The sequence below is a fragment of the Marinobacter sediminum genome (assembly GCF_016820575.1).
Lineage (GTDB): Bacteria > Pseudomonadota > Gammaproteobacteria > Pseudomonadales > Oleiphilaceae > Marinobacter > Marinobacter sediminum.
In genome coordinates, this window is record NZ_JAEMQH010000001.1 from 974,299 (window position 1) to 1,030,661 (window position 56,363).

Genomic DNA, 56,363 nt, shown 5'->3' on the forward strand with positions numbered 1-56,363 from the left:
TCACAAATGTTACCGGTAACATTTGCCGAAACAAAAACAACCAGGAGTCCCACGTATGTTTACCAAAAGACTTGCCGCTGGCCTGATTTCGGCCACTTTCGCGCTTCACGCCGCTGCCGCCGATTTTAATGTCAAGTTCCAGTCGTCAGACCCGTCCGGCGTCAAGAACTTTGAAATCCAGCAGGAGTGGGCCGACCGGGTGGAAAAAATGTCAGGTGGACGGGTCAGCATTGATCTGCTGCCGGTTGGCAGTGTGGTCAGTCACACCGAAACCCTCGGTGCCATGAAAATGGGCGTGCTCGATGGCCACATCTCAGTCACCGGTTACTTCTCCGGCCAGGACCCGGCCTTTGGCCTGATCGGTAATACCGTGGGTGCCTGGTCCAGCCCCGACCAGCTGATCGATTACATCAACCATGGCGGCGGCTACGAGCTGATGAACGAACTCTACCGTCCGTACGGTGTGAAGTTTGTTGGCGGTGGTGGTACCGGCCTGGAGTCGTTCGTCTCCAAGAAGCCGCTGAACAGCGTTGAAGACCTCAAGGGTCTGAAAATGCGCGCCCCTGAAGGTCTGGTGCAGTCGGTGTTTGCCGCTGCCGGTGCCGCACCGGTCAATCTGCCGGGCTCTGAGGTTTACACCGCACTGGGCAAGGGTGTGATCGACGCCGCCGACTACACGGTGTTCTCCACCAACCACAACGCCGGCCTGCACGAAATTGCCGCGCACCCGGTGTATCCGGGCTTCCACTCCCTGCCGCTGATCGAAATCGCTATGGGCCTCAAGGCCTGGGAAAAGCTGCCGGAAGACATCCAGACCATCATGACGGTGTCGGCAAGGGATTTCGCCCAGGACATCAGTACCCAGCTAGCGATGGCGGACAAGACGGCGGTCATGGAAGCACGCGCCAACCCGGAGATTACCGTCCACGACTGGTCAGCCGAGGAACGCCGGAAGTTCCGCACCATCGCCCGCGATCAGTGGAAGGCGTACGCCGAGCAGTCCCCCAACGCCGAGAAGGTCTACAAGTCAGTGACAGCCTACCTCGAGTCGCAAGGCCTGCTCTGATCTGATTCCGTCCCCTACCGATACCCTCCGGCCCCGTATTAAGGGGCCGGAGTCGGGAGTTTCTAATGTCTGCTGAACATGAACCAACAGGGCAGGCGCCAGGTGATCTGGTGCCGGAGCCCCCAGAGGATGTTGGCTTTACGCCGCTGGATCGCGCCATCGTGTGGTTGGGCAAAAAGTTGAGTCTGGTCTTTGCCCTTATCGCTGTGGTGTCCCTGTACGAAATCGTCCGCCGCTACCTGTTCAACTCGCCCACCCTGTGGGTGCACGAGACCGTCACCTTTGCCGGTGCCACGTTGTTCGTGCTGGGCGGGTTGTACGCGCTGGCGACGGACAAGCACGTGCGCATTGTGCTGGTGTACGATTCGGTGTCGCCGGCCGTCCAGCGTTGGCTCCGGGTTGTGCACCATCTTCTGGGGTTGTTGTTCAGCAGTCTGCTGCTCTACGCCAGCTGGTTCATGGCCCAGTCGGCAGTCGTCGCGCCCTGGGGCGGCTGGCGGCTGGAGACCTCCGGCTCAGCCTGGAATCCGCCATTCCCTGCGTTGCTGAAGGTCATCATTTTCGTTGCCGTGGTCATTCTCACGCTGCAATTCCTGCTGCACCTGATTCGCGACCTGCGTAACAAGGCTGCGCCCAACCAGACCTCGGACGACAAGGGAGAGCGCAATGTTTGAACTTGCTTCCGTGGGCATTGGCTACGGCAGCCTGCTGATGCTGGGGTTGCTGATCCTGTTGTTGTTGACGGGAATGCAGCTGGCGTTTGCCACCGGTCTGGTGGCTCTGCTGTTCGCGCTGGGCTGGTTTGGCCCGGACGCATTGCCGATTGTCAGTAGCCGGCTGTACAGCTTTATTGGCAATTATGTGTTCCTGGCGGTGCCGATGTTCGTGTTGATGGCGTCGCTGCTGGATCATTCCGGTATCGCCCGGGACCTGTTTGACGCCATGGCCCGCTTGGGTCGTCGTCTGCGCGGTGGTGTTGCCATACAGACTCTGGTGGTGGCGGTTATCCTGGCTTCCATGTCCGGGGTGATTGGCGGCGAAACCGTGCTGCTGGGCATCCTGGCGCTGCCCCAGATGCTGCGCCTGGGCTACGACCGCAAGTTGGCCATTGGTACCACCTGTGCCGGCGGTGCCTTGGGCACCATGCTGCCCCCGAGTATCGTGCTGATCATCTATGGCCTGACCGCCAACGTTTCCATCGGTGACCTGTTCAAAGGTGCCTTTTTACCAGCGCTGTTACTGGCCCTGCTGTACATGGGCTATGTGCTGATCCGAGTCTGGCTCAAGCCCGAGATGGCGCCGCTGCCGTCCGATCAGGATCAGCCGGACACGCCGGCGCCCAATTTCTTCAAGGCCCTGCTGTTTCCCATCCTGTCGGTCGTGGTGGTGCTCGGAAGCATTTATGGTGGCGTCGCCTCGGTGACCGAGGCTTCGGCCCTGGGTGTGATCGGTATTGCGCTCAGCACCTGGGTGCGCGGCGAGCTGTCGCTGGACATGATCCGCAAAGCCACCATCAGCACCCTGCGGGTGTGTGGCATGATCATCTGGATCGGTATCGGTGCCACCGCACTGGTGGGTGTCTACAACCTGATGGGCGGCATCGACTTTGTCCGGGACATGGTGTTTGCGGTCAGTGGCGGCGATGCACTGCTAACCATCCTGTTCATGATGCTGATCTTGCTGGTGCTGGGCATGTTCCTGGACTGGGTGGGTGTGGCCTTGCTGACCATGCCGATTTTCGTGCCGATTGTGGTCGAGCTGGGGTACAGCCCGATCTGGTTCGGGGTGGTGTTCTGCATGAACATGCAGGTGTCCTTCCTGTCGCCGCCATTCGGACCGGCCGCGTTCTATCTGAAAACGGTGGCGCCGAAAGACATCTCCCTGGGTGAGATCTTCCAGTCACTGCTGCCGTTCATCGTGCTTCAGATTGTCGCGCTGGGGCTGTTGATTGCCTTCCCGCAACTGGCACTGTGGTGGCAATGATGGCGAGCGTACCGAAACTGGTCATCATGGGAGTGTCGGGCTGCGGCAAGAGTCTGGTCGGGAGTCTGCTGGCGCAGGAGCTGGCGGTTCCCTTCTTCGACGCCGACAGCTACCACAGCCGCGCCAATGTTGAGAAGATGGCCAGTGGCATCCCGCTGACCGATGACGATCGGGCCGGCTGGCTGACCGACCTTGCGGAGCTGATCCGGCAACAGGAGTCCGGTCTGGTGCTGGCCTGCTCGGCACTGAAACGGGCCTATCGCGAGCGCTTGCGGTCCGAAAACCCGGAGCTGCGCATCGTCTATCTTCAGGGCGACTTCCAGACCATCTGGACGAGGCTGTCGCGGCGCCAGGACCATTACTTCAATGGTCAGGCCATGCTCGAGAGCCAGTTCCAGCTATTGCAGGAGCCCGAGCTGGACGAGGGCGCCGTAACCCTCGATGTCACCGGTCGTCCGGAGAGCCTGGTGCGCCAGTGCCTTGCGGCACTGGCCGCAACCGGGGAAGATGCCAGGGGCTGAAGCCGGTGCCCGCACGGGCGTCTGCTCGCCTCAGCTTTAGCCGCCTCTCTGTCGTTGCAGGAATCATGCATGGGTAAGAACAAACGTCCGACGTTGCAGGACATTGCCGACCGGGTTGGCACCACCAAGATGACGGTCAGTCGCTGCCTGCGCGGTGGCGACAACGTGTCCGAGAAGATGCGAGAGCGCATCTTTGCCGAAGCCGAGGCGCTCGGTTACATCCCGAACCGGGCACCGGACCTGTTGTCCAAATCCAAGAGTCACGCCGTCGGGGTGCTGCTGCCTTCGCTGACTAACCAGGTATTCGCTGACGTCATCAAGGGGGTTGAGTCGGTCACCGAACAGGCCGGCTACCATCTGATGCTGGCCCACTACGGCTATAGTCCGGAGATTGAGGAGCGCAGCCTGGCGTCGCTGCTGTCCTACAACGTTGACGGTGTGATCCTGTCCGAGAGCCAGCACACCGATCGAACCTTCCGGATGCTTGAAACCGCCGGCGTACCCACGGTCGAGATCATGGACACCCACACCCGGCCATTTGAGCAGGCTGTCGGCTTTGATAACGTCCAGGCTGCTTACGACATGGTGCGGGAAATGATTCGCCGGGGCCGAACTGCCATTGTCTACCTGGCGGTGCGTCTGGATGCCCGAACCCTGCAACGGCAGGAGGGTTATGTCATGGCCATGACTGAAGCCGGTTTGACGCCGGTGACCCTGCGTAGCGAACAGCGGTCGTCGTTCAGCGTCGGGGCCACGCTGTTAAAGCGCATTCTGGCTGACAATCCCAACACCGATGCCATCTTCTGCACCAACGACGACGTCGCCATCGGTGCCTATTTCGAATGTCAGCGTCAGGGTATTGCGGTGCCACAGGGCATCGCCATTGCCGGATTCCACGGTCACGATGTCGGGCAGGTGATGGTGCCGCGCCTTGCCAGTGTCATAACCCCGCGGGAAGCGGTGGGACAGCGGGCGGCCCAGGAATTGCTGGCGCGACTGTCCGGTCAGCCCCAGGGCGAAACCTGTATTGATCTGGGCTACCGGATCGAGTGCGGCGGCACGCTGTAAAGCGGCTGATGCCTGCTTAACGGGCTGGCGACTCAATCGTCGGCCGGTGCCTCCAGCCAGTTCGTCAGTGCCTCCCGACACTCATCCACACCCCTTTTCGATGTCGCTGAAAACATGATCAGGTGATGCACGCAGCTGAACGGCTTCAGGTCTTTGGCGATGCCCATCATGGCGGTTTTTGCTTGGCCGAATTTCAGTTTGTCGGCCTTGGTGGCCAGAATCATCAGCGGAAGGTTGTTATGTTCGCACCATTCCACCATCATTTGGTCGAATTCGGTCAGCGGGTGGCGGATGTCCATCACCAGCACCAGGCCGCGTAGGCAGCGGCGGTCGTTCAGGTAGTGGCCCAGGTGTTTTTGCCAGTCGTCCTTCAGATCCCGGGACACCTTGGCATAGCCATAGCCGGGCAGGTCCACCAGGCGGCAGCCCTCGCGGTTCAAGGTGAAGAAGTTGATCAACCGGGTGCGGCCCGGTGTTTTACTGGTTCGGGCCAGCTTGCCATGGGCGGTGATCGCATTGAGTGCGCTGGACTTGCCGGCGTTCGAGCGGCCGGCGAAGGCCACTTCGGCACCAAAATCCGGTGGGCATTCGTCCAGCCGGGAGGCGCTGATCAAGAAGCGGGCACTGTTGAAAGAGACGGAGTTCGGGGTCAGATCAGGGTCCACAGCGGTTGGCTTTCCTTTGGATTTCAGTTATCAGGGATTAATGTATAATGCTACACCAAATCCGGGCGGCGCGCTGAGCGCGACCGCTGTCAGTCCCGGTTTTGCGCCTGATTGGTCAGTGCCTGCCGGCTGCACAACGAAGAATACCTTTAAGATGAGAGAAGCGGAGCGAGCATGAAAAAACTGATCGCAGGAGTTGTTCTCGGTGTAAGCCTCACAGCGATGGCGCACGGGGCAGGAGATCCTCAAGCGGGCGAAGAGAACGCAGCGGTATGCGCCGGATGTCATGGCCAGGCCGGCCAGAAGCCGATCATGGGAAGCTATCCCAAGCTGTCCGGTCTGGGTGAAAAGTACCTGTACAATCAGCTGGTAGCGATTCAGTCCGGCGATCGTGCGATTGCTGAAATGACTGGTATCCTGGACGGCAAGTCCGAGCAGGAGTTGCAGGATCTGGCCGCTTACTTCGACGACCAGGAAATGCCCCTGAGCCAGGCCAACCCGGATCTGATTGAGCAGGGCGCGGCTTTGTACCGTGGTGGCAACATGGCCTCCGGTGTGCCAGCCTGTGCCGGCTGTCATAGCCCGCAGGGCAAGGGCAACGAGCCCGGTGGCTACCCCCGCCTGAGTGGCCAGAACGCCGAGTACATCAGCAAGCAGCTGAAGGCTTACCGCAGCGGCGAGCGGGCGACTGGCTCCAACGCGGCCATCATGATGGACGTGGCGGCCAAGCTGACTGACGCCGAAATCGAGGCGGTTGCCAACTACGTCTCTGGCCTGCACTGATTGACCTGTACTGATTAATCAGGGTCTAGCCGAGACTCCAAAGACCCCGCCCCAGGCGGGGTTTTTTATTGCTTACGGCTCTGTAACCCGGTGATTTACTCTGTCTGTGGAACTTTTTCCGCTGGCTGGGTCATAATCCCTCACACTTACGACTTCACGATATCGGAGATGTCTAATGATCAGAACACTTGGAGCGGCAACTTTCCTGGCTGCGATGTTTGCCTTTGGTGCCCCGGCCAGTGCCGAAACCTGGGAAGAGGGAACTCACTATCAGAAACTGGATACGCCGGTTCGCACGGACGACAACGGCAAGATCGAAGTGGCTGAGGTGTTTTGGTATGGCTGCCCGCACTGCTACAACTTCAAGCCGGTGGTTGAGGCCTGGGAAGAAGGCATGGCCGACGATGTCGAGTTCGTGATGTTGCCGGCCGCCCTTGGTCGTTCCTGGGAGCCCCACGCCCGCGCTTACTACGCGCTTGATGCCATGGGTGAGCTGCACAAGGTGCATGACGCCCTGTTTGAGGCCTTGGCGGGTGAGCGCCGTCAGCTGAACACTCCGGAGGCACTGGCGGACTTCGTGGCCGGCCATGGTGTCGATGGTGAGGCGTTCCTGAAGAACTACCAGAGCTTTGGTGTGAACGCCCGGATGCAGCAAGCCCAGGCGAAAATTCGGGGAGCGCGCATCACCGGTGTTCCAACTATGCTGGTAAATGGCAAATACAAAGTGAGCGCTTCCATGGCCGGCAGTCACGAGGCAGCCCTGGACGTTGTCGACTACCTGGTCGCCAAGGAGCGTGAAGCCGAGTAAGGGGCCGTCCGCGGCTTGGGGTCGCGGAATCTTCGAGAGTGCGAAACCTTCGATAGTGCGAAACTTTCGAGAGAAGAGTGGGGCTGGCAGCATGTACAAGCGAATCCGTAAGCAGTTCAGCGGGACGGCGAAAACGGCTGAAACGCCTCGCAGTACGTGCTCGGGCTTTGAGCATGTGCCGGAGTTTGAGCCCCACCGGCACATCCGGTTGCTGACCTTCAATATCCAGGTTGGCATCAATACCTCATCCTATCGGCACTATCTGACCCGCAGCTGGCAGCACTTTCTGCCTCACCGTAATCGGATTCAGACCCTGGACCGCATTGCCCATCTGATCGCTAACTACGACGTGGTCGCGTTGCAGGAGTGCGACGGCGGCAGCCTGCGCAGTGGTTACATCAATCAGGTTCAGTATCTGGCCGAAGCGGCGGGTATTCCCTACTGGTACCAGCAGCTGAACCGGAATCTCGGGCAAATCGCCCAGCACAGCAATGGCTTGCTCAGTCGTTTTCGGCCGCTGGATGTCACCGAGCACAAACTACCCGGTCTGATTCCGGGGCGTGGCGCCATCATTGCCCGCTACGGCTCTGAGGACGATCCGCTGGTGTTGGTGCTGATGCACCTGTCGCTCAGTAAGGCGGCGCAGCAGCGCCAGCTTGGCTACATTCGCGAACTGATTGCCGACTACCAGCATGTCGTGCTGATGGGGGATATGAATAACCATGCCGAAGAGTTGCTGACCCAGACCCCGTTAAAGGAAACTGATCTGATCCCGCTCCCGGAGTCGGCGCACAGTTTCCCGAGCTGGCGGCCGGAAAAGGCGCTGGATCATATTCTGGTGAGCCCGTCGTTGGAAATCCGCAGGTCAGAAGTGGTGAGTTACCCGGTTTCGGACCATCTGCCTATCGCTATGGATGTGGCGCTGCCGAAAGGGTATCTGGAGACTTTCTAGTTTTGGTTCAGATCTAAGAGTTCAGGCACAAAAAAACCCGGCGCGTGGCCGGGTTTTTTTGTGGATGCCGGATCAGTTATTACTTGATCTTGGCTTCCTTGTACGCAACGTGCTTGCGGACAACCGGATCGTACTTTTTGATCTCGATTTTTTCCGGAGTGTTACGCTTGTTCTTTTTGGTCGTGTAGAAGTGACCAGTGCCTGCTGATGATACCAGCTTGATTTTCTCGCGCATGATGCGGCTCCTTAAAATTTCTCGCCGCGGGCACGAAGATCTGCCAGCACAGCGTCAATGCCTTTTTTGTCGATGATGCGCATGCCCTTGGTGGATACGCGCAGCTTCACGAAACGCTTCTCGGACTCAACCCAGAAACGGTGGTTCTGCAGATTCGGCAGAAAACGACGACGAGTGTGGTTCATCGCGTGGGAAACGTTATTACCGGATACCGGACGCTTACCGGTAACCTGACAAACTCTGGACATACTTGCCTCCGACCTGAGCAATGGTCTCTATAGTACAAATTCGTTTTTAGTGCGTCTCTGGTTGCTAAGGAACGCTAACGCCCCTGTTTCGCGCCTCTAAACTGAACGCTGCTCGCCAGACGCCGCCAGAAAGGGACGCTTTTATACCAGAACTCGCCCCCCAACGCAAAAAATTGTTGGGAATTTGGCCAGTTTTCCGGCGCAATGGTTCGGGCAATCACATCAGTCCCCGTTCAGCGAGCGATACTACCTCACCGTGGCCGACAACCATATGGTCAAGAACCCTGATATCGACCAGAGTCAGTGCTTCTTTCAAGCGCCGGGTCAGGGCCACGTCCGCCTCGCTCGGTTCGGCCACCCCGGACGGGTGGTTGTGGGCAAAGATAACGGCGGCGGCATTGTCCTCCAGAGCCTGGCGCACTACCTCGCGAGGGTACACTGCGGCACCGTCGATGGTGCCACGGAACAGCTCCCGGTACTGAATGACCCGGTGCCGGTTGTCGAGAAACAGTCCGGCGAACACTTCGTGGGGGTAGGTGCCGAGCCGGCTGGTCAGGAATCGCCGGGTGTCTTCTGGCGAGCGCAGTGGGTCACCCTGGCGCAGCGGTTCATCCATCACCCGCCGGGCCATTTCCATGGCAGCCTGGACCTGGGCGTATTTGGCGGTACCCAGTCCCTTGGTGTCGCAGAATTGGCTGCGGGAGGCGGTCATCAGGCCGCGCAGACTGCCAAACCGGTTGATCAGAGTGCGCGCCATGGTCATCACCGGCATGCCGGTGGTGCCGGTGCGCAGGAAAATGGCCAGAAGTTCGGCATCTGACAGGCTGTTGGCGCCGTGGGCGAGCAACCGTTCCCGGGGGCGCTCGTCCGGGCGCCAGGAGGGGGTATTCATAGGCTTTCCTTGCAGGTTTTTGGAGGCTCCAGACGCATCCTGCGTCAGCCTTGATTCGAGATTACAAAGGTTACTTTAAAAAGTAACAATCGGTAAACGTCCGGCCACTCTTGCAGGCTGTCTGTGGCGCCTGAGCATGCTATCTTATAAGCCTTTATTTTTACGAGGATACGGAGCCCCTATGGCCGCCAAACGAATTCTGCTGGGCATTACCGGCGGCATTGCTGCCTATAAGAGCGCGGAGCTGGTTCGTCTGCTGAAAAAGGCCGGCCACAGCGTAAGGGTAGTCATGACCCGCGGTGCCGAGGCCTTTATCACTCCGCTGACCTTCCAGGCCCTCAGTGGCGAGCCGGTACGGACCTCGTTGCTGGATCCGGAGGCCGAAGCTGGCATGGGGCACATTGAGTTGGCGAAATGGGCGGATCAGGTGGTTATCGCACCGGCCTCGGCGGATTTTATCGCTCGCTTGGCCAATGGCATGGCCGATGATCTGCTGACCACGCTGTGCTGCGCCACCGAAGCGCCGATCGCCGTTGCTCCGGCCATGAATCAGGCCATGTGGGGTAATCACCGCACCCAGCGCAACCTGCGGTTATTGCAGGACGACCCGCAGATCACGCTGTGGGGGCCGGACCAGGGTGAGCAGGCCTGTGGCGATACCGGTCCGGGTCGAATGCTGGAGCCGCTGGTGCTGGCCGGATTGGTCGCCGGTCAGCCGTCCACCGGTACGCTGACGGGCAAGCGGGTGGTGATTACCGCCGGGCCGACTCGAGAGCCGATTGATCCGGTGCGCTACATCAGCAACCACAGTTCCGGAAAGATGGGCTACGCCCTGGCCGCGGCCGCCCGGGATGCCGGTGCGGAGGTGGTGCTTATCAGCGGTCCGGTTGCTATCCCTGCGCCTTCCGGTGTCGAGGTGCGCAATGTGACGACCGCAGCGGACATGCTGCAGGCGTCATCAGCAGCGGTAGACGCCGGCTGTGACCTGTTTATCGCCAGTGCGGCGGTGGCCGATTACCGGCCACAGAGCTGCGAGTCCGACAAGATCAAGAAATCCAGCGAGCAGATGGCGCTGTCGCTGGTGCGTAACCCGGACACCTTGGCCACCATTGCCGCCCGGGCCGATGCGCCCTTTACCGTGGGCTTCGCCGCCGAAACCACCGACGTGGCCCGGTACGCCATCGACAAGATGCAGCGCAAGAAACTCCGGATGATTGTCGCCAACGACGTGTCGGTGCCGGGGCTCGGTTTCAACAGTGACAACAATGCGGTGACGGTGTTCTGGCCAGACGGGCAGGCCTCCATCGGGCCGGATAGCAAACAACGGATTGCCGATCGCCTGATGGCACTGGTCGGCGAACATCTTGATCAGGCGGCGGGCTGAACCCGAACCGCTTCTTCTATCAGTAATAGGACGATTATGACCACGAAAAAACTTCAGGTGCGGATACTGGATGAGCGTATTGGCAACCAGATCGCATTTCCGGAATACGCGACCGACGGCTCCGCCGGTCTGGACCTCCGGGCCTGCCTTGACCAACCCCTGACCCTCGAGCCGGGCCAGACCCACCTGATCAAAACCGGGCTGTCGATTCATATCGGGGACCCGGCCCTTGCAGCGATGATTCTTCCGCGCAGCGGACTCGGTCATAAGCACGGCATCGTGCTGGGCAATTTGGTCGGCCTGATTGACTCCGATTACCAGGGTGAGCTCATGGTGTCCTGCTGGAACCGCGGCCAGACCACCTTCACCGTTGAGGTGGGAGAGCGGATTGCCCAGCTGGTTCTGGTCCCGGTGGTGCAGGCGGATTTTGAAGTGGTGTCAGAATTCGATGCCAGCGACCGCGGTGAGGGTGGCTTTGGTTCGACTGGCACGCGCTGAGTCGCGGCCCAGCCACGCACAACCCCAGGCCGGCGTCTATACTGAGCGCAACGTGCGAGTTCAGGATAAAAAATACAACAGCAGGACGGATTATGAAGCTGGGTAAGAAAAAAACTGACGACGCTTCCGTTGATGAAAAGCCCGCCAAGAAGGCAGCCAAGACCGACAAGAAAGCAGCCGCGGGATCGCAGCTCAAAAAGCTGAATTCGGTGGCCGCCAGTCAGGCAATCGTGGTGGTGCTGGCCGGGTTACTGGCTGCGGTGCTGGTTCATTTCCTGGTTGTCCAGCCAGCCGCAATCGAGCGCTTCGATGTGGAAAAGGCGGTTGAGGCCGAGTCGGCAGCGCTGCGGATGAACCAGTATCTGGCATTGATGCAGGCCAGCGTGAACGGTCTGGCCGCCCGCCCGGACGTTATTGCTGCGGTGTCTGAACCCAGCACTATCGTGGCCACCGAGCAGAGCCTGACCAATGCACTGCCCGGCATTCAGGGTGTGCATCTGTTTCCGTACAAGCAGATTCCCCGCACCGCCAACGAACGGGGCGCGCTCGGGTTCGCCGGTCTTGAACTGTTGCGGCGGGCGGAAAACGGCCAGCCACTGCACCCGGATGCGTTTCCCCGCGACAACCGCTGGCTGGTCCAGATGGCAACGCCGGTGCGCAACCCGGTCAGCAATGCGGTGATTGGCAGCCTGCTGGTGATCTTTGATGCTGCTCGCTTGCAGCCGCTGCTGCAGGTGGTTAACGACGATCTGGGTGGCAAGCTGGAGCTGACCCAAACCGTGGCCGGCACCACGCGCGCGATTGTCAGCCAGGGCAGTGGCTCTGGAGCGGCAGAAACCCGGTCACTGGCGAACCCCGACTGGTCCGTCGCCTATACCCCCGCCAAGGCGCCAACTGCGCCGGTGGACATCGTCATGATCGCCATCCTGGTCGGGGCGCCGATCTTGTTGGCGGCGATTCTGGTGTGGGTTCTGCTCAGCCGTGCGCAGCAGAGTATCCGCCGGGACGTGACCGCACTTATTCAGTGGGCGCATAAAGTGTTTGGGGGCGACCGGGCCAAGCTGCCGCCGCTCCAGTGGGACATGGTGGCGTCCACCGGCGAGGTTCTGGCCCGGCTATCCCAGGTGGTGGACAAACGGGTGGTCAAGGCCCTTGAATTGGCGCGGCCGAAAAAGTCGCCCGGTAGCAAGCAGCCCGCAGCGGCCGGCGACGACGAGCCTCTGTTCGAGGACAAGGACATGCCCGATATCGACATGCTTGATGGCGATGAGGACGTCCTCGGCTTTGGCGGTGGCGAGGACATGCTGCAGGGCGATGATGGACTGGTTTTGGAAGAAGCTCCGGAGCCGGCGGTGGCATTGTCCCCCGACATTTTCCGGGCCTACGACATTCGCGGCATCGTTGGCGAGACCCTGTCCGCTGATGCGGTCCAGCTGATCGGCCAGGCGATCGGTTCCGAGGCCGTGGAGCGGGGCATCGGCGCCCTGTGCATTGGCTATGACGGCCGTCATTCCAGCCCTGAACTGGCCAATGCCCTGGCCCGTGGTGTCATGGCCACCGGTTGTGATGTGATTCATGTCGGCGCTGTGCCCACACCGGTGCTTTATTTTGCCACCCAGGAGCTACAGACCGGCTCCGGGGTGATGGTGACCGGCAGCCACAACCCGGCCAATTACAATGGCCTGAAGATCATGCTGGGCGGCGAAACCCTGTCCGGGGATGCCATCCAGAAACTGTACCAGCGAACCCAGACTGCTGATTTTGCCAGTGGTCAGGGTGGCCAGTCGTCGGAAGATGTCCGTCGGGCCTACCTGGATCGCATCGTTGGCGATATCGCCGTGGCCGCGCCGCTGAAGGTGGTGGTGGATGCCGGCAATGGCATTGCCGGAGAGCTGGCACCGATGCTGGTTGAAGAACTGGGCTGTGAAGTGGTGCCGCTGTACTGCGAAGTGGATGGCGATTTCCCCAACCACCACCCGGATCCAGGAAAACCGGAAAACCTGGTCGATTTGATTGCCCGGGTGAAGGAAGAGAAGGCTGATATTGGCCTCGCATTTGATGGCGATGGTGACCGCCTGGGCGTGGTCACCAACACCGGCAAGATCATCTGGCCGGACCGCTTGCTCATGTTGTTTGCCCGCGACGTGGTCTCACGCAACCCAGGCGCCGACGTGCTCTACGACGTCAAATGCAGCCGGCGCGTGGCCGGAGTCATTTCAGAAGCCGGCGGGCGGCCGATCATGTGGAAAACCGGCCATTCGCTGATGAAGGCCAAGATGAAAGAGACCGGCGCCCAGTTGGCTGGTGAAATGAGTGGGCATATTTTCTTTGGCGAACGCTGGTACGGCTTTGACGATGGCCTGTATGCCGCCGCCCGCCTGCTGGAAATCCTCGGCATCGAAGACCGCCACAGCGACGAGGTGTTCGCGGACTTCCCCGAAGACGTCAGCACGCCGGAGCTTAATGTTGAAGTGACCGAGAGCAGTAAATTCGGGATCATGGAGCGGCTGGCCCAGGACGGACAGTTTGGTGACGGCAATATCAGCACCATCGACGGCATCCGCGTGGATTACGCCGACGGCTGGGGGCTGTGCCGGGCGTCCAACACCACGCCGGTTCTGGTGCTGCGCTTCGAGGCCGAAACTGATGAGGGCCTGGAGCGGATCAAGGGTATCTTCCGGGAGCAGTTGCAGAAAGCAGCTCCGGATATCGCAGCGGACTTCTGACCGCTGTTTATCGAACGTTTTTAACCACGTAATTAGAAGGCAACAAGATGGCGTTGGATCGTGAAACAGCAATGCAGGTGGCTTCGGTTCTGAGCCGGGGCCTGCCGTATATTCAGCGGTTTACCGGTAAGACCGTGGTGATCAAATACGGCGGCAACGCCATGGAAAACGAAGACCTGAAAAGCAGCTTCGCCCGGGACGTGGTGCTGATGAAGCTGGTTGGGATCAACCCCATCGTGGTGCACGGCGGCGGCCCCCAGATCGGTGAGCTGCTGGAACGCCTGAACATCAAGTCGCGGTTCGTAAATGGCATGCGGGTGACCGATTCCGAAACCATGGACGTGGTCGAGATGGTGCTCGGTGGCCAGGTGAACAAGGAAATTGTCTCGCTGATCAACGCCCAGGGTGGCACCGCAGTTGGCCTTACCGGTAAGGATGCCAACCTGATCCGAGCGCGCAAACTGGAAGTGGTGGACCGCTCACCGGAGCTGGTGCGTCCTGAAATCATCGACATCGGTCACGTTGGCGAGGTGGCCAGCGTCAATGTTGATGTCATCGACATGCTGACCCGCAGCAACGTGATCCCGGTGATTGCGCCCATCGGCGTCGGACCGGATGGTGCCTCCTACAACATCAACGCCGATCTGGTGGCCGGTAAGGTTGCTGAAGCCATGAAGGCTGAGAAACTGATTCTGCTCACCAACGTGTCCGGACTCAAGAGCAAGGAAGACAAGGTGCTGACTGGCCTGACCGCCCAGCAGGTCAATGACCTGATTGAAGACGGCACCATTCATGGCGGCATGCTACCCAAGATTCGCTGCGCCCTGAACGCGGTCGAGAACGGGGTTCGGACTTCGCACATCATTGACGGCCGGGTGGCTCACGCCTGTCTGCTGGAGATCTTTACCGACGAGGGTGTCGGCACCCTGATTTCCCGCAATTAAACGCCTGGTACGAGGAGTCTGTGGATGAAGCGCCTGCTGAAACTGCTGGTTGTGCTCGGCCTGGGCGGCTTTGTGGTGTTCAAGGCCGGGGTCTGGTGGTTAACCGACCAGCGTCTGGCCGAGGCCCGGTCTGCTCTGGAGTCTTACGGCGTGATCGAGCGTGGAACCATCAGTTCCGGCGTTGACGGCCGTGTGGTTTTGTCTGGCAGCAGCTGGCAGGACTTCCGATTGACCCGCCCCCTGGAGTTTGGCCGTCTTGAGTTCGATGCCGGATCGCCTTTGGACCTGGTATCGGCCCTGATGGACCCGGGCACGCTGCCAGCCAGTTGGACGCTGCAGGCCGACGGGCTGGGGCTGGTGCTTGAGGCCACCATGTTCCGCAACTGGGTCACCGCCGAGGGTCAGAACGGCAGTGGCGAGCCCACGTTGATGACCCTGTCCTGCGCGCCGGATCCCCGTCAGCAGCTGGGCAGCGGTGACCTGATGCGAATGGGTATCACCGCACTGGGCGGCGAAATCCTGATTCGGCAACACGCCGGCGGTGTCTTTGCCGAGCTCAATACCGCGGGCACCGGAAGCCTGGAGCTGAAGTGGCCCGATGCTCGAATTGACGTCGTCGATCCCGAGCGTGTGTTCGACAGCACCACCGAGGCCATGACCGTGACCCTGCGCGACGGTGGCTTGATGCGCCGGATAGCTGCCTACTGCGCCCGTGAGGCGGGGCTGGAGCCATCGGCGTGGGCCGACCAGACTCTGGCCGCCTTTAAGCAGGGCCTCGAAGCGCGGGGCTTGAACGCCAGCCGGCAACTGCTGGCGCTGTATCGGCAATGGCTGCTGGAAGGCGGTGAAATCACGGTGGCCGTGCAGCCGAAAGCGCCCGCCCTTGGCATCCCGATTGTGCCCGTGGGCGAAGAGCCTGAGGGTGCCGGCTGGACCGTGGCGTACAATGGCGCCACAGTGCCCGATGTGTTCCTGCGTGAAGCCGAATCGGTGCTCGCGGAGCCGGATCCGGGTGCTGCTGAACCCGCTGAACAGCAGGAGAACCCGGAGGTGCAGGGGTGGTATGCTGCTTCGGTTGAGAATGCCAGTCAGTGGATAGGGCGCCAGGTTCGCGTCACTCTGTCCAATGACAACGTGGTTGAAGGTCGGCTGGTCAGCGTCAGCGAGCGCGAGCTTGAAGTTGCTCGGGTCGTGGCCGGCGGTGAAGTAGCCTATCCAATGCTGGCGCGTGCCATTACCGGTTTTGAGGTGTGGCGTCGCGGTCGCAAACAGTGACCCGGATCGGGTTCGAGGGGAGTGTATGTCGCAGTCTGGAGTGAATGTTGCGTCGGTGCCGGGCGTCAAGGACATGTTGACGCGTTTGATCTCCCTGCCTTCGATAAGCAGTGCTTCGGCCAAGTGGGATCACAGCAACGAAGCGGTGGTTCGGATCCTGGCCGAGTGGCTGGAGCCGCTGGGCTTTGCTGTCGAAATTCTGGAAGTGCCGGGCATGCCCGGCAAGTTCAACCTGATTGCCACCTTGGGCAGTGGCTCAGGAGGGTTGGTGCTGTCCGGTCATACCGACACAGTGCCCTACGACGACCAGCGTTGGACCAGCGATCCGTTTACCCTGACCGAGCGGGATAACCGCTGGTACGGTCTAGGCACCTGTGACATGAAAGGCTTTTTTGCCCTGGCTATCGAAGCCGCTCGGGAGTTTGCTGGTTCGCCACTGAAGGAGCCCCTTATTCTGTTGGCGACCGCCGATGAGGAAAGCTCCATGAACGGGGCCCGGGCGCTCGCCGAGGCCGGCAAGCCCAAGGCCCGTTACGCGGTCATTGGCGAGCCCACCAGCCTGAAGCCGGTGCGGATGCACAAGGGCATTATGATGGAGCGCCTGAAGTTCGAGGGCCAGTCTGGCCATTCCTCGAATCCGGCGCTCGGTCGCAATGCCCTGGAAGGGATGCACGAAGCCCTGTCGGAGCTGTTAACCCTGCGCGGTCAGTGGCAGGAACAGTACCGCAACCCGAACTTTGAGGTTCAGGTGCCAACCCTGAATCTCGGCTGCATTCACGGTGGCGATAATCCTAACCGCATCTGTGCCCAGTGCGAGCTGCATTTCGATCTGCGGCCACTGCCGGGCATGGACATGGAGAGCCTGCGTCAGGACATTCTCAGCAAGGTTCGGCCGGTGGCTGAGCGCCGGGAGCTGAGCATGGAATTCGAACCGCTGTTCGACGGCGTACCGCCCTTTGAAACGCCCGCCGACGCCGCCCTGGTAAAGGCCTGTGAAAAGCTGACCGGGCACACCGCCCACGCGGTGGCCTTTGCCACTGAGGCACCCTGGCTACAAAAACTGGGTCTGGAAACCCTGGTCATGGGGCCTGGCTCCATTGATCAGGCCCATCAGCCCGATGAGTACATTGAGCTGGCCCAGCTGGAACCGACGATTCGGATCCTGAAAGGGCTGATCAGACAATTCTGCTTGTAAGAAGCCTGTAACGACTGACTTGGAGACCGGGTTGAAATCGAACGACTGGCTGCACGGATTCCGCCACTCATCCCCCTATATTAACGCTCATCGCGGCCGTACGGTGGTGTTGACCATCCCCGGAGATGCCATTGAACATGGCAACTTCATCAACATCATCCACGACATTGCCCTGTTGAGCAGTCTTGGGGTGCGGTTGGTGGTGGCGTTTGGTGCCCGCCCGCAAATCCAGACCCGTCTGGACGGTGCCGGTGCCGAGTCCTCGTTCGCCCAGGGCCTGCGAATCACCCCGGAACAGCAGCTGCCGATGGTGATGGAAGCCATTGGTGGTCTGCGCGCATTTCTGGAAAGCCAGCTGTCCATGGGGTTGGTGAATTCCCCAATGCACAACGCCCGAATTCGGGTCAGCAGCGGCAACTACGTCGCGGCCCGCCCGGTGGGCGTGCTCGACGGTATCGATTTCGGTTACACCGGACGGGTCCGTCGGGTGGACGTGGCCGGAATCGAAAAACTGCTGGAGTTGGGGCACATCGTGCTGCTGCCGCCCATGGGGTATTCGCCCACCGGCGATGCCTTCAACCTGTCCTACGAAGATGTTGGCAGCCAGGTGGCGGCGGCCTTGCAGGCTGAAAAGCTGCTGGTGTTCATCGACGACGAGGGCTTGCTGGAAGAAGACGGTAGCCTGATTCGTGAACTCTCCGCCCGGCAGGCCTCGGAGCGCCTGTCCGTTGGTGCCGTGACCGGTCACGACGCGGCGCTATTGCGGGCCGCCTGCGACGCCTGTGTTAAAGGCGTTCGGCGGGCCCATATCATCAGCTACGTGAACGACGGGGCCCTGTTGGAAGAAATGTTCACCCGGGACGGTTCGGGCACGCTGGTCAGCGGCGATAATTACGAACAGATCCGGCAGGCCCGGGTTGAAGACATCGGCGGCATCCTGGAGCTGATCCAGCCCCTGGAAGAGCAGGGGGTACTGGTACGCCGGTCCCGGGAAATGCTGGAAACCGAGATCGATCGGTTTGTCGTTGCGGAGCGGGACGGCACCATCGTTGGCTGTGCGGCCCTGTACTATTATCCGGAAGAGCAAGCCGGGGAACTGTCCTGCTTCGCGGTGAATCCGTCCTACCGCCGGGCCGGCCGTGGCGACGATATCCTGGCCATGGTTGAAAAGCTGGCAAAGGCGCAGGGTATCCAGAACCTGTTTGTGCTGACCACGCAGACCGAACACTGGTTCCGGGAGCGGGGCTTTCAGATCTCGTCGGTACAGGCGCTGCCAGGCCCCAAGCTGGCGTCCTACAACGCCCAGCGCAAGTCAAAGGTCTTCGTTAAACCGCTCTGACAGCGCCTCAAGGGTCTGATGGCGCTCGCTGCGAGGGCGCTCGGACAAGTCCTCGACGGCCCGGTAAAAGGCCGGGAAATTATGATCTAGCTCTAGCAGCAGTTGACGGAATCCCGGCACGTACTGGTTGTACTGCCGGAACAGTGCCAGGTTGGCATTGTTTAGGCTCGTTGGGTTGGCACCGAATGGGCCGGTTTGCTGCCACTGTTCCGATAAGCGCAGGTAGGCCTGTGCCAGTTCGGATAACAGCTCATCTTTGCGTTGGCGCAGGGCCGCCACCGGCATCTGCCCTTGCTGCTGGTACAAGGCTTCGAGCTGCTGGCTGGTTGCCCGGACCAGACTCAGGGTCTGTTCCCGTTGCTGCAGGCGTTCCCGGGCGCGTTCGAACACCTCGGGATTGTCGTTTTGCCTGGACCAGAGTTTCAGGCCTTCCAGCTCCACCGCATTGGCAAAGCTTTCATTGAAGGTGGTGTCGCCACTGACGTACAGCACCTGGTGCGCCAGTTCATGGAAGATCAGCGCCACCATCCGGCCGTCGCTCAGATTGGTGAAGCCGGAATGCAGGGGATCGTCGAACCAGCCCAGGGTTGAATAGGCGGTCACCCCGCCAATGAAGGTGTCGAACTGGTCGTCGTTAAATTTGGCTTGCTCCCTCTTGGCGTCGTCCAGGCTGAAATAGCCCCGATAGGCCTGGCATCCGAGGACCAGATAGCACCAGCGGTGTGGTTCGAGTGAGAATTCCGGTACAGCGACCAGATTGACCACGACCCAGGGGCGATCAAGCGCGACGTACTCGGAATAGGCGTCACCGGTGGGCAGACTCAGGGTGTTGCGGGCAAATTGCCGGGCCTGTTGGCTGGTCTCCAGCTTCGCTTTCAGCTCCGCGGACGTGGTATCACGGGCGATCAGCTGGTCGACCGGTTCGCCCGCCATCATCAGTGAAACGTGGCCCGACACCGCCTGACTGTAATAGCCAATACTGGAACAACCGGAAACTCCGGCTATAAGTAGCAATAGGAAGTAGATCTGACTAAGCTGTTTCATGGATCAGGATGTTATATTGGTAACGGTAGCCGGTTGGAACCAGGCCGGTATATTACAGACATGGTTTCGATATTAGCAGGTAGCAGCAGGTGGCAATTGCCATCGTTTCCAGGGACGAAGGCCAGATGGGGCGGAAGCAATTGCTCTCTCGTTCTGGTTTTACGAATGATCAGGTAGTTAATGGATCCGAGAGAACGTCGCAGTAGCCCTCGTAAGCCCATCAAGCTGGCTGCCCAGATAGACCTGGGTAAGGGCGAAGCCTGGCCATGCCAGATCGCGGACTTCTGTGCCGAAGGTCTGTTTGTCCGCTATTCCGCCGAAACGTCCCGCAAACTCGACCGTGCCCTGGCCCAAGGTGATCCCGCCGAGTTGGTGGTCCGTTTCCGGAGCCTGGACGGTCGGAGCCGCCACGAGTTGCATGTCAGTATTGTCCGGCGCATTGATGGCGCCATGGGCGTTCACTTCACCCGCTCTGCGCCCGAGGCTGTTAACGCCATGTTGCAGCAGTGGGGTGGCTCCCGGGATCAGGATCGCGCCACGCTGAAGGCGCCTAATGACCGGGTCCAGTATGTCCTGCACCAGTCCGCCAAGGCCGTTATCCAGTTTATCGAACCCTTGATGGACGACTGTTTTGGCAAGATGGTCGAGGGCCTGAAACAAGCCGCTCAGCGCGCGCCCAACGACCAGCAGGCCAACGAATTCATGGATGCCTCGGGCCAGCTCCAGGGGCGTCAGCGGGTGATCTGGCACCAGATGGCGCGTACTCTGGAATCGCCGCTGAAACCGGCGCCTAAAGGTTTTCCGGGCTCCGAACTGTCGGTGGTGGACAAAGGCGAGTTCGAAGACTGGCTGACCATCCGGGTGATGGTGACCAAGGCCGACACCCAGTTTCGTAGCGACCTGCTGCAGCTGAAACTGCGACTCGACAAGCTCGGCATAGCCAATAGTACCGGCCACCACAATCCACTGGGGCCGTCCCTGGTCTGCGAGGCTTTTCACGGCGGGTTGAGCCAGCTGAAGGCGTCCCGTGAGGTCGAGAAAGTCTGCCTGAAGGTTTTTGAACAGACCGTACTTACGCAATTGGGGCCGCTGTACCAGGAACTCAACAACATCCTGATTCGTCACGGTGTGTTGCCGGACCTGGATCTGAGCAAATATCTGAGCGATCAGTCCGCCACCCAGACTGAGTCCGGCCCGACGCCGGCCGCTAAGGTTAAGCCGCAGCCCGCCGTTCAGGAACAGGAAAAGGCCCGGCCAGCTGGGAAAGACACCCGGCAGGCAAGTCCAAAAAGCGCCCGCAACCGGGCAAATGGCTCCGATGGTGAATTCCGAGGCTACGCCCAAGCGGCACAAACCGCCTTTGCTACGGTCCGCAATTTGCTGACCACGCTTACCGCCAGCCGGATCGCCCGCGGGGATCCGGAGCCCGTCCCCTTCCCGGTGAACGCCCGGCCGTTGTCCAGTGGCGAGTTGCAGCAGGAGCTGCAGCAGCTTCAGGTGGCGGCGATAGATGCCTCCGCTGCTGAAATTACTCTCAAGGAACGGGTGGTGGAGAAGGTTCGTGCCAGTGGCGATGGCAAGCTGGACGAGCAGCAGCAGGGCACCCTGGATGTGGTCGACCGGTTTTTCCGGTCGGTGGTGGAAAGCCCGAAGCTGAGCCAATATGCCCAGGAGCGTATCCGGCAGTTGGAAGTGCCGGTGCTCAAGGTGGTGATGCGCGATCCGGCCTTTTTTGATGATCTCGACAGCCCAGTGCGGGGCGTGATGAACCGGCTGGCACAGCTCGGAACCAAGGGCGGGCGCATCAATCCTGTGGTACAACGTAAGGTCGATGAGTTGATCCAGCGCATTGCCACCGAGTTCGAACAGGACACCGGGGTGTTCGAGCAGACTGTTCAGGAGCTCGATTCCCTCATTGATCGCCAGAACCTGGTGTACCGACGCAATGTTGAGCGGGTAGCTGCCGCCGCCGAAGGCGCGCAGAAAGTGGCGGAATCCAAGCAGGCGGTTGCCCAGGTGCTGGATGCAAAGCTTGGCGGACGCAAGGTGCCGAAGGCCGTGCTGAGCCTGCTGGATGGCGGCTGGCGCGACCTGCTGTCGCTGACCTGGATCCGCCAGGGTCCGGACAGTCCGCTTTGGCACGATTACCTGGCTGTGATCGATTCGCTGTTGTCGTTTTCTGCCGATCCGGACAGCACCTTGAACCTGCCAGAGTTACTGCGGGTGATTCAGGACGGTCTGTCGTCAATTTCCAGCAATCACATGCCGTCGTCGCAGATCCGTGATGAGCTGAAGCAATTTTTGGTGCGCAGCCCGGAAAAGGCGCCAGATCTGGTTGAGGTGCCGCCGGCGCAGCCCGAGCAGAAAACCGACAAGGTACTGTCGGAGCGTGAACAACGCAGCCTGCAGCGCTGGATCAACCGGGCTCAGAAATTGCGGACAGGGGATTGGTTGCGGGATCAGGATAACCCCGATGAGCCTCAGTACATTCGCCTGGTGTGGATTGCCCGCGGGTTTAGCCGGTTCGTGTTTGTGAATCATCAGGGTATGCGGGTGGTGGAGCTGGAGCTTGAGGCTTTGGCCCGCCACATGCGCAAGGGCATTATCGTGCCGGACAACCAGTACGAACGGCCGCTGGTGGATGAAAGCATCGATCGTATGGTTCGCAAGGTCTACGATCAGTTGTCCTGGGCCTCTACCCACGATGAGCTGACTGGGCTGTTGGGACGTCGCGAGTTCGAGCGCATGCTGGAGCAGCAGCTGGCCCGCCGCGAAGACGAGCGCACGCTGGTGCGCCTGGACTTGCGCCGGTTCCGCTTGCTCAACGATACCGCCGGCTATCAGGCCGGCGACGCAACCCTGAAGCAGGTTGCCGAACTGCTCAGCCGCGCGGTGGAAGACGGTATGCCGCTGGCGCGTCTGGGCGGGACTGAATTTGCCCTGCTGGTGCCGGCGGAGCATGCCCAGCAGACTGGCCGCGATCTTATAAAATCGGTGGAAGCGGCAAAGTTTGAGTTTGATGGCCGGACCTACCGGCTGTCGGCCAGTGCCGGGGTCGTTGCGGAGTTGCCGGGTCTGGTCAGCGCCGAGCGCTGGTTGCGGGCCTCCGAGCAGGCCTTGGCGGCAGCCAAACAAGACGGCCATGGAAAGGTCAGCGAATACACTCTGGACCCGGACGACCAGTCGCGCCAGGAACAGATCGCCGCCAAGGTGGCGGGGCTCAGCGATCTCAACGAAGAGCGTATGCTGTTGCGCTGCCAGAAAATCATTCCGTTGCACGCCCAGGCTGCCATGGCGCCCCAGTATGAAGTGTTGATCAGTATGTACGACGACACCGGGAACCTGATCACCGGCCGGGATTTCGTGCGGATGGCGGAACGCTATGATCGTATGCAGGCAGTGGATCGCTGGGTGGTCGGCCACATGCTGGACTGGTTACGCGAGCGGGCTCCGGATCCGCGTCATATGGGCGGCATCTGTATCAACCTGTCTGGGCATTCCCTGAACGACCAGTCCTTGCTGGAGTTCATCTACGAAAAACTGAGTGAGAAAGACGCGCCGATTGAGCGGCTATGGTTCGAGCTGACCGAAGCTTCTGCCATCAACGACGTTGAGGCCTTTGCTGATTTCATGCTGGAAATGAAGGAACTGGGGTGTCGCTTTTGCCTGGGTAATTTTGGTAGCGGTCCCAGCTCGTTCCAGTTTATGCGGTCATTGCCGGTGGATCTGATCAAGATCGACGGTTCGTTCACCAGTCAGCTCAGCACCAGTGAAACCGACCGCGCCATGGTTAAGTCCATGGTAGAAATGGCTCACTACATGAAGCGGGAAGTGATTGCCTCTCAGGTTGAATCCCGCGACATCCTCGATATGCTGACTGAGCTGGGCGTCGATTACGCTCAGGGCTTCGTGGTGGAAAAACCCCGATTGCTCACCAGTCTCACCTGATCTCCGGACCCTTTCTGTATGTCCAAGCGTCACCCGATTATTGCGGTTACCGGCTCCTCCGGCGCCGGCACGACCACCACCGGCCAGATTTTCAGCCGGATGTTCGCCAGTGAGGAACTGAATGCCGCGATGGTTAGCGGCGACAGTTTTCACCGCTACAACCGGGAGCAAATGGCCAGGCTGGCGGCCAAGGGCCAGTTTGGTGAGCGCAACCACTTCGCGCTGGCGGCCAACCACATCGATAAGCTGGAAGCGCTGTTCTACGACTACGGCCACACCGGCAATGGCCGCTACCGGCAGTACGTGCACGACGAGGATCGAGAACTGATGGCGGCGGGCCACAAGCCCGGTACCTTCACACCTTGGGGACCTTTGCCGGCGGAGAGCGATCTGTTGTTCTACGAGGGCCTGCACGGGGGTGTGGTCAGTGAAACCTACAACATCGCCCAGTACGTCGACCTGCTGATTGGGGTGGTACCCATTGTGAACCTGGAATGGATCCAGAAGATCCACCGGGACACCAACAAACGGGGTTACAGCCAGGAAGCGGTGGTAGAGACCATTATCAACCGGATGGACGATTACGTGCACGACATCGTGCCCCAGTTCTCCCACACCCATATCAACTTCCAGCGCATTCCCCTGGTCGACACCTCCAATCCGTTTGTGGTCAGGGATGTACCGACCGAAGACGAAAGCATGCTGGTGATCCGGTTCCGGGACCCCTCGGAGGTGGATTTCCCCTATCTGCTGCAGGTCATTGCCAACAGCAGCCTGTCCCGTCACGACACCCTGGTGATTCCGGGCACAAAAATGGCGCTGGCCATGGATCTGGTGGTGCGACCCATGGTCCAGCGCCTGATGGCGCGCAAGCCCTTTGCCTGAGGCCATTCAGGCGGTTAGTTTGCCATCCCGGTAATCGCGCAGGGCCTGTTCGATTTCCTCACTGGTGTTCATCACGAAGGGGCCGTATTGCACCACCGGCTCGCCAATGGGTTTGCCCGCAATCAACAGCAGTCGGGCCCCCGACGTTCCCGCAGTTAGCCGAATCTGGTTGCCGTTACCCAGGATATTGGCCGCGCTCAGGCGGAGCGGGGCATCGCCAAGGCTGGCCTCGCCCTCGTACAGGTATAGCAAGCCGTTGTGGGTTTCCGGCACCGGCAGAGTGACTTGTCCGCCCGGCTCCAGGTGCAGGTCAGCATAGATCGGCTGGGTGCTGCGGCCACTCTCGGCGCCTCGATGCACGGTGTCACCCAGCACCAGGGTGCCGGCAATCAGCTTGATCTGGCTGCCACCGACATTGATGCTTGGGATCTGCTCGGGCTGGATGTCGCGATAACCGGCATCGGTCATCTTTTCGGCCGCCGGCAGGTTAAGCCAGAGCTGAAACCCCCGCATGGTGCCTTCTTCCTGCTGAGGCATTTCCGAATGGATGATGCCGCGCCCGGCCGTCATCCACTGTACGCCGCCGTTGCGCAACTCGCCCCGGTTACCCAGGTGGTCCTGATGCAGCATATGGCCCTCAATCATATAGGTCACGGTCTCGAAGCCACGATGCGGGTGCGACGGAAAGCCAGCGATGTAGTCGGCTGCATCGGCCGAGCCAAACTCATCCAGCATCAAAAACGGATCCAGTCGAATAGTCGGCGTCTGTCCCAGGGAGCGCTTGATGCGAACGCCCGCGCCGTCGGATGTTTCGGCGCCCGCGATCACTTGCTTGAGAAGTCGATCTGTCATTCTTGCCTCCTTCTAAAAGGGCACTGGAACGCCGTCATCAGGCGGTGAGCGTTTCGATATTGCGCCGGGCCTGCTGCAGTGCGTTGGTTTTGCGGTCGTCGCCCATGTTCAGGCCTTCGGCGTACACGAAATGCAGGTCTTTCAGGCCAAGGAAGCCCAGGAAAGAACGCAGGAACGGGGTCTGCGAGTCGTTCGGGGTGCCGGCGTAAATGCCACCACGTGCCGCCAAAATGTAAACCGGACGGTCTTCCAGAAGGCCCACCGGGCCATTTTCAGTGTAGCGGAAACTGATGCCGGCCCGGGCGATGTGGTCGAAGTAGGCCTTGAGCACGGACGGAATGCCGAAGTTGTACATCGGCACGCCGATGACGATGATGTCGGCTTGTTTTACCTCTTCGATCAGTGAATCTGAATAATCCACCACGCGCTGCTGCTGGCCATCACGGTCGTCTGTGCTGGTCAGAAAGGCGCCAAAGCGGTCGGCGTCCAGGTGCGGCACCGGCTCTGCAGCCAGGTCACGCTGCTGAATCTTGAGGTCGCCGTGGCTTGCCTGCAATTGATCGATAGTGCGTTTCACCAGCTGGGATGATTGGCCATCTTGGCCAAAAATGCTTGCGGTGATGACGAGTACGTTTTTCATGTTCAATGCCTCCGAAGTTGTTCGCTAAGATGGAGGTATTGAACTGCACTGGCGGCAACGATGAAATCGGAGAATCTTGGAAGGTTTGTTCAAAATTTTTGACTAAACGCTAGAGCCCGGATTTGGGCGGGCTCTAGCGGGCACTGACAGGCGTTACTCGACGTTGCGGGAGTAAAAGATTTCCAGCATCTCCCGACGCAGGCGGTCTTCGATGGACTTGGCTTCACCGGGGCCAAGGTCGCTGGCGTTAACGCCAAACACGTAGTTATCCAGATCGAAGTTCTTGAGCATCATCTTGGTGTGGAACAGGTTCTCCTGGTACACGTTGACGTCGATCATCTGGTAGGCGGCCTGGGTGTCCTCGGTCAGGTAGTTCTGGATCGAGTTGATGTCGTGATCGATGTAATGCTTGGTGCCATCCACGTCACGGGTAAAGCCGCGCACCCGGTAATCCACGGTCACCACATCCGAATCAAAGCTGTGGATCAGGTAGTTCAATACCTTCAGCGGTGAAATCAGGCCGCAGGTGGACACGTCGATGTCGGCCCGGAAGGTGCTGACGCCGTCGTGGGGGTGACTCTCCGGATAGGTGTGCACCGTCACGTGGCTCTTGTCCAGGTGCGCCACGATGGTGTCGGGCAGTGGTCCCGGCGACTCCTCGTTATCCGGCTCCTCGCCGTCGGTCAGTTCATGCTCGGCAATCAGCATAGTGACCGAGGCGCCGTGGGGCTCGTAATCCTGACGGGCGATGTTGAGCACGTTGGCGCCGATGATCTTAACGACATCGGTCAGGATCTGGGTCAGTCGCTCGGCGTTGTACATCTCGTCGATGTAATCGATGTACGCCTCGCGCTGCTCTTCGGTCTGCGCATAACAGATGTCGTAAATGTTAAAGCTCAGGGATTTGGTCAGGTTGTTGAAACCGTGCAGCTGGAGTTTAGATTCCATGCTCAGCCCCTCCGTATCGTGGAGATGAATGACTGCAGACGTGGTTTACACGTTCTGCGGAGGCCGCCACCGATTACTGACCCGGTTGTTCACCTTTTGCGCAGACCGGCGGAGAGGGTGCGTATTATGCACACCGAGGGTGACGTTGAATAGTACAGGCACTGGATTTCCCTATCCGTGATTGTCCCTGTTACCGGGCGCGCCAGGAGGATTGGTTGGGTGCCGGTGCGCGCGTGATTATGAGGCGATTACGCCGGGGTTAACCGGCGTCGCGGATTTCGTGGCTGTGGCTGATTTCAACACCGGCCTGCTCAAGCATGATGGACGCTGAACAGTACTTCTCGGCGGACAGACTGACCGCGCGCTTGACCTGGTTTTCCTTCAGGTTGTGACCGGTTACAACGAAGTGCAGGTGAATCTTGGTGAACACTGCGGGCACGGCGTCAGCACGCTCGGCTTCAAGTTCGGCATGACAGGCGGTGACCTCTTGCCGACTCTTCTTGAGGATACTCATGACATCGAACGAGGAGCAGCCGCCCAGTCCCATCAGCAGCATTTCCATGGGTCGCGGCCCCAGGTTTTCGCCACCGTGATCGGGCGGGCCATCGAGTTGTACGCTGTGACCACTGCCACTGGTGACCTTGAAGCTGGCGTTGCCGGTCCAGTCAACGGTTGCTTTCATGGGGATATTCTCCGTTTCTGTCTGATCAGTGCCGAAACCGTCGGCGCCTTGTGAAAAATAGTTGGCAGGATGCTAGCACAGTCACCTCCCCACGGCAGCTGAACGGGCTGTTACCTGGTTCACCTTGTGGAGCTGTTCCGGTTGCCCAAATCAGGCCTTCTTGCTATAAGTTGCGGTGTTTTTGAATGAAAAAGAACGAACCCGCAGGGAAAGCTGGGTGCATAACAATCATAGGGACCCGCCAGTATTTAGGAGGCACGACTCGCACTATGGCCACTATCGTCAAGCCGGTTGAGCAGAAAACCAAACATCTCGATTATTTCCTTTCGCAGTGCCATCGACGCCGTTACCCGGCCAAGAGCACCATTATTTATGCCGGCGACAAGAGTGATTCGCTGTTTTACATTGTTAAAGGTTCGGTCACGGTCATCATCGAAGATGACGACGGCCGGGAAATGATCATGGCCTACCTGAACGCCGGAGACTTTTTCGGTGAGATGGGCCTGTTCGACAACATGGACTCCCGTAGCGCTTGGGTTAAGGCCAAAACCGAGTGTGAAGTGGCGGAGATCTCCTACACCAAATTCCGGGAAATCGCCCAGCAGGACCCCCGCGTGCTGTACTTTATTGGCGAACAGATGGCCTCACGTCTGCGCCAGACCACTCGCAAGGTCGGCGATCTGGCGTTCCTGGACGTCACCGGACGGGTTGCCCGCACTCTGCTGGATCTGTGTAAGGAACCGGATGCCATGACGCATCCCGATGGCATGCAGATCAAAATCACCCGGCAGGAAATCGGCCGTATTGTCGGCTGTTCCCGTGAGATGGTTGGCCGGGTTCTGAAAACCCTGGAGGATCAGGGTCTGGTTCGGGTGAAGGGCAAGACCATGGTGGTTTACGGGACGCGATGAGCTAGCTAATCCGTTCCTCCGCCAGAAAAAGACCGCTGATCTCAGCGGTCTTTTTTTTGTCCGCTGGCGGACACAGGGAGAGGATGAATTCACGAACCTCCTCGCCGTTGGTCTCATTTAACATCTCGTGGCGGCCGCCCTCGAACAGTCTCAGGCTGACCCGCTCAACACCGGCGTCGCGGATGGCCTGGAAATGACGGGTAATGCCTTTGCCCCTTTCTCCCACCGGATCGTCGGTGCCGGCAAACAGGTGCACCGGCAGGTCCTTGCGCCACCGCGTGGGGTTGATGGTCAGCATGCCCCGGATAAAGTCGTGCCAAAGTCCGGTCTTGCAGGCAAAGCCGCACAGTGGGTCGGCAACGTAGGCGTCCACCTGGGCCGGGTCTCGGCTTAACCAGTCGCAGTCGGTTCGGTTGGGTCGGAACAGGCGGTTGAATTTGCCGAAGGTCATTCGGGCGATGAGGGGGCTGGTGTGCCGGCCGCCGTAGAGTCGGCTCAGGCCGCTAATGATCAGCCGGGACATCAGCAGGTGGGGCCGGTGAATCCGATTGGTGGCGCTCAGGATCAGCACATCCAACGCTTCCGGATGCTGTTGGGCACAGCTCTGGGCAATGAAAGAGCCCATGCTGTGACCCAGCAATAACACCGGCAGCCCCGGAAACAGAGCCCGGCTGTGGCAAAGCACCCGGAGCAGGTCGTCGGTGACCTTGGCCCAGCCGTGGCTGTCGCTGTAGTGTCCGCGGTCCTGTTCTGGCGTGGCCGCGCCGTGTCCGCGATGATCGTAGGTGACGACGGCGATACTTCTACCGTTCAGCCACCGGGCGAACTCGGAGTAACGCCCGGCGTGCTCGGCCATGCCATGGGCAATGACGAGTACGGAATTCGGCGTTGCTGGCTGGAATACGGTGCCGCGGATGCTGTGCTCATCCTGGCTGGTCAGTGTGAACGGGTGTTCTTGCATGGGTTGTCCCTGAATCGTCCGATGCCGGGCGTTCCCATTCCGGCGGTTTCCAAAGGTGTCTGAGTCGAGACCATAATCCGCCGGGCCGTGCCATGTCGCGGAACAGGTCCACGTATTCGTGTGTCCACAGCACCAGTAAGTTATTAGACGGCGCCGGGCGGGTTATGCCGTACTCGGGCGGATCCTGGGCATTTTCGTCCACGAAGGAGCCAAACAGCCGATCCCAAATGATCAGGACACCGCCGTAGTTGCGATCAATGTAGCCGGGGTTGCGGCCGTGGTGTACCCGGTGGTGGCTGGGGGTGTTGAATACCCACTCAATCCAGCGCGGCAGACGGCCAATCAGTGTGGTGTGGATAAAGAACTGGTACACCAGTGACAGCGCGTAGGCGATGCCGATCCAGACCGGGTTGAAGCCCAGCAGCGCCAGCGGCAGGTAGAACAGCCAGTTGCCGTTAACGATGTTGGTGGCGTTCTGGCGCATGGCGGTGGAGAAGTTCATCCGCTCGGAGGAGTGGTGTACCACGTGAGCAGCCCAGAACCAGCGCATCCGATGGCTGGCCCGATGCATCCAGTAAAAGCAGAATTCCACACCCAGGAAGGTGAGAAAGGCCGTTAGCCAGGTGAGTTCCAGTTCAAAAAACCGGTAGTGGTAGCAAAGGGCAAACACCGGGAACGCAATAATGCCGGCAAACAGCAGCTCCGTGGTCTGGTAGCCGGCGCCGAGGGCAAAATTTCGGATTGCCTCCCGGGTGTCCATCAGGGCCGGGTTGTGACGGATTCGAAGGTATTCCCACATCGCCACAGCGATAAATACCGGGGTGGCGATAACAAAAATGAGCTGGCGTTCGTCCAGCGCGAGCCAAGGCGAAACAGCGTCCCATAGGGGGCGGAGTCCGCTGTCCTCAAGCACCGACAACAGCATGTCAGTCAGGTCCATATCAGGCCTACCAGTTTAATTATTGATCTGATTCTATTCTGGCATGGCTTCGGTGCCCGCGCGGTGTCGGTTTCCGACACCTGCGCTAGCGATTTCCGACATCGCAGGGGCGCTTTCAGTTCGCCTTGCGGTGTTGCTCGTACAGCTCCGAGAGCGGCTGGATCTGGTCCTGCCACTGGTCAAGCCAGGCCTTGATGTCCTTCGGGATCTTGCCCGGCTTGGGCCAGGGCACCGGGTACTCGGCGGGCTGGAACATGGGTGCGAAAATGGCCGCTGCGGTCAGGTCGGCCCGGCTAAAGCTGTCTCCCACCAGATAGGGCTGGGCGCGGTACGCCTCGGCCAGATCAGTCAGCAGGGTTTCCATGACCTTGCGCGACTGCTCTGAGGTTTTTTCGTTGATTTTCATCCATTTCCGCATGGTTTCATCAACCCGGCTGAACACCAGGCTCAGCAGCCAGCGGTTGTAGAATGGGGTGCCTGCGGCCAGCATGGGTATCACCACCTTGGGGCGTTGCAGGAAGTGGTGGTAAGCGTAGCACCTCACGGCCGGGCCGGCTTCTTCATCCAGGCGTCGCTCCCAGGCCAGGGCCTGTTCCCGCTGCTCGGGATTGGCCGGGGTGAGGGGACGTTCCGGGAAGGTTTCGTCGAGGTAGTCCAGGATCTGGGCCGAGCCCTGCACGCACTGACCATCGTGATCCAGTACCGGAACCGAGGTGCGCTTGCCTCCGGTGAGTTGCTGGACAGTCTTGATGTGTTGCCCTGGCAGCAGAGTCACGGTCTCATAATTGAGGCCTTTGTAGTCCAGGGCCCACCGGATCTTCTCGCAGTAGTGGGAAATGGCGAACTGATAGAGCTTGAGAGCCATGAAAAATCTCCTTGTTGTAGGTGCCCAGCATAGTCCTGAATTGCCTGCAGAAGAAGCCTGCGGGCAGGAGTGTGCGGCCGCCGGTGGTCATGGCCGTGCCAGCGGCTTACACTGTCGCGCCAGGATCACAGAAACAAAGGACGTTGACCATGTATCCACTCCATGCACGGCTAGTGCCTGTCGTCGCCACCGCCGGTCTGTTGGTGTCGGCCTGCACCTCCTCGCCTTTGGACCCCGAATCCAGAGAACCGAGCGTTGTCAGCCAGTATGCCTGCGGCCAGCTGCACATTCGTGTGACCGACGATCCCGATCGTGGGCTTCTCGGCATTGATTACCGCGACAAACGACTACTCCTGAAACCTGACAACAGCGCTTCACGAGAGACCTTCGTGGCCCCGGGTGATACCACGACCCGATTCCGGCGCCAGGGCGAACAGGCCGAACTGACCATTCGCGGCGAAACCTTTCCCGAGTGCCTGCCGCCGGGTGCGCTGGAGCGGCCCTTCACCGCCCGGGGCAGTGACCCGATTTGGCAGGCCCATGTGTCGAGTGCGGAGCTGGTGCTGAGTCCGCCCTACGAAGATCAACAGTCGCTCAGGCTGCCGAGTGAGTTGGTTACCGCCAACCGGCACGGGCGGGAGTTCGTGGCCGAAGCCAGTGGTACCCGGGCGACACTGACGGTGGCGAATCAACTATGCCAGGACCCGGTAACCGGAGCCCAGTATCCGAATCAGGTTCGACTCACCATAAATGGCCAGAGTTACCAGGGGTGCGGCGGTAATCCACTGCGCCTGATTCGGGGTGCCGAATGGGTGGTGGATGATCTGGCTGCCGAAGGGATTATCGATCGGTCACGGCTGACCCTGCGGTTCATGGACGACAACCGGATTGCCGGCCAGGCTTCGTGCAATCGCTACACCGGCCGGTATCAGCTCACCGATGAAGGCGGTATTGATGTCAGTGAGCTGGCGACGACGCGAATGGCCTGCGCACCCGCACTCATGGCCCAGGAAGCCCGTTTCATTGAGGCTTTGGAGCGGGCATCCAGGGTGCGGATCGGGCCTCATGGCGAGCTTCTGCTGTTAACCTCAGAGGCTGGGTTACTGTCGGCTTTTCAGTCGGACCACGACACGTTGTAACGCGCCAGAATCTCATCAAGGCGCCCACTTTGCTTGAGCTTACGAACGCCCGCGGTTAACAGGGTGGCGAACTCTTCAGATTGGGGGTGGACTTTCGAGAAGGCAATGTAAACGGGCAAGCGTTCCAGTTTGACGACCATGCGCACACTGTCTTGCTTGCCCAGTTGCTTGAGCGTCCACTGCATAACGTCCAGATCTTCAGGGAGCACGTCTGAACGCTCGTGCTCCAACAGTTCTATGGCCCGATCCAGTGGCGAGGGGCCGGATAAAATCCAGACTCGTTCGGGATTATCTCCGTGTTTTGCAATGTAGGCATCAAGCTCTGAGGAGTAGGAGTAGCTATTGATGGTCACCAGGGTCTGCTGGCTCAGCGATTCTATGCCCTGGTAGGTCCAGTCACTTTCAACGTGGGTAAAAAGGGCAGTGCGCGCGTAGCCGATGGCTTCCTCGGGATACACGAAACCCGTTGAATCCTGAGTGAAAGCACCGACTACCGCATCAATATAGCCTTTGTCGGCCAGTTCCAGTGCCCGCGCCCAACTGGTGTTGATGTACTCGACCTCCAGGCGGGCCAGGGCAAAAGCCTCCCTCGCGATCTCGATTATATACCCCTCGCGCTCGGAGCCTGCCGTACAGTTGTGCGGACACCAGGGATCGGCGGCAATGGTGATTGTGCGTTGTTCTTCAGGCGGCTGGTTTTCGCTAGGGACAGGGGCGCCAAAGGTGGTGGTTTGTACTGCAACAGGGGGAGAGTCTTCTGGTGGCGAGCACGCCGTCAGGCAGGTAAAGCAAATCAGGAGCAAAGCTCTCAGCATCGTATTAGGCCAAATGCCGTTAAAAAGAAAACGGCTTAACTTCAAGCTTAGACGGTACTGAGAGCGTTGTAACCCCGGTGGGCCCTAATTGGCCCGGTTGTCCCTCTCGCTGGAGGCTTCAGTAGGGACCAGTGCCCGAGTCAGGTCTTTCATGGTCAGCGCGCCGACCTGCTGACCGTCGCGCACCACCCGGAAGGTCAGGGAGGTGTCACCCTTGGATCGGGACAGCACCGTCTCCAGGTTGTCCTTTTCCGTGATGTCGCCGGCGTACTCGATATCGTCCCGGTCCGGCTGGGTCATGATCGAGCGTACCCGGAGCACCCGGGCGCGGTTGATGTCGCTGATGAAATCGATGATGTACGGGTCATTCGGATTCAGCAGAATGTCCTGGGGATCGCCCTGCTGGATCACCTCGCCGTCTTTCAGGATGACCAGGTGATCGGCCAGTTTCAGCGCCTCGTCAAGGTCGTGGGTGATGAAAACGATGGTTTTCTTCAGCTCTTCCTGAAGCTCCAGAAGCAAGTCCTGCATGTCGGAGCGAATCAGCGGATCCAGCGCCGAGAAGGCTTCGTCCATCAGCATGACTGGGGCGTTGGAGACCAGCGCACGGGCAATGCCCACGCGCTGCTGCATGCCGCCGGACAACTGGTGAGGGTACTGGTTTTCGTTGCCTTCCAAACCAACCCGGGCCAGCCACTTGCGGGCTTCCGCCTCGTAGTCCTCGGTTTTCTGGCCGCGCACATCCATCGCCATGCCCGCGTTCTCCAGCACCGTTCGATGCGGCAGCAGGGCAAACTTCTGGAACACCATCGACATGCGCTCGCGCCGGAGCTTGCGCAGCTGGGTTTCGTCGTACTGCATGACGTCTTCGTCGCCAAAACGAATCTCACCGGCGGTCGGTTCGATCAGCCGGTTAAGGTGCCGAATCAGGGTCGATTTGCCGGAGCCGGACAGCCCCATGATCACGGTAATTTCGCCATCGCGCATATCAACGTTGATGTCGCGCAGGCCCAGCACATGGTTCTGCTTTTCAAGCAAATCGGACTTGTTCATTCCGCGGCGTACGTATTCCAGCCCGACATCCGGTGTCGGGCCAAATATCTTGTACAGATTCTTGATGGAAATTTTGATGTCTTTGTCCACGTCTCTGTCCTCAGTGCTTTTGGGAGGCATTGATGCGTGCCAGAGAAGCTTTGGTGACCCGGTCGAGGATCACGGCCAGAATCACGATACCGAGGCCGGATACCAGGCCAACGCCCAGTTCCAGGTTTCGGATGCCGCGCAGAACCAGTACGCCCAGACCTGGTGCAGACACCAGGGAGGCGATCACGACCATGGCCAGGCTCATCATGATGGTCTGGTTTACACCCGCCATGATGTTGGGCAGCGCGAGCGGGATCTGGACCTTGAACAGCTTCTGTCGAGGCGTCATGCCGAAGGCATCGGCAGCCTCAATCACGTCTTTATCCACCAGCCGGATGCCGAGATTGGTCAACCGGATGACCGGAACGATGGCGTACAGGATGATGGCGATGCCGTACAGCTTGGACTCGGTCACGCTGAACAGGAAGATCAGCGGGATCAGGTACACGAACGGCGGCAGCGTCTGCAACATGTCCAGCACTGGGATGGTCATGCGTTGCATCATGTCACTTCGGGACATGGCGATGCCAATGGGTACCCCTAACAGGACGCAGAGGAAGGCGCAGACAAAGATGATGGCCAGGGTCTGCATCGCGTAAGTGTAGTAATCGATGAACGCCAGGGTAACGAAGCTGGCGGCGACAAAGCCCACCAGTTTCCAGGATTTGCTCACCACGAACACCACCGCCAGCAACAACGGGATGACGATCCACCAGGGTGCACTGAGCATGGCATACAGGGTGCCATCCAGAGCCCAGCTCAGCGGTTGGGTGATGGGGTCAAGGACCACGCTCATGCTGTCCTTGACGGCCAGGAAGCCTTCTTCCAGGCCCTTGGTCAGCTCCCGGGATTGAGGGAAAGCCGGGCAGGCTTTGTTCAGGGCATCCATGGACGGGAAGGGAAGATCCCACAAAGAAGTCTCGGCGGGCTCCCCGCCTTTGGCTTTTGACAGCAGCTGTGCCATGGACATCGGGGCGTCACTCTTGCCCTCTGAGCACCAGTCATCCAGACCGAGTGAACTAAAAACAGCGTCGTAAGTTGCCATGATTTGTCAGGTTCCTGCGCGTATCTCCGCCAGGTCAACGGACATCGGGTTAGTGAATGGAAAACTGGCAGGGCCGGTGCGGGCCCTGCCAGATACGGGAGGCGTTACTCGCCCAGGATCGCCGCGAGGCGCTCACGAGCCGAGTCGTTCAACCAGTTTTTCCAGGTGTCGGTGTTGTTGCTCAGGAAGTACACGGCGGCCTCTTCGGCAGACGCGTTGTTGTCGCTCTTCCAGGCCAGCACCTGGCTCATGGTGGCGGTTTCGAAGGTCATCTTGCTCAGCATCTCGGCAACTTCCGGTTCGCGCTCCTGGAAGCTGGTGGTGACTGCGGTCAACACAGGCGCCGCCGGGAAATCGGAAACGCGCGGGTTGTCGATGTCCTTGTTGCCATTGGCAGCGTGAGCCTCGGCGTCATACTCGCCCAGGTCGATGCGAGTCATGTCGAACTTGCCCAGCGGTACAGTCGGGCCCCAGTAATAACCGAACCAGGGTTCTTCGTTCTGCACTGCCGAGGCCATGGACGAGGCCAGGGTTTCACCGGAGCCGTGATTGAACACTTCAATACCGGAGGCTTCCAGGTTCAGGGCGCGAATCAGGTTGTCGTTGACAATCCGGCAGCCCCAGCCGTCCGGGCAGTTGTTAAAGCGAGCTTCAACCAGTTCGGGGTTGGCCATGATGCCTTCGATGGTCTTCAGCTCAGGATGCTTGTCGACCACGTAGGTTGGCAGCCACCAACCTTCCACGCCGCCGGGAGACAGCACTTCGCCGAGCCGGACAATCTTGCCTTCGCTTTCAAGGCGATCGAAGACCTCGCCAGTGGAGTTGACCCACAACTCAGTCACAATGTCCGGCTCACCGTTTTCAGCGACCGAGGTGATTGCCGGAACAGTATCGGAGGGAACAACGGCGACGTCACAGCCATAGCCTTGTTCCATGACGAACTTGGCAACGTTGGTGACCACTGAGGCAGATGCCCAGTTCATTTCGGTGATGGATACCTGGCCGCACTCGTCAGCCTGGGCAAACGCCGGAGCGGCGGCCGCGCACATCAGCGCAGCAGACATAATCTTGCGCATAGTCACTTCTCCTTATCGGGGTTGGCAGAATACTTGCTGTTTCATTAAGGATAGTTCACGAAATACGGTCTGGTGGCCGTAACGGATCGAAGCGGAAGTGGGTTTTGCGATCTTGGTTATATCAAACAAAATCAGAGCGTCTCAGACATTACACGATGTTTAGGATAAGGGTCCTGGGCAGAGTTACAAGTTTGGCCCGAAAAACATGACTATTCTGTATGCATGTGTTGTGGGTTCAATTGCGCCTTCTGTCACTGCGCTGTAGCACTTTCCGGCTAGGCTTTCGCCGGATGAGGGAGTGCACCATGACCGAATTACGAATGCTGACACCGCACACAACCATTGCTGCAGAGCAAGCCAACCGGGACCGTCGCCAGCGCCGGCTGCTGCGGTCGTTTTTGCCCGAAATGGTGCAACTGGAGCGCTTGCTGGCGGAGGCTCCGGCGTCGGTGACCACCCGGATTCTGGATCGCATACCGGTGGCGGAAATGTCGTTGCCCATCTATCGGGTGGATCTGGGCTCCGAGCGACCAGATGCGCCATCGATGGTGTTGGTTGGCGGAGTGCACGGCTTGGAGCGCATCGGTACTCAGGTGGTCATGGCCTGGCTGGAATCCGTGCTGGCCCGGCGGCGTTGGGATGACAGTTTGCGAAAGTTGCTGCAGACCGTACGGGTGACCATTCTGCCCATTCTCAATCCCGGAGGCATGTTCCTGAATCAGCGCAGCAACCCGGGTGGCGTGGACCTGATGCGCAATGCGCCTATTGTGGCCCAGGAGCGCAGTGCCTTCATGCTGGGCGGTCAGCGATTGTCCACCCGGTTACCCTGGTACATCGGAGACCCGGAGCAGGGTATGGAAGCGGAGAACCTGGCGCTTGAGTCGGTGATCAACGATGTGGTTCCCGGTCGGCCGTTCAGTGTGGCGCTGGATTGCCACTCCGGCTTTGGCTGGAAGGACCAGATCTGGTTTCCCTATGCCTACCGCCGGCGCCCGATGCGGCGTATCGCCTCGGTGATGGCGCTGAAGCTGATCTGGGAGCAGGCGTACCCGAACCATGATTACCAGTTTGAGCCCCAGTCGAACCATTACCTGACCCATGGCGATCTTTGGGACTATTTCTACAAGCAGGTGAACCGCGCCAATGAGGGAGTGTTTTTGCCACTGACACTGGAGATGGGTTCCTGGCGCTGGATTCGGAAGCGGCCGCGCCAGCTGCTGCGGCTGGATGGCCTGTTTAATCCACAGGCTCCGCACCGGCACAAGCGGGTGCTGCGAACCCACCTGGCCTGGATGGATTTCCTGCTGAGCGCCGCCGCAGCTCACGAAAACTGGTTGCCGGGCCGGAACGAGGAGTCCATGCTGAAGGAAGCGGCGATTATGCACTGGTATCGGGACGCTCAATAGCATGGACTGGATTCTGTTGCGGGGTCTGACCCGTGAGCAGGCCCACTGGGGTGACTTTCCACAGCGCCTGCAGTTGGTATTTCCGGAACACCGTTTTCACCCGGTCGACCTACCCGGCACCGGTGTGCATTGTCGCGATGACAGTCCGGACACCATTGTCGGTATTCGCGAGACGGTGCGCCGGCAGGTCGCGCACATCCCAAAGCCCTTCAGCATTTTGGCGCTGTCCATGGGCGGCATGGTGGCTCTGGACTGGGCCCAGCACGCGCCGGAGGGTGAAATCCAGAATCTGGTGCTGATCAATACCAGTTCCGGCTTCAGTCCGTTTTGGCAACGCATGCGCCCGGGAGCTTGGCCAAAACTGATCCGGCTGTTGGCCCGTCGCGAGCTGTTTGACCGGGAGCGTGACCTGCTCCGACTGACCTCCAATCGTGTGCCGCCGCTGGCACTGGTCAAACAGTGGTATCGCATCCAGCGCCAGCGTCCGGTCAGTGCCCGAAACGCGGTTCGACAAATGGCCGCCGCCGCCCGATTCAAGCCAGCGCCCAAACGACCCATGCCCGAAGCGCTGCTGCTGGCCAGCCGGGGTGACCGGCTGGTGCACTGGAAGTGTAGTGCGGCCCTGGAACAGCGCTGGCAGTGGACACTGAAACTGCATCCGGAGGCCGGCCACGATCTGGTCATCGACGACTCGGACTGGATTATCCGACAGTTGTTGGAGTGGTTGGTTCGCTAACATTGGTTGCTTGACGCAACTCTCTGTTCGGGGCAGGCTCAGCGTTTGTCTGCCGGTGGCAGTCACCCACAAACGTCCGGAACGGAGCCAACAACAATGAAAATCTTTGAGACCAAAACCGCCCCGAATCCTCGCCGCGTACGCATGTTCATGGCCGAGAAAGGCTTGCTCGACAAGGCCGAGTTTGTCGAGATTGATCTGCGGAAAGGTGAGAACCTGACCCCGGAATACGTCGCCAAGAATCCGATGAAAAAAGTACCGGTCATGGAGCTGGATGATGGCACCTGCATTGCCGAAACCATGGCTATCTGCCGCTACTTCGAGGAAAGTTATCCGGACACCCCAAGCCTGCTGGGTGATACTCCGCTCGAGAAAGCACAGCTGGAACAGTGGATGCGGTGGATCGAGTTGTTTTTCTTCATGCCCACGGGCATGTGTTTTCAGCACACCAGCGGTTACTTCAAGGATCGCATGAATCCGATCAAGGAGTGGGGCGAGGAGTGCGGTCAACAGGTTGAGAAGTTCCTGCACTTCCTGAACAAGCAGCTTGAGGGCAAGGAGTACATCTGTCTTGATCGCTTCACCGCAGCGGACATCAATGCCTTTACCACCATCGCCTTTGCCCGGGTGATCAACATCCGTATCAAGCCGGAGCAAACCAACCTTCAGGCCTGGTTTGATCGCATCAAGGCGCGGCCATCGGCCCAGGTTTAACGCGCGGTTTTTGGTATCAAGCCCCCGTTCATCCCAATCAGGAGAGTGCTTTGATTGATTTATACACGTCGCCGACGCCCAATGGCCACAAGGTATCTGTTTTGCTGGAAGAGATGGGGGTTGAGTACAACCTGATCCCGGTCGACCTGTCCAAGGGTGCACAGAAAACCCCGGAGTTTCTGGCGATGAATCCCAATGGCCGTATCCCGGTCATCGTGGATCGCGACAACGACGATTTTGTGGTGTTCGAGTCCGGTGCGATCATGGTTTACCTGGCTGAGAAATATGGCCGGTTCTACCCCGCCGACCCCAAGGTGCGTTCACGGGCACTCCAATGGCTGATGTTCCAGATGGGCGGCGTGGGGCCTATGATGGGTCAGGCCAATGTGTTCTACCGCTATTTCCCGGAGAAGATTCAGCCTGCTATTGATCGCTACCAGCACGAGTGTCGGCGTTTGTTTGAAGTGCTGAATACCCGCCTGGAACAATCCCGCTACCTGGCCGGCGACGAGATCACCATTGCTGATTTCGCCAATTGGGCATGGGTGCGTACCCATAACTGGTCTGGCGCCTCGGTGGAGGGCCTGGAGCATCTGATGCGCTGGGTCAACGAGCTCTATGAGCGACCCGGTTGTGCGGCCGGCATTCGCAAGCCGGAGCGCCCGGGAAGTTCGGACGATCTGGTCAAGAGTGCTCAGACCATGGTAACTCGCTGAGCATCGGGTAAGATCACAGCCTTGATGACAACCGACAGGAGACCGGCATGACCGCCTCGGCACAACTGACCTGTGCATTGGAAAAGATTGATGGCGCCAACCGCGCCGACCCAAACCGGGAAACCGTCGATGGCGAGTCGTTGCCGCGGGAGTACGCCTACAGCCAGCACATGACCCGCTGGTTGTTCGCGCTGGAATCGGAACCTTCCGAACGGATGCAGATTGCCTGCCGGGCCCAGCACATCGAGCGCTGGACCATTCCGCGCACGGAATACCCGGAAGGGCGCAAGGCCTACTACCAGTGGCGCCAGGCCTGTGGTCGCATGCACGGGCGCCGGGCTGCCGAGATCATGGCCGAGTGTGGCTTTGAAGCGGCCGAGTGCGAGAAGGTGGAAACCATTCTGACCAAGCGCGAGCTGCGCCAGGATGCCGATACCCAGTTGTTGGAAGATGTTGCCTGCATGGTGTTTCTGGAGCGCTACTTTGCTGATTTCTATGAAGAGAAAGCGGACTACGACCGCGAGAAGTGGCTGAGAATCGTGCGCCGGACCTGGGGCAAGATGTCGCCCCGGGGCCATGAGGCGGCGTTGAAACTGGCGGAGGGGATGCCGGTCCACCTGCTGGCGTTGTTGCAGGAGGCGCTGGCTGAGCCTGGCGAATAAACTTTGGCGGGCAGGCAAGCGGAGGCGGCCTGCCAAAATACGCTGTTAATACGTCCCTGTACGCTCGGCTCCGCCATCCATGGCTCCGCACGATTTTGGCAGGCCGCCTCCGCTTGCCTGGTCCGAGGTTGGAGTTAATCGTTCGGGAAGAACAGCTCTTTAAGCTTTTGCCCCGGCTCCTCCGCTCGCATGAAAGATTCCCCGACCAAGAACCCGTAAATCCCACGCCCGGTCATGGCCTCCACATCGGTGCGGGTCATGATGCCACTCTCAGTGATGCTCAGGCGATCCTTGCCAATGCGCTCGTGCAGATCGAAAGTGGTATCCAGCGAGACCTCAAAGGTGTGCAGGTTGCGGTTGTTGATGCCGACCAGCGGGGTCTTCAGGGTCAGCGCGTCGTCCAGCTCTTCCCCGTTGTGCACTTCCACCAGCACGTCCAAGCCGATCTCGTGGGCGATGCCTTCCAGCTCCTGCATCTGGTCCTTGGTCAGGCAGGCCGCGATCAGCAGGATGCAGTCGGCGCCCATGGCGCGGCTTTCGTACACCTGGTAGGGCGCCACCATGAAATCCTTGCGGATTACGGGCAGGCTGCAGGCGTTGCGGGCGGCGACCAGATAATCTTCGTGGCCCTGGAAAAAGTCCCTGTCGGTGAGTACCGACAGGCAGGCTGCGCCGCCTTTCTCGTAACTTTCGGCGATCACTTCCGGCTCGAACGGGTCCCGTAATATCCCTTTGCTGGGTGACGCCTTCTTGATCTCTGCGATCACCGCCGGCGCCTGGCTTTCAATCCGGCTGCGCAGGGCATTGGCAAAGCCTCGAGTCGGCGCCTGGTCGCCCGCCATCGCCTTCAGGTCATCGATGCTGACCTTCGCTTTGCGATCGGCAATTTCTTCCCATTTGCGCTCAACAATCTTGCGCAGGATGGTGGGGGTGCGGTCGTTGTGTCGGTCAGTCATGGTTGCTGTCGCTCAGAAACACTGGGAAAAGTCGGCCAGCTCGGACATCTTGCCGGCGGCCAGGCCGGAGCCGATGGAGTCCAGGGCCAGTTCTACCCCGTCTTTCGGGGTGGCGGCCAGGCCGGCTACGTAAATCGCCGCGCCGGCGTTCAGGGCGATCATGTCGCGGGCTTTCTCGGCCATCTCGTCGTGACCGCGGCCGAAGGCGGCCCGGATCAGCTTCAGGGAGTCTTCGGAGCTGTCCACGGTCAGGCCGACCAGGGATTCGCTTTTGATGCCCAGATCTTCCGGGGTGATGTCGTATTCGGTGATCTGGCCATCTTTCAGTTCGGCTACGTGAGTGGGGCTGGCCAAGCTGATTTCGTCCAGCCCGTCCTTTGAGCACACCACCATGATGTGTTCCGAGCCCAGTCGCTGGAGCACTTCCGCCATCGGCCGGCACAGATCCTTGGTAAAGACCCCGAGCAGCTGGCGTTTAACGCCGGCCGGGTTGGTCATCGGGCCGAGAATGTTGAAGATTGTGCGGCAACCGAGTTCCTTGCGCGGGCCAATGGCGTGCTTCATGGCGCCGTGATGGGCCGGGGCGAACATGAAACCAACGCCGATCTGTTCGATGCACCGGGCCACCTGTTCCGGCGACATGTTGAGATTGATGCCGGCCTTCTCGATCAGGTCGGCACTGCCGCTCTTGGAGGACACGCCGCGGTTGCCGTGCTTGGCGACAAAGCCACCGGCGGCGGCGACCACGAAGGCGGCTGCCGACGACACGTTGAACAGGTTGGCGCCGTCGCCGCCGGTGCCGACGATGTCTACCAAGGGTTCGGCCTTGACGGTGACGCCGGTGGCCAGCTCGCGCATGACTTCGGTGGCCCCGGTGATTTCATCGATGGTCTCGCTCTTGAGCCGCAGGCCCATCAGGAAGGCCCCGATCTGCGAGTCGGTAGCTTCGCCCTTCATGACGATGCGCATAACCTGTTTCATCTCGTCCCGGGACAGGTCCAGGTTGGAGGCAATCCGGTTCAGAGCTTCTTTCATGTCCATGGTGTTGGGGCTCTCCGTTGTCATTAGCTGTGATTCAGCGTCTCAGGAAGTTGCGCAGCAGTTCGTGTCCCTGCTCGGTCATGATTGACTCGGGGTGGAACTGAACGCCTTCAATGGGCAGGGTCTTGTGTCGCACGCCCATGATCTCCTCAATGGAGCCGTCGTCGTTGCGGGTCCAGGCGGTCACTTCCAGGCAGTCCGGCAGGGTGTTCTGGTCAATCACCAGGCTGTGGTAGCGGGTGGCCTGAAGCGGGTTGTTCAGCCCCCGGAACACACCGGTGTCCTGGTGGAAGACTGGCGACACCTTGCCGTGCATGACCCGGCCGGCGCGGATGACGTCGCCGCCGTAGACCTGGCCGATGGCCTGGTGACCAAGGCAGATGCCCAGGATCGGCAGCTTGCCGGCGAAATGGCGAATCGCCGCCATGGACACGCCGGCCTCATTGGGCGTGCACGGACCGGGAGAGACCACGATGCGCTCTGGCTGCAGTGCCTCGATCTGCTCCACGGTGATTTCGTCGTTGCGGTAAACCTGGACGTCCGCGCCCAGTTCCGCCAGATACTGCACCACGTTGTAGGTGAAGGAATCGTAGTTATCGATCATCAGCAACATAAATCGTTCCTCCGCCTCAGTGGTCGAAATCGTTGTAGGTCATGGCCACCGCGCGGAAGATCGCGCGGCCCTTGTTCATGGTTTCCTTCCACTCAAGGCGGGGCACCGAATCTGCAACCACGCCGGCGCCGGCCTGGATGTGCAGGGTGTTGTCCTTGATCACCGCGGTGCGGATAGCGATGGCGGTGTCCATGTTGCCGTTGAACGACAGGTAGCCCACGGCGCCACCGTAAACGCCGCGTTTGACCGGCTCCAGCTCATCGATGATCTCCATGGCCCGGATCTTGGGTGCGCCACTGAGGGTGCCCGCGGGGAGGGTGGCCCGCAGCACGTCCAGGCAGCTGGTGCCCTCGTTCAGGCGGCCGGTCACGTTGGAGACGATGTGCATAACGTGGGAATAGCGCTCCACGATCATTTTGTCGGTCAGGCGCACGGTACCGGTTTCCGCCACTCGCCCGGCGTCGTTGCGGCCGAGATCGATCAGCATCAGGTGCTCGGCAATTTCTTTCGGATCGGCCAGCAGTTCCGATTCCAGGGCCTTGTCCTCGGCGTCGGTGGCGCCCCGCTTGCGGGTGCCGGCGATGGGCCGGACCGTGACTTCCTGGTCTTCCACCCGGGCCAGAATCTCCGGTGAGGAACCGACGATGTGGAAATCGTCCAGATCCAGGAAATACATGTACGGCGAGGGATTCAATACGCGCAGGGAGCGGTACAGGTTCAGCGGCGGTGCCTCGAACGGGATCGACATGCGTTGGGAGATCACCGTCTGCATGACGTCACCGTCGAGCACGTATTCCTTGATCTTGCCAACGGCGGCCTCGAACTTGTCCTGACTGAAGCCAGAGATGAAATCGCTCTCGTCCACGGCCTTGCCGCGCAGGTGTGCCGGGGTGCGGGGAGCGTCGGCGGTCTGCCGATGCAGCTGGCCCTCGAGCTCATCGATCCGGGCCAGGGCCTGTTCGTAGGCACCCTCGACGTTGGGGTCGGCATGGACAATTAGGTGCAGCTTGCCGCGCAGGTTATCGAACACCACGATTTCGTCCGACACCATCAGCAGAATATCCGGGGTGCCGATCTTGTCCGGCGGGCAGCTCTGGCGCAGGCGCTTTTCGATGTAGCGCACGGTGTCGTAGCCGAAATAGCCCACCAGGCCACCGTTAAAACGAGGCAGTTGTTCCAGATCCGGGGCGTTGAAACGGGCTTGATAGTCCTCGACGAACGCCAGTGGATCCTCCACCTCGGCTTCTTCCACCAGCTCACCGGCGCGGCGCACTTCGATGCGGTGATCAAAGACTTTCAGTACTTCGCGGCTGGGCAGGCCGATGATTGAGTAACGGCCCCATTTCTCGCCGCCCTGCACTGATTCGAACAGGTACGAATACGGGCCGCTGGCCAGTTTCAGATAGGTGCTGAGGGGAGTGTCGAGATCCGCGAGAACCTCGCGATAGACCGGAATACGATTAAAGCCGGCGTGGGCGAGCTCGGTGAATTGCTCGGGTGTCATGTCTTGTTTCCCTGAAGTCTGATCTGCGTTCGGGCGGCTCGGGAGTTGGGCGGGCCGTCCGGATGGTTGCGTGCTGATCCGGCCATTGCCAGTCAGCCGCCGGGCTGTTTCAGCCGGTACGCCATCGCCACCATCGTGTCGCGCGGGTGGTGAGAGTGCCTCGCGCTGCAGTCAGATTCAGTCCCTGCACGGCAGGAATCTCCCGAAATGAAGTGATCAAGGTAAAGTCCTTTGAGATTACAAAAGCTCGGCCAGCGAATCAACAACCGCGTCTGCGCCCAGGGCATCCACTGACTGACCAAAGTTATAGCCATAGCGGACGGCAACGCAAGGCAGGCCGGCCGCCAGGGCTGCATCAATGTCCGCCGCCGAATCGCCCACCATTACCGTGGTTCCGCGGGTGCCGCCCAGGGTTTCCATGGCGTGCAGCAACGGAGTCGGATCCGGTTTCTTGACCGGCAGGGTGTCACCACCGACCGACAGATCGAACCAGTGGTCCAGGCCCATCTGCTCCAGCAGTGGCGCAACGAACTGTTCCGGCTTGTTGGTCACCACCGCCAGTTTGCAGCCGTGCTCCTTGAGTTTGGCAAGGCAGGCCTCGACGCCGTCATACACCACTGCGTGCCGGCCGTTAACCTGTTCGTAGGCGTGAAAGAAGATCGCCAGGGCATCGTTGAACAGGGCGTCGTCTTTGGGTTGCGCCGGTTCCCAGTCGGTCTGGCGGGCCAGGGCGCGTCGCACCAGCACACTGGCGCCATTGCCGACCCAGTCACGAACCCGGTCGATGCCGACCGGTGATCGCCCCAGGTGCTCAAGCATCTGGTCTACGGCGGCCGCCAGGTCCGGGGCGCTGTCGACCAGGGTGCCGTCCAGATCGAACAGCGCCACTCCCGGCCAGCGCGGACTGAACAGGCCGGTCAGGCTCATTGGCCGATCACCTTGCGCGCCTGCTCCAGTTCTTCGCGCATAGCGTCGATGGTGGTCTTGTAATCATCGGTATTGAAAATAGCGGAGCCGGCAACAAACGTGTCAGCGCCTGCTTCGGCGATCTCCCGGATATTCTCGGTCTTCACACCCCCATCGATTTCCAGCCGGATGTTGAAGTTGCTGGCGTCGATACGCTTGCGCGCCTCCCGCAGCTTGTCCAGGGTGCCGGGAATGAATTTCTGGCCACCAAAGCCCGGGTTTACCGACATCAACAAAACCATGTCGAGCTTGTCCATGACATGATCCATGTAGTGCAGCGGTGTGGCCGGGTTGAAGACCAGGCCGGCCTTGCAGCCGCCGTCACGAATCAATTGAAGGGAACGGTCGATGTGGTTGCTCGCTTCCGGATGGAAGGTGATGTAGCTGGCGCCGGCGTCGATGAACTGGCGGATCAGGTCATCGACTGGAGACACCATCAGGTGAACATCGATGGGGGCAGTAACGCCGTGCTTGCGCAGCGCCTCGCAGACCATGGGGCCAATGGTCAGGTTAGGCACATAGTGATTGTCCATCACGTCGAAGTGAACCACGTCGGCACCGGCGGCCAATACGTTATCAACTTCCTCGCCCAGGCGGGCAAAATCGGCAGACAGAATGGATGGGGCAATCAGGTATGGATTCATGATGGCTCTCTCAGGATCTCTTCAAAGACGTTGGCGCGCGCATGCGACGAGATGGACGTGTCGAGCAATCCCTGCCGCACAGAGTATAAAAGGAATGCTAGTCTAGCAGTTTGAAGCGCTGTTTTCGTAGCCAAAGAGTCAGGATCTGTGCGTAGAGTCGGTAGTGAGGTGATCACACAACTGCTGGGCGGCCTGTTGCTGGTGGGTTGCATGGGGTATGCCGTTGCCGCCGCCGATGGCGAAGAGCCGGCAAGCGCGGGGGCGACAACGGCCACGACCATCCGGCCGTCGGTGGCTACCGAGCTGGCGGACAGCGCATTGAGTCGGCTGCGCCCGGATGCGGCGGTCTGGCTGGCGCTTGAGGGAGGTGGTCGTACCCTGGGGCTTTTTTATCCGGAACAGAAGCCGCCGGCCAATGGCGCCCTGGTGCTTCTGGCGGATGTTGGTGACAACGCCGCCGCCGGTGTCGCCGACGAGCTGAGCCGGCATCTGACCGCCAGGGGCTGGTCTGTGCTGGCGGTGGGCCTGCCGGCGCCTTCGCCGCCGCTGCAGCGGTATCTGGAGGCGCAGCTGGGACCCGCTGATGCCGGCGCGGAAGACGGTGCCGAAGAGGCCAAGGACGACAGCGGTGACGACGCGGCGGTGATGATTGATGTCATGGCCTCGCCTGCCGGCGAAAATCCGGAGCAGGTCTATCGGAATCGGGTTCGCCAGAGTCTGGTGGCCGCCGCCGCTGTGCTCACGGAGCGAGGCTATGACCAGCCGGCGCTGGTTGGATTGGGCCGGGCCAGCAGTCACCTGGTGGCGACCGATGGCGAGCTTCAAGGTACACCGGCGTTGATCTGGGTGGCACCGGAATTCTATCCCCGCGATGCCGCTGCCCTGGCAGACAAGCTCGCCAGTGGCGGTGAGGTGGCAATACTGGAGTTATACGCCAGCCGGGGGGAGGCCAGCGCGGCAAGCCAGCGGCGTTGGGCCGATCTGCGCCGCGCCGGTGTTGAACAGCTGGATCGTCAACCGGTGGCGCTTAGTCGACCGTTGTCGGCCCATGGTGCGGGCGTCCTTGCCGGTCGCATCGATGCCTGGCTCAAAGCCCGCTGAGGCCAGTTCCTACCGCAGTGCCCGGTGCCGACGTTTAACCAGTTCCCAGGCCTGTTGGTATCGCAGCAGGCGCTCTTTGGCCAGCGCGCGCTCTTCATTGCTGACTTGCTGCTGCGCCAGCTTGTCGGGATGGCAGCCAGATACCTTCTTCTTGTAGGCCCGCTTGATGTCGATCAGAGCGTCCCGGCGGGTCACCCCCAACAGTTCACAGGCCTGTTCGTAGCTGGTTGGCTTTGCCGTATTTTCGGCGTGGCGGATCCAGACCTTGCTGGCGTAGCTGTCGAAAATGTCATCGCTGACGGCCACCGGCAGGCCAATCTGATCAATCGCATCTTCGCAGCGATAGCGGCGCTGTTTGCCGGGGCGGCCCATCAGCTGGGCGGCATGACACAGGCAAATCGCTACGATCAGCGCCGGTGCGGGCCAGAGCCGGTTGCTCAGGCGCAGGGACAGGCCCCGCAGACCCGGTAGCTGCTCCGCGGACTTGCCGCGCTGGAACCAATTGATGGCTCGGCGGCGCTGACGCTGGGATAGTTTGAGCGCCTTGATCAGGCTCTCGGCGTAGCGAATGTCGGCTTCACTGACCCGACCCTCGGCCTTGGCGACATAGCCGAGGAAATAGAACAGCGGCAGCCGGCACCAGCCTGGCAGTCGGGTGCGCTCAAGCAGGGTTGAGGTCTGATGGCCGCAGGACGACAGCTCCCGCAGCAGGCTGGTGAATTCCGCTTCGATCCGGCCCGGCAGTAGTGGCTGCTCCGTGCTGTCCACCATGGCTCAGGGCTTCCTGTGCTTGAGGGTCTGGTCCAGTGCCTGAAGGCGCTCCGGCGTACCTACATCGACCCACTGCCCACGGTGTTCGATGCCGCGAACGCGTTGGTCGCCCATGGCCTGGCGCAGGACCGGGCCGAGTTTGCCGGATTGGTCGTCCAGGCCCTGAAACAGCCGGCGATGCAGCAGGCTGATACCGGTGAAGGTGAGTTTGTCGGGGCCGTCCTCGGTGACGGTGCCATCGGTGTGGAGCTGAAAGTCGCCCGCCGGATGGTGCTCAGGGTTGCGGGTCAGTACCAGTAACGCATCACAGTCGGCGGCTGGTGCCAGTTCGGAGAGCGGGAAGTCGCACCAGATATCGCCATTGATCACTAAAAACCAATCGCAATCAGCACTGGTCAATTGGGGCAGGGCGCGAACGATGCCTCCGGCGGTTTCCAGTGGCTCGCCTTCACGGGAGTACTGAATCGACAGGCCAAAATCCTCTCCGGTGCCCAGCGCCGATTCAATCTGCTCACCGAGCCAGGCATGGTTGATGACCACATCGCGGAAGCCGGCGGCGTGCAGCCGCTCCAGGTGGTGCACAATCAGCGGCTTGCCCCCGGCCGCAAGCAGGGGCTTGGGCGTGGTCAGGGTCAGCGGACGCATTCGTTCGCCCTTGCCGGCGGCCAGGATCATCGCTTTCACTGCGGGGTGTGCTCCTGGTTCGGAGCCGCACCGATGCGTTGTTCGATGGCCGGCATGACTACGGTACAAAGCCACTCGTGGAAATGACGTAGGGCCGGTTGCCGGCGGCTGGCGATGATCAGGTAGTTCACGGTGCGGGGAATGTCGGCCAGGTAGCCCTGTTTGCCATCGCGGATAGCCAGGCGGGCGAAGATGCCAGCGGCTTTGAGGTGCCGTTGCATGCCCATCAGTTCAAACCACTGCCGGAAGGTTTCGGCGTCGGCCCGGTGCAGCCCGGCGTCGGCGCTGCGCTGGCGGAAAAACTCGAGCCAGCGGCAAATGGCCTCCTCGGGCCAGTGGATATAGCAGTCCTTAAGCAATGACACGGCGTCGTAGGTGACCGGCCCGCAGACCGCATCCTGGAAATCAATGACGCCGGGCCGGTCGCTGTTGTCGGCGACCAACAGGTTGCGGGAGTGGTAGTCCCTGTGCACGGTCACTTCCGGCTGTGCCAGGGCGCTTTCCCGCAGGAAAGTGAATGCGGTATCCAGCAGGGCCCGTTCGGTGTTGTCGAGGCTCAGGCCGAGGTATTGCTCGAGCAGCCAGTCTGGAAACAGGGCCATCTCACGGTCCAGCAACGCGGCATCGTAAGGCGGCAGCGGGTAGTCTTCGGGTGCGGCCAGCTGCTGGATCTGCACCAGTTCGGTCAGCGCGCCCTGATACAGGTGCTCGGCGTTGCTGTCATTCAGTTCGGCTAGCATCAGGTTGTCACCGAAGTCTTCCAGCAGCAGGAAGCCCTGCTCGAGATCGGTTTGCAGGATCTCGGGCACGTGGATGCCGTGCCGGTGCCAGTGCCGGGCAATAGCGAGGAAAGCAGTGCAGTCCTCGTGCTCCGGGGGCGCATCCATGACAATCAGCGGAGTGGGTTGGCGGCTTTGGTCATCACGCCAGACCCGGAAATAACGCCGAAAGCTGGCATCACCGGAAACCGGCTCGGCAATGGCTTCGGACAGGCCATTGAACTGCCTGACCCAGTTGGTCAGCAACTTCTGACGGGTATCCATGATACGGCTGGCTTCCCTGAAAAATGGGTGATCGCTGACAGCGAAAGTTAGCAGACCAGTATAAAGACGGTAAATCGGTTTTGCAGCGGACTTTCCGTTAACAACCCCTTAGGGCACGTGTAAACTAGGCTGCTTTCGTGGTGTTGCGCAGTGATGCGCAGCCATGCCCATAATCATGCCGTCGATTCACTGACCAGCAACAGGAAGCCTGTCACCGTGCCAATTTCCGATCGCCATCTGCAAAGGCCTGCGCTCCGGTTCAGCAGGTGTGTGGTGATCGCGATCCTGGGTTCGGCGCCATTTTCGGTGCTCGCCCAGTCAGCACCCACGGCCGCGGAAATCGACTGGCGTCCAAGGGCGCAGTTGCCAGAGTCTGAGCGCGAGCGTTTGCCGGTATTCTGTGACGGTGGTTATTTGCCGTCTGGCGCCGAAGGTCACCAGGCTGGAGCCGGCGCCATGCTCGGCGAAGCCGGCGGTGGGCCGGCCGCAATCGAGGCCAGCGGGCTGAATGCCCGTTACGAAATTGACCGCGCTCTTTACCTTGAGGGCGATGTCCGGGTACGCCAGGGTGGCTTCGAAGTCAGTGGGTCCGAGGCGCGCTACAGTCAGTCTGAAGGTCGGGTTTCGGTGCAGGGGCCTCTGGTCAGCCGGGGCGAGGGCTTTCTGCTCACCGGTGACAGCGCCGAGTATAACGTCGATTCCGGGCGTTTCGATATCAACACTGCCACCTTCCTGATTCACAGTGCCGAAATGCGCGGCCAGGCCGACAGCCTGACGCGGCTGAACGAGAGCCAGGTCGACATCCGTGATGGCATGCTGACCACCTGTGGTCCCCAGCAGAACGACTGGGCTATCGTTGCATCGGATATTCATCTCAATCAGGCCGAGGGTTTTGGTACTGCCAAACACGTGCGCCTCGAGGTGCTTGATGTGCCGGTGTTTTACTGGCCCTGGGCCAGCTTCCCCATTGATGACCGGCGCAAGACGGGCTTCCTGTACCCGTCGTTCGGGTCCTCCAGTGCCGGCAGTGGTGCCTTTGTCTCGGTGCCCTATTACCTGAACCTGGCACCGCACTACGACGCCACCCTGACCCCCCAGTACATTCACGGCCGCGGCCTGTTCAATGAAGCTGAGGGCCGGTACCTGAGTCGCTGGGGCGAGTCGGTGCTGCAGCTCGGCTACATCGACAACGATTCGGCCTACACCGACGAGAACCCGGGCGAAGACGGTGAACGCTGGGCGCTGGATGCCACCACCCGTGCCAACATTGGCAGCGGCTGGACCGGCTATGGCGACTATTCGGTAGTCAGTGATGAAGACTACCTGAGCGACCTTAACCGCAGCCTGGAAATCAACCAGGCCACGCACCTGCAGCGTCGGGGCGGAGTAAGGTATCGGGACCGGAATCAGTACTTTGAAACTTACCTGAACGACTACCAGACCATCAGTGACAGCATCGCTGACGTCAATAAACCCTATGCCCAGCTGCCAGAGGTGCTCTACGGTGCCACCCGGGAAATTGGCTGGCTGGAGGCCGGTCTGGAAAGCCAGTACACCGTGTTCTATCGCGACAATGAGAACCTGACCGGGCTGGATCGGGCCAATGGCCAGCGCCTGCGCGCGGTGCCGGAGTTGGCGCTGCCGATGCGGGCTCTTTGGGGCTTCAGTCGGCCCTCGGTGAGCGTGGATTACACTCGCTACGAGCTTGAAGATTACACCCTCGGTGACGAAAGCATTGACCGCACGGTACCGATCGCCGAATGGGATAACGGCTTGTACTTTGATCGTCAATCCAGTCTGTTCGACGTACCCTACAACCAGACCCTGGAACCTCGGCTCTATTACGCTTGGGCCGATGCCGAAGCTGATCAGAACGACATTCCGGATTTCGATACCGACTTGCAGGCCTTTCGTTTTGATCAGCTGTTCCAACCGGACCGGTTCACCGGTGGCGACCGGGTCGGCGATACCAACCAGCTGACGGTGGCGGTCACCAGCCGGTTCAACGATCTGGTGACTGGGACAGAGCGAGCACGCTTCAGTATCGGCCAGGTCCAGTATTTCCAGGATCGCGAGGTGACCCTGTTCGGTGAGGGCGCCGGTACCCGGTCTCGTTCACCCCTGGCTGGTGAGGTGGTGCTGGCGCCCCTGGATACCCTGGAGATCCGTTCTTCGGGGTTGTGGGATCCGGAGACCGGTGAAACCGAGGAAGGCCGCAGCCAGTTGATATACCATTCCGAGGACTATCGCTATCTGGCCAGCTTGGGTCACACCTACAGCAAGGATGAACTCGAGCAGTCGGACATCGCTGGGGTTTTACCGGTCTCTGATCGTGTTAGCCTGATCGGTCGATGGGTTTATGATTCCAGTCTTGATCGCACGGTTGGATCCCTGGCCGGGCTGGAATACAACAATTGCTGCTGGAGCGTTCAGGTCGTGCACCAGAACTACCTGACCGATGACAGTGAGCTGGATACCCGGCTGCTGTTCCAGATTCAGCTGAAAGGACTCGGTGGAAGTGGTGGCTCGTCCACCCGCATTTCCGAGGCTATTTACGGTTTTGATGAGCGGGAGCGTCGTCGGTTTGGAACTCCCTGACCGGAGTTCGGACTAACCCACGGCCACGGTGCCCGCAGCCCATTTATTATCAAGAGGTGTTTATGAAGGCGACCCTTCGCCATGCTGTACAAACGTTGCTGTTGGTCGCGGCCGTCGCCCTGTCGCTATCGGCGCAGGCGGAGCGCAAGCTGCTTGATCAGGTGGTTGCGATTGTTGATGACGACGTCATTCTGCAGACTGAGCTCGACGCTCGCATCAATACTATCACCACCCGGCTGCGCGCCCAGGGCACGGGGTTGCCGCCCCGGGATGTCCTTGAAGAGCGGGTGCTGGAGCAGCTGATCACCGAATCCATCCAGCTCCAGCGAGCGGATAAGCTGGGCATGCGGATCAGTGACAACGAACTGAACGAAACCATGGACAACATCGTTGAGCGCAACGGCATGACCATGGCTCAGTTTGAACAGCAGCTGGCGTCTGAAGGCGTGACCTTCCGCCAGGCTCGGGAACAGATCCGCAATGAGATGCTGACCAGCCGGGTGCAGCAGCGCCAGGTGGGCAACCGGGTGCGGGTAACTGAGCGTGAAATCGAGAACTATCTGGAGGCGCTGGAAGCGTCGGGCCAAAACACCGCCGAGTACCAGCTGGCGTACATTTTCATTGAAGTGGACGATCCGACTGACGAAGCCTCCGTGGCTGCGACCCGTGAACGTGCCCAGGATCTGCGCCAGCAGATCGTCGATGGTCGTGACTTCCGGGAAGTTGCTGTAGCGGAATCGGATGCCAGCAACGCCCTTGAGGGCGGTAATATGGGCTGGCGCACCGAAAGCCAGCTGCCGTCGCTGGTGGCACCGGTGGTGCCCAAGCTGGAAGTGGGCGTACCCTCCGCGGTGCTTGAGAACAACAGCGGTTTCCACCTGGTTATGGTTCTGGACAAGCGCGGCGGTGGCCAGCAGCAGGTCATTCAGCAGCACAAGGTACGGCACATTTTGATCCGCCCGTCGCAAGCGGTGCCCGATGCCAGTGCCGAAGCCAAGATCCGCGATATCTACAACCGACTTGAGCAGGGCGCAAAATTTGCGGATCTGGCTCGCGAGTACTCTGACGATCCGGTCTCCGGCTCCGACGGCGGCAACCTTGGCTGGGTCAACCGGGGCCAGATGGTGCCGGCTTTTGAGCAGGCCATGCTGGAGGCGGACCTGGGTGAACTGCGCGGACCCTTCCGCTCACAGTTTGGCTGGCACATCCTGCAGGTGCAGGAGCGCCGTCAGAAGGACATCAGTGGCGATGTGAAAAAAGCCGAAGCGCGCCAGGCCATTTACCGTCGCAAATCGGAAACCGAGCTGCAGAACTGGTTGCGCGAGATTCGGGACGAAGCGTTTGTTGAATTCAAGGGCGAGTACGCCCGTGAAGAAACAACTGACGGAGACAGCAGCGACTCATGACCGATCCGGTGATCCTTGCTCTGACCGCGGGTGAGCCCGCGGGCATCGGCCCGGAGCTGTGCTTGCAACTGGCTGCGCAGCATCGGGCCGAGGGCATTGTGGTGGTTGCCAGCAAAACATTGCTGGCCGCCCGTGCCGAGCAGTTGGGGCTGGATGTTACCCTGCACGACTGGCAGCCAGGCCAGCGTCCTGCCACCGGGGCCGGTGAACTCTCGGTTTTTGTGGTCGATGGTTGCGCCAGTACCGAAGCCGGTGTGCTCGATCCCGCCAACAGCGGCTACGTGCTGGAGACGCTGCGTACGGCCGCCCACGGCTGCCTGCGAGGCGACTTCGATGGCATGGTTACGGCCCCGGTGCACAAGGGGGTGATCAACGAGGCCGGCATCGCGTTCAGCGGCCACACCGAATTCCTGCAGGAATTGTGCGGCGTCGAGCGCGTGGTCATGATGCTGGCAACCGACGACCTGCGGGTCGCGCTGGTAACCACCCACTTACCGCTGAAAGACGTGTCCGCGGCCATTACGCCGGAACGACTGTCGCAGGTAACCCGTATTCTCAATGCCGATCTGAAGGCATTCTTCGGGCTTGAACAGCCGCGTATTCTGGTTGCCGGCCTGAACCCCCATGCCGGGGAAGGCGGCCACCTTGGCCGTGAGGAAATCGAGACCATTGAGCCGACGCTTGAGCAACTCAGGGCCGAAGGCATACAGCTGACCGGCCCCTTGCCCGCTGATACCCTGTTTACGCCCCATTGGCTGGATGATGCCGATGCCGTCCTGGCGATGTATCACGACCAGGGGTTGCCGGTGTTGAAATTCCAGGGCTTTGGCCGGGCGGTGAACATCACCCTGGGCCTGCCTATTGTCCGGACCTCGGTTGATCACGGCACTGCCCTGGATCTGGCCGGAACCGGTACCGCCGATGCGGGCAGCCTGCAGACGGCAATCCGCGTGGGTGCTCAAATGGCCCGCTGTCGAAATGTCGCTAACCAAGAGAACCGTCCGTGAGTAACAAAGCCGGCCACCAGGCCCGAAAGCGATTTGGTCAGAACTTTCTCCATGATCCCGGCGTGATCGAGCGCATCGTGCGTGCGATCCACCCAAAACCCGAGGACACGCTGGTGGAAATCGGCCCGGGTCTGGGGGCAATCACGGAAGAAATCCTGGCGGTGAATCCCAGGCTGCAGGTGGTGGAGCTTGATCGTGATCTGATTCCGGTGTTGCGGACCAAGTTTTTCAATTACCCAGAGTTTCGTATCCACGAGGCCGATGCCCTCAGTTTCGACTTCAGCCAGCTGGCCGATGATGATCGGGGCCTGCGGATCATCGGTAACTTGCCGTACAATATTTCCACGCCTCTGATCTTTCATCTGCTGGGGCAGGCGGGTGTGGTCAAGGACATGCACTTCATGTTGCAAAAGGAAGTGGTGCAGCGTTTGGCAGCGGTGCCCGGTGACAATAATTATGGTCGCCTGGGCATCATGGCGCAGTACTTTTGCAAGGTGCAGCCGCTGTTTGAAGTCGGCCCCGGCGCGTTTCGCCCGGCGCCGAAAGTGGATTCGGCTATTGTCCGTCTGGTGCCCCATGACACGTTGCCGCATCCGGCCAAAGATCTGGGCACCCTGCAGGCGGTGGTCCGGACCGCATTTAATGCCCGGCGCAAAACCCTGCGCAAGGCACTTGGCAGCCTGATCACCGTCGATCAGCTGCAAAGTCTTGGTATCAACGATGGCCTGCGTCCGGAAAACCTCAGTCTTGCCGACTATGTTCTCATTGCCGATCTGCTGGTTGATCAGAAAGCCTCAGGCGTCGGCTCCGAAGAGGTAAGTAATGACTGACTACGCCATTGGCGATATTCAGGGCTGTTACGACCGCATGCGGGATGTCCTGGCCAAGGTGGACTTCTCGCCGTCGCGGGATCGGTTGTGGGTTGCCGGCGACCTGATCAATCGCGGCCCGTCGTCATTGGAAACACTGAGATACCTTGAGAGTCTGGGTAGCTCGGCGGTGGTGGTGCTGGGCAATCACGACCTGCATCTGCTGGCAGTGGCGTTGGGCGGGCACCCGCCGAAGCGCAAGGACACCCTGGCGGATATTCTTGATGCCCCCGATCACGACCGGCTTGTGGCCTGGCTGCGCCAGCAGAACCTGAGTGTTCATGACTCGGATCGCAATCTGGTCATGGTTCATGCCGGTGTGCCCCACATCTGGAGTGTGGACCAGACCATGGCATACGCCCGGGAAGTGGAGTCGGTGATTCGGAGCGACGATGCCGAATACTATTTCACCCACATGTACGGCAATGAGCCAGCGTGCTGGCAGGAGAG

The 56,363-nt window shown here is 60.2% G+C and carries 55 protein-coding genes (1 of these 55 running past the window's edge); 30 read left to right on the forward strand and 25 right to left on the reverse strand.

What is annotated here, in order from left to right:
* The first annotated feature begins 55 nt into the window (after window positions 1-55).
* From FGO67_RS04300 to FGO67_RS04320, 5 genes are all read left to right on the forward strand, one after another.
* Entirely contained in the window at window positions 56-1,066 is a 1,011-nt protein-coding gene (locus tag FGO67_RS04300) for a TRAP transporter substrate-binding protein (protein WP_203299465.1), read from the forward strand.
* A gap of 65 nt (window positions 1,067-1,131) precedes the next feature.
* On the forward strand, window positions 1,132-1,740 hold the full coding sequence (locus FGO67_RS04305; protein ID WP_203299466.1) for a TRAP transporter small permease subunit: 609 nt from the start codon (window positions 1,132-1,134) through the stop codon (window positions 1,738-1,740).
* Complete coding sequence (locus tag FGO67_RS04310) at window positions 1,733-3,049, forward strand: TRAP transporter large permease (protein ID WP_203299467.1); 1,317 nt, start codon at window positions 1,733-1,735, stop codon at window positions 3,047-3,049. The genes FGO67_RS04305 and FGO67_RS04310 overlap by 8 nt, the downstream gene beginning before the upstream one ends.
* Window positions 3,049-3,570, forward strand: coding sequence for a gluconokinase (locus tag FGO67_RS04315; protein WP_238942161.1), 522 nt, complete (start codon window positions 3,049-3,051; stop codon window positions 3,568-3,570). Before FGO67_RS04310 ends, FGO67_RS04315 begins: the two co-directional genes overlap by 1 nt.
* A gap of 69 nt (window positions 3,571-3,639) precedes the next feature.
* On the forward strand, window positions 3,640-4,638 hold the full coding sequence (locus FGO67_RS04320; protein WP_203299468.1) for a substrate-binding domain-containing protein: 999 nt from the start codon (window positions 3,640-3,642) through the stop codon (window positions 4,636-4,638).
* A gap of 32 nt (window positions 4,639-4,670) precedes the next feature.
* On the opposite strand, the gene yihA is transcribed toward FGO67_RS04320, so the two are convergent.
* Window positions 4,671-5,303, reverse strand: a complete 633-nt coding sequence (yihA, locus tag FGO67_RS04325) for a ribosome biogenesis GTP-binding protein YihA/YsxC (RefSeq protein ID WP_041340125.1) — start codon at window positions 5,301-5,303, stop codon at window positions 4,671-4,673.
* Window positions 5,304-5,477: 174 nt separating this feature from the next.
* Between yihA and FGO67_RS04330 the strand changes: the two genes are divergently transcribed.
* From FGO67_RS04330 to FGO67_RS04340, 3 genes are all read left to right on the forward strand, one after another.
* Complete coding sequence (locus FGO67_RS04330) at window positions 5,478-6,086, forward strand: c-type cytochrome (RefSeq protein WP_203299469.1); 609 nt, start codon at window positions 5,478-5,480, stop codon at window positions 6,084-6,086.
* 175 nt (window positions 6,087-6,261) lie between these two features.
* A complete protein-coding gene (locus FGO67_RS04335; protein ID WP_203299470.1) occupies window positions 6,262-6,894 on the forward strand; it encodes a thiol:disulfide interchange protein DsbA/DsbL in 633 nt (210 codons plus the stop codon).
* A 91-nt stretch (window positions 6,895-6,985) separates the two neighbouring features.
* The gene (locus FGO67_RS04340; protein ID WP_203299471.1) at window positions 6,986-7,846 is read left to right on the forward strand and encodes an endonuclease/exonuclease/phosphatase family protein; all 861 of its coding nucleotides are present in this window, start codon (window positions 6,986-6,988) and stop codon (window positions 7,844-7,846) included.
* Between the two features lie 79 nt (window positions 7,847-7,925).
* Here FGO67_RS04340 and rpmG read toward each other — a convergent pair whose 3' ends face one another.
* The 3 genes from rpmG to radC all read right to left on the reverse strand — a co-directional run bounded on the left by rpmG (window position 7,926) and on the right by radC (window position 9,221).
* The gene (rpmG, locus tag FGO67_RS04345; protein ID WP_008173465.1) at window positions 7,926-8,081 is read right to left on the reverse strand and encodes a 50S ribosomal protein L33; all 156 of its coding nucleotides are present in this window, start codon (window positions 8,079-8,081) and stop codon (window positions 7,926-7,928) included.
* An 11-nt stretch (window positions 8,082-8,092) separates the two neighbouring features.
* Window positions 8,093-8,329, reverse strand: a complete 237-nt coding sequence (gene rpmB / locus FGO67_RS04350; RefSeq protein WP_008173462.1) for a 50S ribosomal protein L28 — start codon at window positions 8,327-8,329, stop codon at window positions 8,093-8,095.
* 217 nt (window positions 8,330-8,546) lie between these two features.
* Window positions 8,547-9,221, reverse strand: a complete 675-nt coding sequence (radC, locus tag FGO67_RS04355; protein WP_203299472.1) for a RadC family protein — start codon at window positions 9,219-9,221, stop codon at window positions 8,547-8,549.
* Between the two features lie 181 nt (window positions 9,222-9,402).
* On the opposite strand from radC, the gene coaBC reads away from it, so the two are divergent.
* The 7 genes from coaBC to argA all read left to right on the forward strand — a co-directional run bounded on the left by coaBC (window position 9,403) and on the right by argA (window position 18,582).
* Window positions 9,403-10,605, forward strand: a complete 1,203-nt coding sequence (gene coaBC / locus FGO67_RS04360; protein ID WP_203299473.1) for a bifunctional phosphopantothenoylcysteine decarboxylase/phosphopantothenate--cysteine ligase CoaBC — start codon at window positions 9,403-9,405, stop codon at window positions 10,603-10,605.
* 36 nt (window positions 10,606-10,641) lie between these two features.
* Window positions 10,642-11,103 (forward strand): dUTP diphosphatase, encoded by a 462-nt coding sequence (gene dut / locus FGO67_RS04365; RefSeq protein ID WP_203299474.1) that lies wholly within the window; start codon window positions 10,642-10,644, stop codon window positions 11,101-11,103.
* A gap of 92 nt (window positions 11,104-11,195) precedes the next feature.
* Entirely contained in the window at window positions 11,196-13,829 is a 2,634-nt protein-coding gene (locus tag FGO67_RS17175) for a phosphomannomutase/phosphoglucomutase (RefSeq protein WP_203299475.1), read from the forward strand.
* A gap of 47 nt (window positions 13,830-13,876) precedes the next feature.
* Complete coding sequence (argB, locus tag FGO67_RS04375) at window positions 13,877-14,773, forward strand: acetylglutamate kinase (RefSeq protein WP_203299476.1); 897 nt, start codon at window positions 13,877-13,879, stop codon at window positions 14,771-14,773.
* A 24-nt stretch (window positions 14,774-14,797) separates the two neighbouring features.
* Window positions 14,798-16,048, forward strand: a complete 1,251-nt coding sequence (locus tag FGO67_RS04380) for an acetylornithine deacetylase (RefSeq protein WP_203299477.1) — start codon at window positions 14,798-14,800, stop codon at window positions 16,046-16,048.
* Between the two features lie 25 nt (window positions 16,049-16,073).
* Window positions 16,074-17,243: an acetylornithine deacetylase gene (argE, locus tag FGO67_RS04385; RefSeq protein WP_203299478.1), complete on the forward strand. Its 1,170-nt coding sequence runs from the start codon at window positions 16,074-16,076 to the stop codon at window positions 17,241-17,243.
* Between the two features lie 31 nt (window positions 17,244-17,274).
* Window positions 17,275-18,582, forward strand: a complete 1,308-nt coding sequence (gene argA / locus FGO67_RS04390) for an amino-acid N-acetyltransferase (RefSeq protein ID WP_203299479.1) — start codon at window positions 17,275-17,277, stop codon at window positions 18,580-18,582.
* On the opposite strand, the gene FGO67_RS04395 is transcribed toward argA, so the two are convergent.
* On the reverse strand, window positions 18,556-19,626 hold the full coding sequence (locus tag FGO67_RS04395; protein WP_203299480.1) for an aminopeptidase: 1,071 nt from the start codon (window positions 19,624-19,626) through the stop codon (window positions 18,556-18,558). The genes argA and FGO67_RS04395 overlap by 27 nt on opposite strands.
* A 180-nt stretch (window positions 19,627-19,806) precedes the next feature.
* Between FGO67_RS04395 and FGO67_RS04400 the strand changes: the two genes are divergently transcribed.
* Window positions 19,807-23,574 carry a DUF1631 family protein gene (locus FGO67_RS04400; protein ID WP_203299481.1) on the forward strand — a complete coding sequence of 1,256 codons (3,768 nt, stop codon included), beginning with the start codon at window positions 19,807-19,809 and terminating at the stop codon, window positions 23,572-23,574.
* Window positions 23,575-23,592: 18 nt separating this feature from the next.
* Complete coding sequence (locus tag FGO67_RS04405; protein ID WP_203299482.1) at window positions 23,593-24,459, forward strand: phosphoribulokinase; 867 nt, start codon at window positions 23,593-23,595, stop codon at window positions 24,457-24,459.
* A 6-nt stretch (window positions 24,460-24,465) separates the two neighbouring features.
* On the opposite strand, the gene FGO67_RS04410 is transcribed toward FGO67_RS04405, so the two are convergent.
* The 4 genes from FGO67_RS04410 to FGO67_RS04425 all read right to left on the reverse strand — a co-directional run bounded on the left by FGO67_RS04410 (window position 24,466) and on the right by FGO67_RS04425 (window position 27,581).
* Window positions 24,466-25,311: a pirin family protein gene (locus FGO67_RS04410; RefSeq protein ID WP_203299483.1), complete on the reverse strand. Its 846-nt coding sequence runs from the start codon at window positions 25,309-25,311 to the stop codon at window positions 24,466-24,468.
* 37 nt (window positions 25,312-25,348) lie between these two features.
* Window positions 25,349-25,951 (reverse strand): FMN-dependent NADH-azoreductase, encoded by a 603-nt coding sequence (locus FGO67_RS04415; protein ID WP_203299484.1) that lies wholly within the window; start codon window positions 25,949-25,951, stop codon window positions 25,349-25,351.
* Window positions 25,952-26,104: 153 nt separating this feature from the next.
* Window positions 26,105-26,899, reverse strand: a complete 795-nt coding sequence (gene speD, locus FGO67_RS04420) for an adenosylmethionine decarboxylase (RefSeq protein WP_203299485.1) — start codon at window positions 26,897-26,899, stop codon at window positions 26,105-26,107.
* Between the two features lie 259 nt (window positions 26,900-27,158).
* Window positions 27,159-27,581, reverse strand: coding sequence for an OsmC family protein (locus FGO67_RS04425; RefSeq protein WP_138438505.1), 423 nt, complete (start codon window positions 27,579-27,581; stop codon window positions 27,159-27,161).
* Between the two features lie 269 nt (window positions 27,582-27,850).
* On the opposite strand from FGO67_RS04425, the gene crp reads away from it, so the two are divergent.
* Window positions 27,851-28,492 carry a cAMP-activated global transcriptional regulator CRP gene (gene crp / locus FGO67_RS04430; protein ID WP_007153756.1) on the forward strand — a complete coding sequence of 214 codons (642 nt, stop codon included), beginning with the start codon at window positions 27,851-27,853 and terminating at the stop codon, window positions 28,490-28,492.
* Between the two features lies 1 nt (window position 28,493).
* On the opposite strand, the gene FGO67_RS04435 is transcribed toward crp, so the two are convergent.
* From FGO67_RS04435 to FGO67_RS04445, 3 genes are all read right to left on the reverse strand, one after another.
* A complete protein-coding gene (locus FGO67_RS04435) occupies window positions 28,494-29,453 on the reverse strand; it encodes an alpha/beta hydrolase (protein WP_203299486.1) in 960 nt (319 codons plus the stop codon).
* A complete protein-coding gene (locus FGO67_RS04440) occupies window positions 29,416-30,393 on the reverse strand; it encodes a sterol desaturase family protein (RefSeq protein ID WP_203299487.1) in 978 nt (325 codons plus the stop codon). Before FGO67_RS04440 ends, FGO67_RS04435 begins: the two co-directional genes overlap by 38 nt.
* Window positions 30,394-30,508: 115 nt before the next feature.
* Complete coding sequence (locus FGO67_RS04445) at window positions 30,509-31,258, reverse strand: glutathione S-transferase family protein (RefSeq protein ID WP_203299488.1); 750 nt, start codon at window positions 31,256-31,258, stop codon at window positions 30,509-30,511.
* Window positions 31,259-31,407: 149 nt separating this feature from the next.
* Here FGO67_RS04445 and FGO67_RS04450 point away from each other — a divergent pair, with 149 nt between their 5' ends.
* Window positions 31,408-32,397 carry an META domain-containing protein gene (locus tag FGO67_RS04450; protein ID WP_203299489.1) on the forward strand — a complete coding sequence of 330 codons (990 nt, stop codon included), beginning with the start codon at window positions 31,408-31,410 and terminating at the stop codon, window positions 32,395-32,397.
* Here the strand turns inward: FGO67_RS04450 and FGO67_RS04455 are convergent.
* From FGO67_RS04455 to FGO67_RS04470, 4 genes are all read right to left on the reverse strand, one after another.
* Complete coding sequence (locus tag FGO67_RS04455; RefSeq protein WP_203299490.1) at window positions 32,373-33,212, reverse strand: substrate-binding periplasmic protein; 840 nt, start codon at window positions 33,210-33,212, stop codon at window positions 32,373-32,375. The genes FGO67_RS04450 and FGO67_RS04455 overlap by 25 nt on opposite strands.
* 84 nt (window positions 33,213-33,296) lie before the next feature.
* Window positions 33,297-34,355, reverse strand: a complete 1,059-nt coding sequence (locus FGO67_RS04460) for a quaternary amine ABC transporter ATP-binding protein (RefSeq protein ID WP_203299491.1) — start codon at window positions 34,353-34,355, stop codon at window positions 33,297-33,299.
* A 10-nt stretch (window positions 34,356-34,365) separates the two neighbouring features.
* Complete coding sequence (locus tag FGO67_RS04465; protein ID WP_203299492.1) at window positions 34,366-35,400, reverse strand: ABC transporter permease; 1,035 nt, start codon at window positions 35,398-35,400, stop codon at window positions 34,366-34,368.
* A gap of 104 nt (window positions 35,401-35,504) precedes the next feature.
* Window positions 35,505-36,476: an ABC transporter substrate-binding protein gene (locus FGO67_RS04470; protein ID WP_203299493.1), complete on the reverse strand. Its 972-nt coding sequence runs from the start codon at window positions 36,474-36,476 to the stop codon at window positions 35,505-35,507.
* Window positions 36,477-36,781: 305 nt separating this feature from the next.
* Between FGO67_RS04470 and FGO67_RS04475 the strand changes: the two genes are divergently transcribed.
* The 5 genes from FGO67_RS04475 (at window position 36,782) to FGO67_RS04495 (ending at window position 40,710) form a co-directional block, all read left to right on the forward strand.
* Complete coding sequence (locus FGO67_RS04475) at window positions 36,782-37,882, forward strand: M14 family zinc carboxypeptidase (protein ID WP_203299494.1); 1,101 nt, start codon at window positions 36,782-36,784, stop codon at window positions 37,880-37,882.
* A 1-nt stretch (window position 37,883) separates the two neighbouring features.
* Window positions 37,884-38,618, forward strand: a complete 735-nt coding sequence (locus tag FGO67_RS04480; RefSeq protein ID WP_203299495.1) for an alpha/beta fold hydrolase — start codon at window positions 37,884-37,886, stop codon at window positions 38,616-38,618.
* Window positions 38,619-38,714: 96 nt separating this feature from the next.
* On the forward strand, window positions 38,715-39,332 hold the full coding sequence (locus FGO67_RS04485; protein WP_203299496.1) for a glutathione S-transferase family protein: 618 nt from the start codon (window positions 38,715-38,717) through the stop codon (window positions 39,330-39,332).
* Window positions 39,333-39,382: 50 nt separating this feature from the next.
* Window positions 39,383-40,048: a glutathione S-transferase family protein gene (locus tag FGO67_RS04490; protein ID WP_203299497.1), complete on the forward strand. Its 666-nt coding sequence runs from the start codon at window positions 39,383-39,385 to the stop codon at window positions 40,046-40,048.
* A 47-nt stretch (window positions 40,049-40,095) separates the two neighbouring features.
* Window positions 40,096-40,710, forward strand: a complete 615-nt coding sequence (locus FGO67_RS04495; RefSeq protein ID WP_203299498.1) for a DUF4202 domain-containing protein — start codon at window positions 40,096-40,098, stop codon at window positions 40,708-40,710.
* 134 nt (window positions 40,711-40,844) lie between these two features.
* On the opposite strand, the gene trpC is transcribed toward FGO67_RS04495, so the two are convergent.
* The 6 genes from trpC to rpe form a co-directional block, all read right to left on the reverse strand.
* Complete coding sequence (gene trpC, locus FGO67_RS04500; RefSeq protein WP_203299499.1) at window positions 40,845-41,666, reverse strand: indole-3-glycerol phosphate synthase TrpC; 822 nt, start codon at window positions 41,664-41,666, stop codon at window positions 40,845-40,847.
* A gap of 12 nt (window positions 41,667-41,678) precedes the next feature.
* The gene (gene trpD / locus FGO67_RS04505) at window positions 41,679-42,707 is read right to left on the reverse strand and encodes an anthranilate phosphoribosyltransferase (RefSeq protein ID WP_203299962.1); all 1,029 of its coding nucleotides are present in this window, start codon (window positions 42,705-42,707) and stop codon (window positions 41,679-41,681) included.
* A 34-nt stretch (window positions 42,708-42,741) separates the two neighbouring features.
* Window positions 42,742-43,320: an aminodeoxychorismate/anthranilate synthase component II gene (locus FGO67_RS04510; RefSeq protein WP_203299500.1), complete on the reverse strand. Its 579-nt coding sequence runs from the start codon at window positions 43,318-43,320 to the stop codon at window positions 42,742-42,744.
* Window positions 43,321-43,336: 16 nt separating this feature from the next.
* Window positions 43,337-44,824 (reverse strand): anthranilate synthase component I, encoded by a 1,488-nt coding sequence (gene trpE / locus FGO67_RS04515; RefSeq protein ID WP_203299501.1) that lies wholly within the window; start codon window positions 44,822-44,824, stop codon window positions 43,337-43,339.
* A gap of 237 nt (window positions 44,825-45,061) precedes the next feature.
* A complete protein-coding gene (locus tag FGO67_RS04520; protein WP_203299502.1) occupies window positions 45,062-45,751 on the reverse strand; it encodes a phosphoglycolate phosphatase in 690 nt (229 codons plus the stop codon).
* Entirely contained in the window at window positions 45,748-46,434 is a 687-nt protein-coding gene (gene rpe, locus FGO67_RS04525; RefSeq protein ID WP_203299503.1) for a ribulose-phosphate 3-epimerase, read from the reverse strand. The genes FGO67_RS04520 and rpe overlap by 4 nt, the downstream gene beginning before the upstream one ends.
* Before the next feature lie 147 nt (window positions 46,435-46,581).
* On the opposite strand from rpe, the gene FGO67_RS04530 reads away from it, so the two are divergent.
* Entirely contained in the window at window positions 46,582-47,535 is a 954-nt protein-coding gene (locus FGO67_RS04530) for a DUF3530 family protein (protein ID WP_203299504.1), read from the forward strand.
* 9 nt (window positions 47,536-47,544) lie between these two features.
* Here FGO67_RS04530 and FGO67_RS04535 read toward each other — a convergent pair whose 3' ends face one another.
* Genes FGO67_RS04535 through FGO67_RS04545 form a run of 3 tightly spaced genes read right to left on the reverse strand, consistent with a single transcriptional unit; the run spans window position 47,545 to window position 50,033 of the window.
* Entirely contained in the window at window positions 47,545-48,306 is a 762-nt protein-coding gene (locus tag FGO67_RS04535) for a co-chaperone DjlA (RefSeq protein WP_203299505.1), read from the reverse strand.
* 3 nt (window positions 48,307-48,309) lie between these two features.
* Complete coding sequence (murU, locus tag FGO67_RS04540; RefSeq protein ID WP_203299506.1) at window positions 48,310-48,990, reverse strand: N-acetylmuramate alpha-1-phosphate uridylyltransferase MurU; 681 nt, start codon at window positions 48,988-48,990, stop codon at window positions 48,310-48,312.
* Window positions 48,987-50,033: an aminoglycoside phosphotransferase family protein gene (locus tag FGO67_RS04545; RefSeq protein WP_203299507.1), complete on the reverse strand. Its 1,047-nt coding sequence runs from the start codon at window positions 50,031-50,033 to the stop codon at window positions 48,987-48,989. Before FGO67_RS04545 ends, murU begins: the two co-directional genes overlap by 4 nt.
* Window positions 50,034-50,303: 270 nt before the next feature.
* Here FGO67_RS04545 and FGO67_RS04550 point away from each other — a divergent pair, with 270 nt between their 5' ends.
* The 5 genes from FGO67_RS04550 to FGO67_RS04570 all read left to right on the forward strand — a co-directional run.
* The gene (locus tag FGO67_RS04550) at window positions 50,304-52,631 is read left to right on the forward strand and encodes an LPS-assembly protein LptD (RefSeq protein ID WP_338039538.1); all 2,328 of its coding nucleotides are present in this window, start codon (window positions 50,304-50,306) and stop codon (window positions 52,629-52,631) included.
* Between the two features lie 62 nt (window positions 52,632-52,693).
* A complete protein-coding gene (locus tag FGO67_RS04555; RefSeq protein WP_203299508.1) occupies window positions 52,694-54,037 on the forward strand; it encodes a peptidylprolyl isomerase in 1,344 nt (447 codons plus the stop codon).
* Window positions 54,034-55,044, forward strand: coding sequence for a 4-hydroxythreonine-4-phosphate dehydrogenase PdxA (gene pdxA / locus FGO67_RS04560; protein WP_203299509.1), 1,011 nt, complete (start codon window positions 54,034-54,036; stop codon window positions 55,042-55,044). The genes FGO67_RS04555 and pdxA overlap by 4 nt, the downstream gene beginning before the upstream one ends.
* Entirely contained in the window at window positions 55,041-55,874 is an 834-nt protein-coding gene (rsmA, locus tag FGO67_RS04565) for a 16S rRNA (adenine(1518)-N(6)/adenine(1519)-N(6))-dimethyltransferase RsmA (RefSeq protein ID WP_203299510.1), read from the forward strand. The genes pdxA and rsmA overlap by 4 nt, the downstream gene beginning before the upstream one ends.
* A protein-coding gene (locus FGO67_RS04570) for a symmetrical bis(5'-nucleosyl)-tetraphosphatase (protein ID WP_203299511.1) crosses the window boundary here: on the forward strand, window positions 55,867-56,363 show its 5' portion. It continues 304 nt past the right edge of the window; the window shows 497 of its 801 coding nt (coding positions 1-497); it begins with the start codon at window positions 55,867-55,869; the stop codon falls past the right edge of the window. Before rsmA ends, FGO67_RS04570 begins: the two co-directional genes overlap by 8 nt.

Bases quoted from the DNA above. Each gene is read 5' to 3' on its own strand.
- FGO67_RS04300 (WP_203299465.1), top strand. From the start codon at position 56: ATGTTTACCAAAAGACTTGCCGCTGGCCTGATTTCGGCCACTTTCGCG.
- FGO67_RS04305 (WP_203299466.1), top strand. From the start codon at position 1,132: ATGTCTGCTGAACATGAACCAACAGGGCAGGCGCCAGGTGATCTGGTG.
- FGO67_RS04310 (WP_203299467.1), top strand. From the start codon at position 1,733: ATGTTTGAACTTGCTTCCGTGGGCATTGGCTACGGCAGCCTGCTGATG.
- FGO67_RS04315 (WP_238942161.1), top strand. From the start codon at position 3,049: ATGGCGAGCGTACCGAAACTGGTCATCATGGGAGTGTCGGGCTGCGGC.
- FGO67_RS04320 (WP_203299468.1), top strand. From the start codon at position 3,640: ATGGGTAAGAACAAACGTCCGACGTTGCAGGACATTGCCGACCGGGTT.
- FGO67_RS04330 (WP_203299469.1), top strand. From the start codon at position 5,478: ATGAAAAAACTGATCGCAGGAGTTGTTCTCGGTGTAAGCCTCACAGCG.
- FGO67_RS04335 (WP_203299470.1), top strand. From the start codon at position 6,262: ATGATCAGAACACTTGGAGCGGCAACTTTCCTGGCTGCGATGTTTGCC.
- FGO67_RS04340 (WP_203299471.1), top strand. From the start codon at position 6,986: ATGTACAAGCGAATCCGTAAGCAGTTCAGCGGGACGGCGAAAACGGCT.
- rpmG (WP_008173465.1), bottom strand. From the start codon at position 8,081: ATGCGCGAGAAAATCAAGCTGGTATCATCAGCAGGCACTGGTCACTTC.
- rpmB (WP_008173462.1), bottom strand. From the start codon at position 8,329: ATGTCCAGAGTTTGTCAGGTTACCGGTAAGCGTCCGGTATCCGGTAAT.
- radC (WP_203299472.1), bottom strand. From the start codon at position 9,221: ATGAATACCCCCTCCTGGCGCCCGGACGAGCGCCCCCGGGAACGGTTG.
- coaBC (WP_203299473.1), top strand. From the start codon at position 9,403: ATGGCCGCCAAACGAATTCTGCTGGGCATTACCGGCGGCATTGCTGCC.
- dut (WP_203299474.1), top strand. From the start codon at position 10,642: ATGACCACGAAAAAACTTCAGGTGCGGATACTGGATGAGCGTATTGGC.
- FGO67_RS17175 (WP_203299475.1), top strand. From the start codon at position 11,196: ATGAAGCTGGGTAAGAAAAAAACTGACGACGCTTCCGTTGATGAAAAG.
- argB (WP_203299476.1), top strand. From the start codon at position 13,877: ATGGCGTTGGATCGTGAAACAGCAATGCAGGTGGCTTCGGTTCTGAGC.
- FGO67_RS04380 (WP_203299477.1), top strand. From the start codon at position 14,798: ATGAAGCGCCTGCTGAAACTGCTGGTTGTGCTCGGCCTGGGCGGCTTT.
- argE (WP_203299478.1), top strand. From the start codon at position 16,074: ATGTCGCAGTCTGGAGTGAATGTTGCGTCGGTGCCGGGCGTCAAGGAC.
- FGO67_RS04395 (WP_203299480.1), bottom strand. From the start codon at position 19,626: ATGAAACAGCTTAGTCAGATCTACTTCCTATTGCTACTTATAGCCGGA.
- FGO67_RS04400 (WP_203299481.1), top strand. From the start codon at position 19,807: ATGGATCCGAGAGAACGTCGCAGTAGCCCTCGTAAGCCCATCAAGCTG.
- FGO67_RS04405 (WP_203299482.1), top strand. From the start codon at position 23,593: ATGTCCAAGCGTCACCCGATTATTGCGGTTACCGGCTCCTCCGGCGCC.
- FGO67_RS04410 (WP_203299483.1), bottom strand. From the start codon at position 25,311: ATGACAGATCGACTTCTCAAGCAAGTGATCGCGGGCGCCGAAACATCC.
- FGO67_RS04415 (WP_203299484.1), bottom strand. From the start codon at position 25,951: ATGAAAAACGTACTCGTCATCACCGCAAGCATTTTTGGCCAAGATGGC.
- speD (WP_203299485.1), bottom strand. From the start codon at position 26,899: ATGGAATCTAAACTCCAGCTGCACGGTTTCAACAACCTGACCAAATCC.
- FGO67_RS04425 (WP_138438505.1), bottom strand. From the start codon at position 27,581: ATGAAAGCAACCGTTGACTGGACCGGCAACGCCAGCTTCAAGGTCACC.
- crp (WP_007153756.1), top strand. From the start codon at position 27,851: ATGGCCACTATCGTCAAGCCGGTTGAGCAGAAAACCAAACATCTCGAT.
- FGO67_RS04435 (WP_203299486.1), bottom strand. From the start codon at position 29,453: ATGCAAGAACACCCGTTCACACTGACCAGCCAGGATGAGCACAGCATC.
- FGO67_RS04440 (WP_203299487.1), bottom strand. From the start codon at position 30,393: ATGGACCTGACTGACATGCTGTTGTCGGTGCTTGAGGACAGCGGACTC.
- FGO67_RS04445 (WP_203299488.1), bottom strand. From the start codon at position 31,258: ATGGCTCTCAAGCTCTATCAGTTCGCCATTTCCCACTACTGCGAGAAG.
- FGO67_RS04450 (WP_203299489.1), top strand. From the start codon at position 31,408: ATGTATCCACTCCATGCACGGCTAGTGCCTGTCGTCGCCACCGCCGGT.
- FGO67_RS04455 (WP_203299490.1), bottom strand. From the start codon at position 33,212: ATGCTGAGAGCTTTGCTCCTGATTTGCTTTACCTGCCTGACGGCGTGC.
- FGO67_RS04465 (WP_203299492.1), bottom strand. From the start codon at position 35,400: ATGGCAACTTACGACGCTGTTTTTAGTTCACTCGGTCTGGATGACTGG.
- FGO67_RS04470 (WP_203299493.1), bottom strand. From the start codon at position 36,476: ATGCGCAAGATTATGTCTGCTGCGCTGATGTGCGCGGCCGCCGCTCCG.
- FGO67_RS04475 (WP_203299494.1), top strand. From the start codon at position 36,782: ATGACCGAATTACGAATGCTGACACCGCACACAACCATTGCTGCAGAG.
- FGO67_RS04480 (WP_203299495.1), top strand. From the start codon at position 37,884: ATGGACTGGATTCTGTTGCGGGGTCTGACCCGTGAGCAGGCCCACTGG.
- FGO67_RS04485 (WP_203299496.1), top strand. From the start codon at position 38,715: ATGAAAATCTTTGAGACCAAAACCGCCCCGAATCCTCGCCGCGTACGC.
- FGO67_RS04495 (WP_203299498.1), top strand. From the start codon at position 40,096: ATGACCGCCTCGGCACAACTGACCTGTGCATTGGAAAAGATTGATGGC.
- trpC (WP_203299499.1), bottom strand. From the start codon at position 41,666: ATGACTGACCGACACAACGACCGCACCCCCACCATCCTGCGCAAGATT.
- trpD (WP_203299962.1), bottom strand. From the start codon at position 42,707: ATGGACATGAAAGAAGCTCTGAACCGGATTGCCTCCAACCTGGACCTG.
- FGO67_RS04510 (WP_203299500.1), bottom strand. From the start codon at position 43,320: ATGTTGCTGATGATCGATAACTACGATTCCTTCACCTACAACGTGGTG.
- trpE (WP_203299501.1), bottom strand. From the start codon at position 44,824: ATGACACCCGAGCAATTCACCGAGCTCGCCCACGCCGGCTTTAATCGT.
- FGO67_RS04520 (WP_203299502.1), bottom strand. From the start codon at position 45,751: ATGAGCCTGACCGGCCTGTTCAGTCCGCGCTGGCCGGGAGTGGCGCTG.
- rpe (WP_203299503.1), bottom strand. From the start codon at position 46,434: ATGAATCCATACCTGATTGCCCCATCCATTCTGTCTGCCGATTTTGCC.
- FGO67_RS04535 (WP_203299505.1), bottom strand. From the start codon at position 48,306: ATGGTGGACAGCACGGAGCAGCCACTACTGCCGGGCCGGATCGAAGCG.
- FGO67_RS04545 (WP_203299507.1), bottom strand. From the start codon at position 50,033: ATGGATACCCGTCAGAAGTTGCTGACCAACTGGGTCAGGCAGTTCAAT.
- FGO67_RS04555 (WP_203299508.1), top strand. From the start codon at position 52,694: ATGAAGGCGACCCTTCGCCATGCTGTACAAACGTTGCTGTTGGTCGCG.
- pdxA (WP_203299509.1), top strand. From the start codon at position 54,034: ATGACCGATCCGGTGATCCTTGCTCTGACCGCGGGTGAGCCCGCGGGC.